This is a genomic window from Rhizobium sp. 01T417 (genome assembly GCF_056398905.1).
The window spans coordinates 57,672-115,342 of the sequence record NZ_JBFTQH010000015.1 but is presented as its reverse complement, the minus strand read 5'-3'; the positions used below and the strand labels follow the sequence as shown (position 1 = coordinate 115,342).

The 57,671-nt window shown below is 59.9% G+C and carries 47 protein-coding genes (2 of these 47 cut by a window edge); 31 read left to right on the top strand and 16 right to left on the bottom strand.

Annotated features, from left to right (window positions below; genetic code table 11):
• The 5 genes from rfbB to AC1DPR_RS16640 form a co-directional block, all read right to left on the bottom strand.
• A protein-coding gene (gene rfbB / locus AC1DPR_RS16660) for a dTDP-glucose 4,6-dehydratase (RefSeq protein ID WP_477816767.1) crosses the window boundary here: on the bottom strand, positions 1-320 show its 5' end (the start). It extends 736 nt beyond the left edge of the window; only the first 320 of its 1,056 coding nucleotides appear in the window; its start codon is at positions 318-320; its stop codon lies beyond the left edge, outside the window.
• A gap of 35 nt (positions 321-355) precedes the next feature.
• A complete protein-coding gene (gene rfbC / locus AC1DPR_RS16655) occupies positions 356-913 on the bottom strand; it encodes a dTDP-4-dehydrorhamnose 3,5-epimerase (RefSeq protein ID WP_477816796.1) in 558 nt (185 codons plus the stop codon).
• A gap of 447 nt (positions 914-1,360) precedes the next feature.
• Positions 1,361-2,251, bottom strand: a complete 891-nt coding sequence (locus AC1DPR_RS16650; protein ID WP_477816766.1) for a DMT family transporter — start codon at positions 2,249-2,251, stop codon at positions 1,361-1,363.
• A gap of 81 nt (positions 2,252-2,332) precedes the next feature.
• Entirely contained in the window at positions 2,333-3,364 is a 1,032-nt protein-coding gene (locus AC1DPR_RS16645) for a DUF3095 family protein (protein ID WP_477816765.1), read from the bottom strand.
• A gap of 69 nt (positions 3,365-3,433) precedes the next feature.
• On the bottom strand, positions 3,434-3,829 hold the full coding sequence (locus AC1DPR_RS16640; protein ID WP_112644782.1) for an Ohr family peroxiredoxin: 396 nt from the start codon (positions 3,827-3,829) through the stop codon (positions 3,434-3,436).
• 227 nt (positions 3,830-4,056) lie between these two features.
• On the opposite strand from AC1DPR_RS16640, the gene AC1DPR_RS16635 reads away from it, so the two are divergent.
• The 3 genes from AC1DPR_RS16635 to AC1DPR_RS16625 all read left to right on the top strand — a co-directional run bounded on the left by AC1DPR_RS16635 (position 4,057) and on the right by AC1DPR_RS16625 (position 8,816).
• A complete protein-coding gene (locus AC1DPR_RS16635; RefSeq protein ID WP_477816764.1) occupies positions 4,057-5,364 on the top strand; it encodes an epoxide hydrolase family protein in 1,308 nt (435 codons plus the stop codon).
• A gap of 54 nt (positions 5,365-5,418) precedes the next feature.
• Positions 5,419-5,826, top strand: coding sequence for an Ohr family peroxiredoxin (locus AC1DPR_RS16630; RefSeq protein ID WP_477816763.1), 408 nt, complete (start codon positions 5,419-5,421; stop codon positions 5,824-5,826).
• A gap of 95 nt (positions 5,827-5,921) precedes the next feature.
• Complete coding sequence (locus AC1DPR_RS16625) at positions 5,922-8,816, top strand: ATP-binding protein (RefSeq protein WP_477816762.1); 2,895 nt, start codon at positions 5,922-5,924, stop codon at positions 8,814-8,816.
• A gap of 444 nt (positions 8,817-9,260) precedes the next feature.
• Here the strand turns inward: AC1DPR_RS16625 and AC1DPR_RS16620 are convergent, their stop codons facing one another.
• Complete coding sequence (locus tag AC1DPR_RS16620; protein ID WP_477816761.1) at positions 9,261-11,918, bottom strand: autotransporter family protein; 2,658 nt, start codon at positions 11,916-11,918, stop codon at positions 9,261-9,263.
• 222 nt (positions 11,919-12,140) lie between these two features.
• Here AC1DPR_RS16620 and AC1DPR_RS16615 point away from each other — a divergent pair, with 222 nt between their 5' ends.
• The 16 genes from AC1DPR_RS16615 (at position 12,141) to AC1DPR_RS16540 (ending at position 32,897) form a co-directional block, all read left to right on the top strand.
• A complete protein-coding gene (locus tag AC1DPR_RS16615) occupies positions 12,141-12,338 on the top strand; it encodes a transcriptional regulator (RefSeq protein WP_477816795.1) in 198 nt (65 codons plus the stop codon).
• A 341-nt stretch (positions 12,339-12,679) separates the two neighbouring features.
• Complete coding sequence (locus tag AC1DPR_RS16610) at positions 12,680-17,977, top strand: DUF4082 domain-containing protein (RefSeq protein ID WP_477816760.1); 5,298 nt, start codon at positions 12,680-12,682, stop codon at positions 17,975-17,977.
• Positions 17,978-17,997: 20 nt separating this feature from the next.
• Positions 17,998-19,221, top strand: a complete 1,224-nt coding sequence (locus AC1DPR_RS16605) for a GTP-binding protein (protein WP_477816759.1) — start codon at positions 17,998-18,000, stop codon at positions 19,219-19,221.
• 26 nt (positions 19,222-19,247) lie between these two features.
• Complete coding sequence (locus AC1DPR_RS16600) at positions 19,248-19,556, top strand: hypothetical protein (protein ID WP_018856786.1); 309 nt, start codon at positions 19,248-19,250, stop codon at positions 19,554-19,556.
• A 38-nt stretch (positions 19,557-19,594) separates the two neighbouring features.
• Positions 19,595-21,739 carry a peptidase domain-containing ABC transporter gene (locus AC1DPR_RS16595; protein WP_477816758.1) on the top strand — a complete coding sequence of 715 codons (2,145 nt, stop codon included), beginning with the start codon at positions 19,595-19,597 and terminating at the stop codon, positions 21,737-21,739.
• Positions 21,736-23,142, top strand: coding sequence for an HlyD family type I secretion periplasmic adaptor subunit (locus AC1DPR_RS16590; protein WP_477816757.1), 1,407 nt, complete (start codon positions 21,736-21,738; stop codon positions 23,140-23,142). Before AC1DPR_RS16595 ends, AC1DPR_RS16590 begins: the two co-directional genes overlap by 4 nt.
• A gap of 122 nt (positions 23,143-23,264) precedes the next feature.
• Entirely contained in the window at positions 23,265-24,158 is an 894-nt protein-coding gene (gene paaX / locus AC1DPR_RS16585; protein ID WP_477816756.1) for a phenylacetic acid degradation operon negative regulatory protein PaaX, read from the top strand.
• A 192-nt stretch (positions 24,159-24,350) separates the two neighbouring features.
• Complete coding sequence (gene pcaF, locus AC1DPR_RS16580) at positions 24,351-25,556, top strand: 3-oxoadipyl-CoA thiolase (RefSeq protein ID WP_477816755.1); 1,206 nt, start codon at positions 24,351-24,353, stop codon at positions 25,554-25,556.
• Between the two features lie 25 nt (positions 25,557-25,581).
• Positions 25,582-26,586, top strand: coding sequence for a 1,2-phenylacetyl-CoA epoxidase subunit PaaA (gene paaA / locus AC1DPR_RS16575; protein ID WP_477816754.1), 1,005 nt, complete (start codon positions 25,582-25,584; stop codon positions 26,584-26,586).
• Positions 26,587-26,689: 103 nt separating this feature from the next.
• Positions 26,690-26,974 carry a 1,2-phenylacetyl-CoA epoxidase subunit PaaB gene (gene paaB / locus AC1DPR_RS16570; protein ID WP_018856780.1) on the top strand — a complete coding sequence of 95 codons (285 nt, stop codon included), beginning with the start codon at positions 26,690-26,692 and terminating at the stop codon, positions 26,972-26,974.
• The gene (paaC, locus tag AC1DPR_RS16565; protein ID WP_477816753.1) at positions 26,974-27,753 is read left to right on the top strand and encodes a 1,2-phenylacetyl-CoA epoxidase subunit PaaC; all 780 of its coding nucleotides are present in this window, start codon (positions 26,974-26,976) and stop codon (positions 27,751-27,753) included. Before paaB ends, paaC begins: the two co-directional genes overlap by 1 nt.
• Before the next feature lie 15 nt (positions 27,754-27,768).
• Positions 27,769-28,293 carry a 1,2-phenylacetyl-CoA epoxidase subunit PaaD gene (gene paaD, locus AC1DPR_RS16560; protein WP_477816752.1) on the top strand — a complete coding sequence of 175 codons (525 nt, stop codon included), beginning with the start codon at positions 27,769-27,771 and terminating at the stop codon, positions 28,291-28,293.
• 25 nt (positions 28,294-28,318) lie between these two features.
• On the top strand, positions 28,319-29,395 hold the full coding sequence (gene paaE, locus AC1DPR_RS16555) for a 1,2-phenylacetyl-CoA epoxidase subunit PaaE (RefSeq protein ID WP_477816751.1): 1,077 nt from the start codon (positions 28,319-28,321) through the stop codon (positions 29,393-29,395).
• A 27-nt stretch (positions 29,396-29,422) separates the two neighbouring features.
• A complete protein-coding gene (locus tag AC1DPR_RS16550; RefSeq protein WP_477816750.1) occupies positions 29,423-30,178 on the top strand; it encodes a Phenylacetic acid catabolic protein in 756 nt (251 codons plus the stop codon).
• A 16-nt stretch (positions 30,179-30,194) separates the two neighbouring features.
• On the top strand, positions 30,195-32,252 hold the full coding sequence (gene paaZ / locus AC1DPR_RS16545; RefSeq protein ID WP_477816749.1) for a phenylacetic acid degradation bifunctional protein PaaZ: 2,058 nt from the start codon (positions 30,195-30,197) through the stop codon (positions 32,250-32,252).
• Between the two features lie 30 nt (positions 32,253-32,282).
• Entirely contained in the window at positions 32,283-32,897 is a 615-nt protein-coding gene (locus AC1DPR_RS16540) for a phenylacetic acid degradation protein PaaY (protein WP_477816748.1), read from the top strand.
• 214 nt (positions 32,898-33,111) lie between these two features.
• Here the strand turns inward: AC1DPR_RS16540 and AC1DPR_RS16535 are convergent, their stop codons facing one another.
• The 3 genes from AC1DPR_RS16535 to AC1DPR_RS16525 form a co-directional block, all read right to left on the bottom strand.
• Entirely contained in the window at positions 33,112-34,548 is a 1,437-nt protein-coding gene (locus tag AC1DPR_RS16535) for a DUF6880 family protein (RefSeq protein ID WP_477816747.1), read from the bottom strand.
• A gap of 133 nt (positions 34,549-34,681) precedes the next feature.
• Positions 34,682-35,113: a HipA N-terminal domain-containing protein gene (locus AC1DPR_RS16530; protein WP_477816746.1), complete on the bottom strand. Its 432-nt coding sequence runs from the start codon at positions 35,111-35,113 to the stop codon at positions 34,682-34,684.
• Positions 35,100-35,372: a helix-turn-helix transcriptional regulator gene (locus AC1DPR_RS16525; protein ID WP_477816745.1), complete on the bottom strand. Its 273-nt coding sequence runs from the start codon at positions 35,370-35,372 to the stop codon at positions 35,100-35,102. Before AC1DPR_RS16525 ends, AC1DPR_RS16530 begins: the two co-directional genes overlap by 14 nt.
• A 132-nt stretch (positions 35,373-35,504) precedes the next feature.
• Between AC1DPR_RS16525 and AC1DPR_RS16520 the strand changes: the two genes are divergently transcribed.
• The 3 genes from AC1DPR_RS16520 (at position 35,505) to AC1DPR_RS16510 (ending at position 38,303) form a co-directional block, all read left to right on the top strand.
• Positions 35,505-35,756, top strand: a complete 252-nt coding sequence (locus tag AC1DPR_RS16520) for a hypothetical protein (protein WP_477816744.1) — start codon at positions 35,505-35,507, stop codon at positions 35,754-35,756.
• Between the two features lie 349 nt (positions 35,757-36,105).
• Positions 36,106-37,515, top strand: a complete 1,410-nt coding sequence (locus tag AC1DPR_RS16515) for an NfeD family protein (RefSeq protein WP_477816743.1) — start codon at positions 36,106-36,108, stop codon at positions 37,513-37,515.
• 26 nt (positions 37,516-37,541) lie between these two features.
• A complete protein-coding gene (locus tag AC1DPR_RS16510; RefSeq protein WP_477816742.1) occupies positions 37,542-38,303 on the top strand; it encodes a slipin family protein in 762 nt (253 codons plus the stop codon).
• An 87-nt stretch (positions 38,304-38,390) separates the two neighbouring features.
• Here the strand turns inward: AC1DPR_RS16510 and AC1DPR_RS16505 are convergent, their stop codons facing one another.
• The 4 genes from AC1DPR_RS16505 to paaG form a co-directional block, all read right to left on the bottom strand.
• Positions 38,391-38,987, bottom strand: a complete 597-nt coding sequence (locus AC1DPR_RS16505; protein ID WP_025660533.1) for a TetR/AcrR family transcriptional regulator — start codon at positions 38,985-38,987, stop codon at positions 38,391-38,393.
• Positions 38,988-39,090: 103 nt separating this feature from the next.
• A complete protein-coding gene (paaK, locus tag AC1DPR_RS16500) occupies positions 39,091-40,401 on the bottom strand; it encodes a phenylacetate--CoA ligase PaaK (RefSeq protein WP_477816741.1) in 1,311 nt (436 codons plus the stop codon).
• Between the two features lie 35 nt (positions 40,402-40,436).
• The gene (gene paaI / locus AC1DPR_RS16495) at positions 40,437-40,886 is read right to left on the bottom strand and encodes a hydroxyphenylacetyl-CoA thioesterase PaaI (protein ID WP_169683644.1); all 450 of its coding nucleotides are present in this window, start codon (positions 40,884-40,886) and stop codon (positions 40,437-40,439) included.
• Positions 40,883-41,677 carry a 2-(1,2-epoxy-1,2-dihydrophenyl)acetyl-CoA isomerase PaaG gene (gene paaG / locus AC1DPR_RS16490; protein ID WP_113163371.1) on the bottom strand — a complete coding sequence of 265 codons (795 nt, stop codon included), beginning with the start codon at positions 41,675-41,677 and terminating at the stop codon, positions 40,883-40,885. The genes paaI and paaG overlap by 4 nt, the downstream gene beginning before the upstream one ends.
• A gap of 102 nt (positions 41,678-41,779) precedes the next feature.
• On the opposite strand from paaG, the gene paaN reads away from it, so the two are divergent.
• From paaN to AC1DPR_RS16455, 7 genes are all read left to right on the top strand, one after another.
• Complete coding sequence (gene paaN / locus AC1DPR_RS16485) at positions 41,780-43,438, top strand: phenylacetic acid degradation protein PaaN (RefSeq protein WP_477816740.1); 1,659 nt, start codon at positions 41,780-41,782, stop codon at positions 43,436-43,438.
• A 41-nt stretch (positions 43,439-43,479) separates the two neighbouring features.
• Positions 43,480-44,628 carry an ABC transporter substrate-binding protein gene (locus AC1DPR_RS16480; RefSeq protein ID WP_477816739.1) on the top strand — a complete coding sequence of 383 codons (1,149 nt, stop codon included), beginning with the start codon at positions 43,480-43,482 and terminating at the stop codon, positions 44,626-44,628.
• 67 nt (positions 44,629-44,695) lie between these two features.
• On the top strand, positions 44,696-45,568 hold the full coding sequence (locus tag AC1DPR_RS16475) for a branched-chain amino acid ABC transporter permease (protein ID WP_477816738.1): 873 nt from the start codon (positions 44,696-44,698) through the stop codon (positions 45,566-45,568).
• A 2-nt stretch (positions 45,569-45,570) separates the two neighbouring features.
• Positions 45,571-46,527, top strand: a complete 957-nt coding sequence (locus AC1DPR_RS16470; RefSeq protein WP_477816794.1) for a branched-chain amino acid ABC transporter permease — start codon at positions 45,571-45,573, stop codon at positions 46,525-46,527.
• A complete protein-coding gene (locus AC1DPR_RS16465; RefSeq protein WP_477816737.1) occupies positions 46,524-47,309 on the top strand; it encodes an ABC transporter ATP-binding protein in 786 nt (261 codons plus the stop codon). Before AC1DPR_RS16470 ends, AC1DPR_RS16465 begins: the two co-directional genes overlap by 4 nt.
• Complete coding sequence (locus tag AC1DPR_RS16460; RefSeq protein WP_477816736.1) at positions 47,296-47,997, top strand: ABC transporter ATP-binding protein; 702 nt, start codon at positions 47,296-47,298, stop codon at positions 47,995-47,997. Before AC1DPR_RS16465 ends, AC1DPR_RS16460 begins: the two co-directional genes overlap by 14 nt.
• 4 nt (positions 47,998-48,001) lie before the next feature.
• On the top strand, positions 48,002-50,059 hold the full coding sequence (locus AC1DPR_RS16455) for a 3-hydroxyacyl-CoA dehydrogenase NAD-binding domain-containing protein (RefSeq protein ID WP_477816735.1): 2,058 nt from the start codon (positions 48,002-48,004) through the stop codon (positions 50,057-50,059).
• A 36-nt stretch (positions 50,060-50,095) separates the two neighbouring features.
• Here AC1DPR_RS16455 and AC1DPR_RS16450 read toward each other — a convergent pair whose 3' ends face one another.
• Both AC1DPR_RS16450 and AC1DPR_RS16445 read right to left on the bottom strand, forming a co-directional pair.
• Positions 50,096-51,325 carry a hypothetical protein gene (locus AC1DPR_RS16450; RefSeq protein WP_477816793.1) on the bottom strand — a complete coding sequence of 410 codons (1,230 nt, stop codon included), beginning with the start codon at positions 51,323-51,325 and terminating at the stop codon, positions 50,096-50,098.
• Positions 51,326-51,505: 180 nt separating this feature from the next.
• Positions 51,506-55,138 carry a hydantoinase B/oxoprolinase family protein gene (locus AC1DPR_RS16445; RefSeq protein WP_477816734.1) on the bottom strand — a complete coding sequence of 1,211 codons (3,633 nt, stop codon included), beginning with the start codon at positions 55,136-55,138 and terminating at the stop codon, positions 51,506-51,508.
• Positions 55,139-55,224: 86 nt separating this feature from the next.
• Between AC1DPR_RS16445 and AC1DPR_RS16440 the strand changes: the two genes are divergently transcribed.
• Complete coding sequence (locus AC1DPR_RS16440; RefSeq protein WP_113113223.1) at positions 55,225-55,746, top strand: winged helix DNA-binding protein; 522 nt, start codon at positions 55,225-55,227, stop codon at positions 55,744-55,746.
• 21 nt (positions 55,747-55,767) lie between these two features.
• Here the strand turns inward: AC1DPR_RS16440 and AC1DPR_RS16435 are convergent, their stop codons facing one another.
• On the bottom strand, positions 55,768-56,904 hold the full coding sequence (locus AC1DPR_RS16435) for a glycosyltransferase family 2 protein (protein ID WP_477816733.1): 1,137 nt from the start codon (positions 56,902-56,904) through the stop codon (positions 55,768-55,770).
• On the opposite strand from AC1DPR_RS16435, the gene AC1DPR_RS16430 reads away from it, so the two are divergent.
• Positions 56,800-57,671 carry the 5' portion of a WecB/TagA/CpsF family glycosyltransferase gene (locus tag AC1DPR_RS16430; RefSeq protein WP_477816732.1) on the top strand. Its footprint extends 370 nt past the window's final position, so 872 of the gene's 1,242 nt are visible here — the first part of the coding sequence; its start codon is at positions 56,800-56,802; its stop codon lies beyond the right edge, outside the window. The genes AC1DPR_RS16435 and AC1DPR_RS16430 overlap by 105 nt on opposite strands.

The window sequence follows — 57,671 nt, the reverse complement described above, 5'->3', positions numbered from 1 at the left end:
AGGGTGAACGTGCCCATGACATTGGTCTGCACGAAGTCGCCAGCACCACTGATCGAGCGATCGACATGGCTTTCGGCGGCAAGATGCATGATCCGGTCCGGCTGGAACCCATTCATCGCCTCCGACATTTTTGGAAGATCGCAAATGTCGGCCTTCAAGAACCGATAGTTCGACGCGCCTTCGATTTCCTTGAGTGAAGCAAGATTGCCGGCATAGGTAAGCTTGTCGACGTTGAGCACTTCGGCGCCGACCTTCTTCACCAGATGCCTGACGAGCGCCGAACCGATAAAGCCCGCTCCGCCGGTTACGAGAATACGCATGAATTATCTCCGCTCGTCATCCGTTTTGGTGCCTATCAGTATTTGAAAGACGGCGGCAAATCCGCCAGTTTTGGTTGTACCTTATCCTTGTCCGACAGGACCACACTGTCGACCGGTACAGGCCATTCGATACCGATCTCCGGATCGTTCCAGAAAAGACCGCGATCGCTGACAGCGCTGTAAGGAGCCGTCACCTTGTAGGAAATGACGCAGTCCGGAACGAGCGTCGCAAAACCGTGGGCAAAGCCTGTCGGGATCCACAGTTGTTCGCCGTTCTCCATCGAAAGCTCGCACCCATACCATTGGCCATAGGTCCGCGATCCCAGGCGGATGTCGACAGCGACGTCGAAAATACGGCCGGCGAGGCAGCGCACCAACTTTCCTTGAGCGAACGGATCAAGCTGGAAATGCAGGCCGCGTACCGTGCCAACGGTCCCAGAAAGAGATTCATTCTCCTGCACGAACGTCACGTCCGCGACATTTTCGCGAAACCAGCCGTCCTTGAATACTTCCGAAAAATATCCGCGATGATCACCCAGCCTTGTGGGAGTGATCTTGGTCAAACCGGCCAGTGGCAAAGCCCCGATTTTCATCATGTACCTGCCCGCTTCGTGGGGCCATTTCTCATCTGCTCACATCGGCCTGCAAGAGGCATCTCTTCACCGCCCAGATTTGTTCAAGCTTGGATTGTGCCATCGGCAGCTATTTCGCTTGAGACGTTATACCCATCACACTTTCCGAGGATATTGGCCTCGATCAGATTCAACAACTCGGCAAATTGATGGAAGCCGAAAACAGGTCGCCTTCGGCCACCAGACCTCCGAAGCGGCCACTCTTTCGCCAAACACTCTGGTGGGCATCGGATGGCGGCCGTGAAGGCACCGAACCTGAGAAACCAGCCGCAGGCTCAGGCTGACGGACCGAGGTGAGGACCTGACAGAATCCAGTCGGGCGCTTTGGATTTTCTGCCGTTTCGAAAACGAGGCTGAGATTGGATCTCCCGCGGTATCTGGTCAACTACCGCCTTGTGGAGGAAGAGGTCATGCCTTCACGGCTCGGGGTGCCTTCCGATTGGTAAGGTAAACCCCAGCGGCGACAATCACCGTGCCGACGATCAGTGGAGGGGTAAGTGGCTCGCCGAACGCGATGAGAGCCTGAACCGCTACCGTAGGCGGGCAGAGATAGATCAGGGACGCAGCGCGCGAGACCTGACCTCGGCGGATCAAATAAAGAAGCAGTGCAATACCTCCCACCGATATCCCGAGTACCGACCAGGCCAGAGCGGCGTAGGTCTCGAATGTGCCATCGAAGCGGAACGTCTCGAAGGCGAGCGCGAAGGGAGCGGTCAAGGCCAACGCACCAAGATATTGCAACGTCGCAATTGCGGTCAGGTCACCAGCTTGAAGGTGCTTCTTCTGATAAATCGTCCCGTAGGTGACAGCGAACATGGCCACCAGATTAACGGCGAGCGGAATGCCAGCGTGAAGGAGATCGGACGCATCGGGTTGCACGAGTTTCGGCGAAATGGCGACAGCGATGCCGACGAAGCCGAGTGCCAGGCCGGCCGTCTGTGAAGGGCGCAGCCGTTCGCCAATGATGACGCTGGCCGCCAGTGCCGTGAGAAGCGGCTGCATGGCGGCAACGATGCCGGAGATGCCGGCCGGCACCCCGTGCGCCACCGCCCACCAGACACCCCCAAGATAGAAGCCGTGCAGGAAAACACCCGAATAGACCGCCCGCCACGCCAAAGCGCCCTTGGGCCATTTTGCCCTGATGGCAAGGCAGATAGCGCAGAAGGCAACCGCCGAAAGCGCGTAGCGGATCACAAGGAACGAGAAGGGTTCGGAGTGCAAAGCCGCGTACTTCGCAATGATCCAGCCAGTTGACCAGAGAAATACAAAAATAGCGGGAGCGAAACGGTCGAGGGTCATGAATATCTCTAATGTTCGAGAGCTGTTAGCAATTGTAAATATTGTTATTTTCGGATTCAGGCCGACGTTTTGACGCTCAGTTCAACGCGGTTGGTGCGCATGCCTTTGTGCCTCGAGCAATGAGGCCGCGGCGGTATAGCCGCCCCCCATCCCATCCAGGAAATGCAGATGGGACCCTCGAGCACCGACTGGCACGAGGCAGGTCATCAGCGCATGAGATTGGCGATGCATGCCGAAGTAGACTTCGCCACGATCGTGCGCCGACGTCAGGAGCGCTTCGACGTTCTTGATCTGCTCCGGCATACAGTCCAGGGTCAGGCGAAGGACATCGTCGTACCTCCTGTAGTCGGAATTCAGAACGACGTCCGTCCACCCCTTGCCGCCGAGATAATCCGCAACGGAGTTGGTGATCACGACATCCTCGGGAACGGGACGTGATGAGCCATCCTCTACACCGAGTAAGGCAAGCAATCGCCTTGCCAGCAAGGTGAAGGCCTCGGGGCTGATGTTGTCCTGGGGCTCAACCAGAAGGGAGAGGATATCGCCACGCCGACTGGGGATCGGTGCCCACTCGCAAGTCAGCCCTCTCAGATCAGGCGTTGCGTATTCCTCGCAGGGCAGGAGCGCGTGATTTCCCGCTTTGATCTCCCGGTCGGCCCAGTTCAGCCCGCCGCCGGCGAACATGGCGTATGTTGCCGTCTCCGACGCGGCGTAACGCGCGACTTTCACATCGCTTCCGGCGGCACGGATGTCTTTCACGGCAACCAGGCCGATCCTGAGTTTGAGCTGCAAATGGTCGCGGGCGTAGCCTGCGACGCGCCGCAGGACCCCGACCGCTGTTTCTCGAACATCGGGATCGAAGGCAAATGCAGCGCCGTCACCGCGAAACACGAATGGAAAATCGAAGTTGCCGAAAGCGTTGCCCAGCGCCGCAATTGCCGAAGCGCCCGCGTAATTGACATCCTTGAACTGCCCTCGGGCAATAGCCGAGGTTGAATCGACGACGTCGGTGATGCCAATCAGCCAGTCGTCGGGCAACGGTGAGTAGTTTGTCGTGTCCAGCAGTTCGCCGAAATCGCTGCTGGCGTCGAGGTGTCGGAATGCCTTGTCCATTGAAGCCTCCTACATCAAAGATTTGCTTGCCTGACCTGCCATCGTGGCAGGCCAGGCCAGGGGCTTCCGTTAGATGAGGGTTGTCACAACATCGACGTTGCCATGCGTTGCCTTCGAGTACGGGCAGATGTTGTGGGCCTCATGCAACAACTCGGTTGCTACCGCGGGATCGATGCCAGGTACGCTGACGTTCAATCGAGCGCTGAGGAAGTACGAGCCCTCCTCCAGGTTCAGGTCGATCTCGGCGTCGACCGCGACGCCGGCCGGAAGCTTGATATGCTTCAGCGATGCCGCATACTCGATGGCACCCATGTAGCAGGCCGACCAGGCGGCACCGAACAGGTTTTCTGCGGCTGGATGAGGCTGTGTCATCTTGATGTCCAGGTGGCCATCACTGCTGCGTGCGCCGCCATCGCGGCCGTTTGTGTTGTGCGTCTTACCCGTGAACAGAACCTTGTGTGTCATGGCGAAACTCCTCTGTGTTGGTTGAGTGTCTGCACCGTTGTGCTGCCAACAGAAGTACTTCCGCACGACCGAAATCGCACGTTAGGCGTTGTTAGACGTTGATTGCCGCAGCCCTCCAACAAACAAGGATTAACAACGCCTAACGTGAGCTTCGGACCTCCTCGGCGTAGCTTTTCGGGCAGCACAACGGTGCAGACTCTCAACCGCCATTCTCGAGGAGAGAGACCATGACCACCACCAAAACCGAAATTATCGACCTCGATCGACGCCGACTTTTGGGTGCCGCTGCAACCGGCATCGCCGCGCTCGGTATCGCAAACGTGTTTCCTGGGCGTTCAATCGCGTCGACCGATCCCGAAGCAATCCGCCCGTTCCGGGTCAACGTTCCGGAAGCTGATCTTGATGATCTGCGTTACCGGCTTGCCCATACCCGCTTGCCGGAGAAAGAAACGGTAAGCGATTTCTCGCAAGGCGTACCGCTCAAGACCATCAAGCAGGTACTGCGCCACTGGCAGACCGGCTACGACTGGCGCAAGGTCGAGGCCCGGATCAACAGCTATCCGAACTTCATCACGCAGATCGACGGCCTGGATATCCACTTCATCCACGTTCGTTCAAAGCATGAAAATGCGCTGCCGCTCATCGTCACGCATGGTTGGCCGGGCTCGATCGTCGAGCAACTGAAGATTATTGGCCCTCTCACCGACCCGACTGCCCATGGGGGCGATGCCTCTGACGCGTTCCACGTCGTCATCCCGTCCATGCCCGGCTATGGCTTTTCCGGAAAGCCCGAGGCCACCGGTTGGGGGCCGGAACGCATTGCGGCCGCATGGACGACCCTGATGCGGCGGCTGGGATACAAGAACTTTGTCGCCCAGGGCGGCGACTGGGGTGCGGTGGTCACCGACATGATCGGCGTGCAAGCGCCACCCGAACTGCTCGGCATCCATACGAACATGCCCGGAGCAATTCCCGTGGAGATCAACAACGCATCCTTTGCCGGTGCTCCCGCTCCGGAAGGCTTGTCGGACGAAGAGCGGAGGTCCTACGACCAGCTCGTCTTCTTCTACAAGCACGTCTATTACGCCTTCCTGATGGGAACACGACCGCAGACGCTGACCGGGTTGGCCGACTCGCCGATCGCGCTTGCGACCTATATGCTCGACCACGACGCCCGAAGCCTTGAATTGATCGCCCGTTCCTTCGACGGTCAGAAGGAGGGTCTCAGCCCGGACGACGTGCTCGACAACGTCACGCTTTTCTGGCTCACCAACACAGGCGTATCAGCAGCCCGCCTCTATTGGGAAAACAAGCTCGCTTTCTTTGCGCCCAAGGGCGTCAAGGTGCCAGTCGCGGTGAGTGTCTTCCCGGATGAGCTTTACCAGACGCCGCGCAAGTGGGCCGAAGCCGCCTACCCCAACCTCATCCACTACAACAAGGTGGCAAAGGGCGGTCACTTCGCTGCCTGGGAACAACCCAAGCTGTTCGTCGATGAAGTGCGGGCCGGGTTCCGCAGTCTGCGGAAGTCTGGCTGACCTTTCCGGCGCGCGCATATGCGCGCGCCTCCCTCCTTCACCCGGGGTACGATCATGCAACATGTGCATACCGCCAGGACAGAGACGATTGGCAGCCGAGAGAATGGCTTCGCGCGCAGTTCGGACGGGGCTCTCGATATCAGGCTTTCAAACCCTGCCGGCAATCGGCTAGGCACGAACCCGGAGCAGCTTGTCGCAATTGCCTGGTCGGCGAGTTTCGCAAGTTCATTGAAACATGTCGCCGACATCAGGCGGATCAAGCTTCACGCGGATGTCAGGATATATGCCAATGTGGAGTTATCCTCCGACGACCAGGGATACGTCGTCGGCGTTCGCCTGGATATCTACCTGCCCGGCCTGGATCGGGAAATTGCATCTGCTTTGGTTGAAGCTGCCCGACTTGAATGCCCATACAGCCGGGCAACGCACGGCAACATCCATGCCTTCTACAATCTCGTCTAAGTCCCGAAGTGCGCAAACCGAATGTTGAGCCACCATGGCTCCGAAAAAGAGGTTGGAGTATAAACAGCACGGTGGAGTTAGTCAGGGGGAATGAAATGACGCGGGCGACAGGCGATGCTGCAGGTGACCTGTCCTTCGGTCCTTTTTGTCTGAATGTGGGTCAGCGCCTCCTTGCGAAGGATGGGGTTCCTGTCGAGCTTGGCGCACGCGCCCTGGACCTTTTGATCGCGCTCGTATCCGCTCCGAACACTCTTCTGAGCAAGCATGATCTCATGTCGCAGATTTGGCCGGACGTTGTCGTTGAAGAAGGTAACCTGCGCTTTCACATGACCGGGCTGCGTAAAGCCCTTGGCGATGGGCGGGACGGTGCACGCTACATCACCACCATCCCCGGCCGCGGCTACTGCTTCGTTGCCCCGATTTCAGGCTCGTCCGCTGCGCTGGTCCCCGGTGATGACGCGGTGAAATTCAGGCATGCCAATCTTCCCAACCGCTTGGAACGTATGGTCGGACGCGAGAGTGATATCCTTGACCTTTCCGAGAGGCTGTCGCGATTTCCTGTCGTTTCCATCGTGGGAGGTGGAGGCGTCGGGAAGACTACCGTCGCAATAGCATTGGCCAATCAACTGGCGGGAGCGTTCGATGGCGCTGCGGTGCTTGCTGATTTCGGGACGCTAAGCGATCCATCGCTCGTTTCGCCTGCCCTCGCGTCCATGCTCGGAATACCGGTCGGCTCCGATGACGTGCGCCCCAGTTTGCTCGCCTACCTCAGAGACAAGCGTATCCTCCTTGTGTTCGATACCTGCGAGCATCTGGTCGATACGGTAGCAGACCTCACGGCGAGCATCATCGATGCCGCGCCGCACGTCCGCATTCTGGTCACGAGCCGCGAAGCCCTCAGGATTGAAGGCGAAAGTATCTACAAGCTCGACACGCTGGCCTGCGCGCCGGTCGATCCGGAAATGACTGCCGAGAAAATTCTTTCCTATCCGGCTTCCCAGATGTTCGCCGAGCGCATCGCCGCGAGCGGCGTGCCGTTGTCCCTCACCGACGACGATGCTCGCATCATTGCGGCGATTTGCAGAAAACTCGATGGCATGGCGCTTGCGCTGGAACTGGCCGCAAGACGGGTCGAGGCCTATGGCCTCTCCCAGACGGCTGCCCTGCTCGATCAGCATCTTGCCCTGGCATGGGTGGGATCGCGCAACGCGCCGCCACGTCAGAAGACCCTGCAGGCGACGCTCGACTGGAGTTTCGGGCTGTTGTCCGACCTCGATCGCACCGTTCTTCGGAGACTGGCCATCTTCGTTGGCGATTTCACGCTTGATGCCGCCTGGGAGGTGATCGCAACACCGTCTCTTGACCGGCCTGCACTCTTTGGTGCCATCGACAGTCTTGTTGCGAAGTCTCTGCTGAGCGCCAACTCGTTCGGCGCGATGATGCGCTATCGATTGCTCGATACAACGCGCGCCTACGCACTCAATAGCCAGATTGAAGACGAGCTTGCCGACCTGGCTGCCAGCCACGCCTCCTACTACCGACGTTGGTTGGAGCAGTTTGGCCCGGATTGGCCAACGCTCTCGAGCGGGCCCGAACGGCTGCCCTATTTCCTTGGCATCAATAACGTCCGGGCGGCCCTGGAATGGGCGTTCGGCGACAGCGGCAATGTCGATGTCGGTATCGGCTTGGCTGCCGCGGCTGTTCCGGTATTTCAGGCGATGTCGCTCTTTCCGGAATGCCAGCGCTGGTCCGAACGCGCTCTTTCTGCAATGGGCGACCATTATCGGGAAAGCCGTGAGGAGATGCATCTTCAGGCTGGCCTTGGAATCTCCCGCATGTATCTCCACGGCGGCCGTGACGCGCTCCCCGCGCTCACAAGGGGTCTGGAGATTGCCGAAGGTCGAGGGAATGCGGTCGATCAGCTGAAGGTCCTCGGCCCATTGAACATGTTTCATCTCCGAACGGGAGATTTCAGATCGGCGCTCCAGTGTGCCTATCGCTGTTCTTCCGTCGCTGAGGCGACCGAAGAGCCGTCCGCGATTTCGCTTGGGCACTTCTTTCTGGGCAATTCATTGCACTTCGGCGGCGAACTTGGCCGCGCCAGGCTCGAACTGGAGGCTGCGTTAGCGAGCGATCCGCTCCCCAGCCGCGCGCCGGGAAGCTATGTCGGTTTCCGGGGACGCGGGCTAGCAGGCGGAATCCTTGCCAGGAATCTCTGGCTTCAAGGCTTCCCTGACCAGGCGGCCGTCCGGGCGCGGCAAGCGATCAAGGAAGCGGCGGAGGCGGATCATTCGTTGACACTTTGCATCGCGCTACTCGGTGGCATCGCCGTTTTCCTCTGGCGCGGCGACCTGGAGAGTGCACAAGAGCACATTGATTGGCTGATTTCGCGTGCCGGGCTGCACTCTTTGTCGCCATACGTGTCAGTAGCGAGAGGCTTCGAGGCGGAAATAGCTATTCGCCGGGGAGACCCCAGCGCAGGCGTCGACAGCCTCCGCCGATGCGTTGAGCGGCTGCATGCCTCCACCTATGAGGTCTTCACCACCATGCTTGAAATCTCGCTGATAAAAGGGTTGGCGGCGCTCGGCAAAATCGACGAAGGGTTGGAGCGGGTCGAGAAAGCCATCCGATCGGTCGAAACCAATGGGGACCTCTGCTACGGCCCGGAGCTTCTGCGAATAAAGGGGAACCTTTTGGGATCGATTTCCACCTCGGATGAGGCACGCCATTGCATTGCAGGTGCCATCGCCGCCAGCAGAAAGATGTGCGCACGCGGTTGGGAACTGCGCGCCTCGTGCGATCTCGCTGCACTCGAAGCGGACCCGGGAAAGAAAACCGAAGCCGCAATGATCCTCCGGCTAGTCCTTGATGAGTTCGACGAGGGCCACGACACCGACGATCTGCGGGCAGCCAAAGACATGTCGATGCACGACGGTGATGTGCCGATCGTTATCGAGGCATCGCACGAGCGGCCAACACGTCGCCCATAAATCCGCGCGCTGAGCGGCGGCGGGAGGTTTCGCGCACCGCGCCACCTCCTCTCCAACTGCTCGACGAAGGCATACTGATTCAGCGGGGAAGATTGCCGTCTGTGGTTATAGGGTGGCAAAGCATCCTCGTCGAGCAGTCTTGAGACGTGACGAGCATCCATCCGGAATCGGGGACTCTGAAATATTGAGAAAAATTCGAGATGCGTCTGATCAAAGGAGTAGATTCTGAAAGATCGTCCGGAAGCAAAATGTGAAACTGAAATGTGCCCGGCTCGCTAGCTAGGTTCCGGTTGCGGTATGCAACGACCAGAGGGATGACTTTGCTGCGGTCTACACTGGGGGCGAGTTCAAGTTCAGCGACGAGAGCGATCTCTCCCACGTTTCCTTTCCTATCATATGGCTTTAAGGCGCTGCGTGGCCAGCGGGAACTGCCGACGTGCGTGTTCACCAGTTCACGCGGACCCCGACCTTCCCGGTCCACGCATAGTTGTCACCATCGAAGGTGGTGCTGAAGTTGACGTTGCCATAGAGCGACGTGTTCTGAGAAACCTGCCGCGTGCCGCCAATCCCGAACTCGATCCACGTTTCATCGAGGTTATAAGAGAACGGGACAAATCCGGAGGCTGAGGAAATATCCGTTTGGGCCTTTGCCGTGAACTCGTGCCACAGGTTAATCCGGCCCCACACCGTCGCGAGCCGCGCAGGTGCGCTGGCCGTTGCCTCCTCCAACTCCCACGTCCGTGCTACGCGGGTACCAACGCGTCCCGCAGTCGAATTGAGGTTATCGTAGCGTATGTCGGCTGCACCGTCGTTAAAGTCGTCGAAGTTGATAGTCTGCCAGACAAGCTGCCCTTGGGGCTCCACTTGCCAGCCGTTGCCCAAGTTGAAGGGATAGCCGCTCTCCAAGGATGCTGCAAAACCGAAACCATCGACATCCTGATCGGGAAAGCCGATCTCGGTCGCATGGTTCGACGTAGTCGTCACATCATACCACGTGCTTTGTAGGACGCCGTCGATATACCAGCCGCTTTCACCGAAGCGTGTCCAATATCCGCCGACTGAATAGGCGTTGAAGTCATTGTGCCCCGCGTCTCGTGTTTCGATCAGCCTGTTCTGCGTGACGTCCACCCGACCGTGACCATAGGCAAGATACATACCCGCGTGGTCGGCAATTCCGTCCTTTTCCCTCCTGTAGAAGTCGATGCCGCCCTGGATCGCGCCAAAGCGATAGTCGTATTCCGGTGCTCCGCTATAGATGCCATTGGCATCGCCGTCGCGGTGTCCCCAATGGCCGAGGCCCCTTATCCAGTAGCCGTTGAATGTGTCGTCCCCACCGACCCCACTACGTCCCTTGAGCTGTTCTTCCTCGCCCACACGCTCATGCAAGTTGTCGATGAGGTGCCTGCCGTAGATGGCTCCCATTGAAGGAATGGAAGCGTAGAGAGACACCTCAGGGCGATAATCGGGAGTGGGGTCGGGGCCCGGACCGGGAGGCACAGGGACAAGTGATGAACGCAGATACCAGCTCTGCGGAGCCGAACCGTCAACGCTGCTTCTGTAGAGCGAATATTCGTAAGGCCCGGCGACCGCTGGTGCCGCCAGCCGGAAGGCGGCTGGGTCGGTAATGCCGCCGTTGATCGTATCGACTACAAGTATCCCGTTGCCGAGCGTGAGCGCACCGGGACCACTAACATTGTTGACGGCGAGGCCGGAGGCTCCCGTTGCGGAGCCACCATCGATGACGATCATATCCGAGGGTGAGCCATCCGTACCCAGATAGGAATTCAACACGACATTGCCGTCTGATCCGACGTAGGTGTTCGCCGTCAACGTCTTGTAGGTCGCTGGCGACAGCGGATTGCCGACGTGCGGACCAAACTCAACGCGGCTGGAGTTATTCACGAGCGCGGTGACGTTGGAAGTACCCGTTAGCGTCCAAGCCGAGTCCTCCAAGGTTATTGAGGTTTGCGACCCAATCTCCGTCGTGACCTGCCCGGCCAGGTTGGACCCGTCATGGGCTTCGATGTTGAGTATTCCACCACCGAGCGTGGCCGCGAGCCCCGCGCCGCCGCCAATTGACGATCCGGTGAGGTTGACCTCCAGATTGGAGCCGGTAGTGGTGATGCCCACCCCCTGGGCCGAGGAAAAGACACTGTTGCTCGCGGTCACGGAACTGGCTCCGAGAGGCCCACCAGAAATCGCATGTGCGCCGCTGCCATTGACGATGACGCTACTTCCCACGATTGTGACCGTGCCGTCAGACAATTGAACGCCGTGAGACGCGATGCCTGAAGCGGAAAGCGAACTGTTGATCACCGTTAATTGTCCGCCGGATTCAGCTTGGGCTCCCGGCGCTCCGCTGCCCGTTGTCTCAACTTCCACGCCATCGGCAGTCAAGCTTCCAGTGGAATAAAGTCCTGCTGCGGTATCGCCGGATGTGCCAATGATGCTGTCATCAATTACGAGCGTCCCCGAAATAGCAGCCGCCGCGTGGGACAGCGCCCCGGCAGTATTAATCAGCATTCCCCTTGAGGTGATCACCCCATCAGTGTTGGCGTAGAGTCCATATGCCCCAGTACCTGTCGTCTGGATGGTCGTGTTTGACAAGTCGATGCTGCCGTCGATTGCCTCAGCGCCCCAAGCCGAATCTCCGGCCGTAAGGATGGTTGTATCGCTCACGACGACGCGGCTGTCGCCGAAGCTTGCATATACGCCAAACGAGGCGAAATCAGATGTGATGATGGTTGATCCCGTGAGCGAGACAAACCCGCCAAATTCGGCAACTCCACCGCAACCATTGAACCGTTCGCATGTGATCGTCAGCCCGTTGGCAGTTATACTCGAACCGGGCCCGTTGCTCAGTAGAACCGCGCCGAAAGGGTTTGCGTAGGTTGTTTCGGGGTAGGTCGTGTTCGGCAGGGCAAGCACCTCACCGCCCGTGGCCGTGCAAAAGACGCCTGGTACGCAGGCCGCATCAGCTTGGTCACCCGCGCTTAAAAAGAATACGGCCACGATGGCGAACGACAAAAATCGGAGGACCCCGCCGAACCCACGCCCCTGCGGGCGATAGTCTTCACGCGCCAGATTCAAAAGAAACATCATAGGCACCTATGGTCTCCCAAACCACGGGGGGCCTTATCGAACTCTTCTCGATCCAAAGGCATCGAGGTTCGATTCCCCGAGCAATTCCCCTCAACGAGAGTCACATAATGCACGAAATGCGGGCATTAGGAAGAACTGATCCTTAAGCAGACAATGTGCCGCGAAGTCAGGTCGACCCCCACCGATCAGGCGGTCTGAGTTAAAAAGGGACAAGCTCGCTGTATTGCCGAAGCAGCCAGTGTTTCGACAAATACCTTGGTACGCTTCGAACGCGGTGATGAACTCAAGCCGCGCACAATAGCCGCTATCCGATCCGTATTGGAGAATTGGGGTATTGTTTTCATCGACGGAGACTATTCGGGCTCGGGAGGTCCGGGCATCCGGCTCTTGCACGATGAAGGAAACCTTCCGCAAAAATAACGCAAATTCCGCTATCAAATCTCGTCGCCCACTGGAGGCTTGCGCCATTTCGAAGTCGAGGGAGAGGTCGTACCTCCAGCGGTATTTATAGCAACCTATGGAAATCACACGACCGAGCTGCCTCCGCCCCAAGGAGTCTTCACTCGAGCCGCCTTCTTTAAGTATTACTTTCAGCGGAACGGAGCCAACTTAAATAAAAGCCGTTCAATAGCTTACCGATAATCCTATCGGGGTATGCCCTACGATACTACTTACCGCAGATTACTGTCGTTCTCTCTCGCCGCAAACATGACAGGATAATTACCTGAACGTGTGCCGCAGTTTTAGTGAGGGCGTCTGTCATGCTGAGGATCAACATCAAGGACCGCGACTATTTGAGCGCGTACGGTGGCACCTCAACTGTTTACAGCGCAGCGGCAACAGGCAGCGCCCTTTTCGTCAACGCAACAGTGAGTTCGTCAGCCAGCGACGGCGCAATTGCCGATTTGAGTGCCGTCAGCTCTGTAAACTCGCTCACGGGATCGTCGACCACAGCAAGTCCTTTGACAAATGCAGCGGCGTCACAAACGTCAGGAGCTTCAACCGCCTCCCCCACAGGCGATACGACGGGCGGAACGAGCTTGGCGCTTACTACCGCCACAACGCAGACCGCAGATTCTTCGACTTCCGACCCGCAAACGCCGAAACCACGCACCGTGCTGCCTCCAGATCCTTCCACGCTTATCGTCACGACGACGCTGGAGCCGGCGCTGTCGGCTGCCCCGGAGGTTACCCTGCAGGGCTCAAGCGTGAGCGATACATCGAGTGCTCCGGTCCTGAGATTCTCGGTAGCAAGTGCGGTGACGGCTGAGGATACGTCATCTGCGTCAGCAGCGGCGACTTTGGATGCGCCGGCGACCCTCGCCGCAACAGCTTCGACGACGACGGTTGTGACCGTCACAGCGCCAGTAACGGCCGCTCCTACGCTGAACATCATCACCCTCGAAAACCTGAAACAGGGCAACCCCAGAAGCGAATGGGGTCTCGACGGTGACGGCGGCGGGACCATTCAGGGCTTCGCAACCGAAATCAGCACCAATATCGGTCAGACCGTCGACTTCAAGATAGCGACGGACTCGACCCACTACCGCATCGATATCTATCGCCTCGGCTATTACGGCGGGGATGGTGCGCGCAAGGTCGCGTCGATCGACAAGTCACTGACGACAGCGCAAATCCAGCCGCATCCGATCGTCGACATGTCTCTTGGCCTGATCGACTGCGGCAACTGGTCGGTTTCGGCGAGCTGGGAGATCCCGGCGGACGCCGTGTCCGGTGTCTATTTTGCCAAATTGGTTCGCGAGGACGGCGTCGAGGACGCAAGCATCATTCCGTTTGTCGTGCGTGACGACGCCTCGACGAGCGACATCGTCTTCCAGACATCCGATACGACCTGGCAGGCCTACAATGCCTGGGGTGGGGCGAGCCTCTACTACGGAGAGGTTCCAGTCGATCCGGCAGACATGATCGGCTACCTGCCTCCGAACTGCAGTTGCGGCCTGACGGCAATTGGGCGTGCATCGGCAATCAGCTACAACCGGCCGATCATCACCAATACCAGCCCGGTTGGCGGAACCTGGGACTACATTTTCGGCGCCGAGCATTCGGCCATCCAATGGCTGGAACAGAACGGTTACGACGTATCCTACATCTCAGGCGTCGACGCCTCCCGAAATGGCAACCTGCTGCTCAACCACCAGGCCTATCTGTCGGTCGGCCACGACGAGTACTGGTCTGGCGAACAGCGCGCCAATGTCGAGGCCGCACGTGACAGCGGTGTCAATCTCGCATTCTGGAGCGGCAACGAGTGCTACTGGAAGGTCCGTTGGGAAAGCAGCATCGACGGAAATGGCCAGGCCTACCGCACGATGGTCTGTTACAAGGAGACCTGGGGAACCAGCACGGATCCGAGCGATACCGGCACAGGAACGTGGCGCGATCCACGCTATGCCGACCCCGGACAGGAGCCAGAAAACTCGCTGACCGGAACCATGTTCACGGTCGACAGCTATCGCGCTGATACCATTTCCATACCCTACGACTATTCAAACCTGCGCTTCTGGCGGAACACCGACGTTGCCAATCTGCAGCCTGGGGAAACGTACAACCTGGTTCAGAACCTGTTGGGATACGAATGGGACTCCGACGTCGAGAATGGCTTCCGGCCGGACGGGCTGATCAACCTCTCTCTCTCCACCGTGGCAGTGAATACCTACCTCCGGGACTATGGAACTAGCGTTGGCGATGCCGTCGTAAACCACAGCCTGACGATGTACAGAGCCGAAAGTGGAGCTCTGGTGTTCGGCGCCGGCACCGTTTTCTGGTCCTGGGGTCTGAACGATCAGCATGAGGGGACCTACACGCCAACTGATCCGAACGTACAGCAGGCCATGGTCAACATGTTCGCGGACATGGGGATTCAGCCAACGACTCTGGATGCCAGCCTGATCCTGGCGACGCAGTCGACTGATACATTGAAGCCGACGTCGACAATCACCTCGCCCATCATTGGTGCAAGCTTTCTCGAGGGACAGCACGTGACCATCACCGGCACGGCACAGGATTTCGGGGGCGGCATCATCGCTGGCATCGAAGTCTCCACGGACGGCGGACAGCACTGGTTCAAGGCAACCGGGCGCGAGAACTGGAGCTACAACTGGGTCGTTCAGGCCAGTGGCACCTACACAATCATGTCACGCGCCGTGGACGACAGCGTCAACTTGGAGGCGCCATCATCAGGCAAGCAGGTCACGGTCGCCCTGCCAGCGACTTCAAGTCTCTGGACACTCGCATCAAAGCCGACGGTGGAAACCGCGATCGATCGCGATCCCGTGGAGCTTGGGGTGCGCTTCCAGGCCACAACGGGAGGGTTTGTCGAGGGGATCCGCTTCTACAAGGGCTTCTACAACACCGGCGAACATGTTGTCAGTCTCTGGACCAGCACTGGAACCCTGATTGCGACCGGCGTCTCGGTCAACGAGTCGCTGTCGGGTTGGCAGACCGTGATGTTCTCCAGCCCGATCGCCATCTCCGCCGGGACGACCTATGTCGCATCCTATCACAGCAACGGGTTCTTCTCCGTCACGGAGAACTATTTCGGTTCGACGTATGCCAACGGCGCGCTGAAGGCCGTTGATGGTGGCGGTGTCTATGCGTACGGCTCGACCAGCACTTTTCCCGGCAACAACCCAGGCGGCTCGAACTACTGGGTTGACGTCATCTTTGACGCTGGGCCGAACAGCGTTCCTGTTGCCAGCGATGACAGCGGCTTCTCGGTCTCACGCAATGGCACATTGACGATTTCGATAGCGTCGCTCGTTGCCAATGACAGCGATCCGAACGGTGACGCCCTAACCATCTCCGCTGTGAGCAATGCCCTGAACGGAACGGTTTCGCTGGATACCCAGACCGGAAACGTCATCTTCACGCCCAATGCGAACTACACCGGGCCAGCAAGCTTCAGCTACACGCTGTCCGACGGTCGCGGCGGCACTGATCAAGGCGGTGTCAGCCTGACCGTCGAGGAAGGGCCGGTCGGCCAATCACTGTTCCAGGCCGGCGAAGGCCCTGGAAATAGCGGCTACAACGACAATGCCCCACTTGAGTTGGGCATGAAATTTTCCGCCTCGACAAGCGGAACGCTCACCGGCATTCGCTTCTACAAGGCGACAGGCGATACTGGGTCGCATACCGGTTCAATATGGACGGCCGACGGGACACTGATCGCCACTGTAACATTCACAAATGAGTCCCTGAGCGGTTGGCAGACGGCCAAGTTTTCCTCGCCAATCCAGATTACAGCCGGAACGACCTACGTTGCTTCCTATCATACGACAGGCAGCTATGTCTCAACTGCCGACTATTTCTCGACGGCTCACACAAGTGGCGCGCTGACTGGCCTGTCGAGCGCTACCAGTGGCGGCAACGGCGTCTTCTCCTATGGGGCAAACTCGACGTTCCCAACCTCCAGCTACCAGGCGTCGAACTACTGGGTGGACGTCGTCTTCAACCAATCAACTGTTAACAGCGCGCCGGTTGCGGCCAACGATAACGGATTTACCACCTACTCGAACACAGCCTTGTCAATCGCGGCAGCAAGCCTGCTCGCCAATGACACGGATCCTGACGGCGACGCCTTGACGATCACCGGGGCAAATGGCGCAACGAATGGGACGGTGACATTTGATAGCCAAACCAACGCCGTCATTTTCACACCGACGACGGGCTACGTGGGTGCTGCAAGCTTTAGCTACTCCATCTCTGACGGTCGCGGCGGAACATCAACCGCCACTGTCTCTCTGAACGTCGGGGCTCAACCCACCACTACGGGTCTGTTCGCCACATCGGAAACGCCAAGTGTTCCCGCTGCGAATGACCCCTCCTCTGTTGAATTGGGCGTCAAGTTCATGGCGTCGGCGAGCGGGCAAATTACCGGCTTGCGCTACTATAAGAGCGCTCAGGATGTGGGCACGCATGTCGGCTCATTGTGGAGCAGCACCGGCCAACTTCTCGGAACGGCGACGTTTACCAACGAAACCGCGAGCGGCTGGCAGACGGTGAGCTTCTCACAGCCGATCACCATTTCTGCCGGTGTGACCTATGTCGCAAGCTATCATTCCAACGGCTTCTATGTGGCAACCCCCAATTACTTCACGACCGATCATAGCAACGGAGTACTGACGGCGCCCTCCAGTTCGACGAGCGGTGGTAACGGCGTCTATGCTTACGGGACCGGAACGCTGTTTCCATCAGCCTCCTACAGTTCGGCCAATTACTGGGTTGATGTCATCTACCAACAGTCGACGCAGAACAGTGCACCTGTCGCTGTCAATGACAATGGCGTGTCTACAGGCATCGGAACGCCGATTGTCCTGCAGGCATCGAGCCTCCTTGCCAACGACAGCGATCCGGACGGTGACCAGATCTCGGTGGCAAGCGTCAGCAATGCGATCAACGGCACGGTAGCATTCAATAGCCAGGCGGGCACAATCACCTTCACGCCGCTCGCAGGCTATACCGGCGCGGCGAGCTTCGACTACACGATCCAGGACACACAGGGGCAAACATCAACGGCCAATGTCGCGGTGAACGTGACCAATCAGGGCAGCGAGCAGAACGTCTTTGCTGCCGGCACCACGCCCGACATCGCGTCGGTCAATGACAACAGCCCGGTCAATCTCGGCATGAAGTTCCAGTCGGATGCAGCTGGGTGGATCACCGGCATTCGTTTCTACAAGAGCGCGGAGAATACCGGACCCCATACAGGCTATCTCTGGACGGCAAGCGGCACGTTGCTGGCGAGCGCGACCTTCACCAACGAGAGCGCAAGCGGCTGGCAGTCCGTCAATCTTTCGCAGCAGGTCGCAATCGATGCCGACACGACATACGTCGTCTCCTACAGCACGAACGGCAATTATTCGGCGACGGGCAACTACTTCAGCGACACGACGACCAACGGCAATCTGCAGGCCATGTCCTCGGCGTTGAGCGGTGGAAACGGCCTCTATGCATATGGCTCCAGCGGGCTCTTCCCGACGAGTTCATACAACAGCACCAACTACTATGTGGACGTGGCATTCAGGCAGCAGCTCGCAGCGTAACAGCGAGTGGGGGAGTATCAATGACAGGTGGCGACAAGCGCCTCCCAGTAACGGTTTTGGCGGGTTTCCTCGGCGCGGGAAAGACAACCATCCTCAACCATGTCTTGCGTAACCGGGAAGGACGCCGGGTCGCCGTCATCGTCAATGACATGAGCGAGATCAACATCGATGCCGAGCTCGTTCGTGGGGGCGGAGCCGACCTGTCGCGCACCAATGAAACACTCGTGGAACTGACAAACGGCTGCATCTGTTGCACGCTGCGCGACGATCTCCTGAGCGAAGTGCGCCGGCTTGCTGCCGACGAACGCTTCGACTACCTGCTGATCGAGGGTACCGGGATTGCCGAACCTCTGCCGATCGCCGCCACATTCTCCTTCCGGGACGAAAACGGCAGCGCGCTTTGCGATGTTGCGAGGCTCGATACGATGGTTTCCGTCGTCGATGCGGCCAACCTTCTGGCGGATTACTCGAGCGCCGATTTCCTGAGCGACCGTGGAGAAACCCGGGACACCGACGACGAACGGACACTCGTTGACCTTCTGGTAGAGCAGATCGAATTTGCCGATGTCGTCGTGATCAACAAGGTCTCGGAGGTCGCCTCTGAAACACGCTCGATGGTGCGCCAGGTCGTTGCGGCACTCAATCCCGATGCGCGCGTCATCGAGACGGACTTCGGTCACCTGCCGCTTTCCACCATTCTCGACACCGGGCTTTTCAGCGAGGCGAAGTCCGCCCGGCACCCGTACTGGCACAAGGAGCTCTACGGCTGGGGCGACCATGTTCCGGAAACTGAAGAATACGGCATTTCGAGCTTCGTCTATCGCGCGCGCCGCCCCTTTGATCCTGCTGCGCTCGATCGCTTTCTTGCGCAGCAATGGCCGGGCCTCATCCGCGCCAAGGGGCACTTCTGGCTGGCAACACGGCCAAACGAAATCGGACTGCTTTCGATTGCCGGCACGCAGCGGCGGATGGACACCAAGGGCTTCTGGTGGGCGAGCGTATCCAGGGCGCATTGGCCGCGCTACCCGCAGTTCCGCCAGTTGCTCGACCGGTATTGGGATGCCGTGTGGGGCGACCGCCGCCAGGAACTCGTGTTCATCGGCGCGGGCTTTGATCAAAAGGCGATCAGCGCAGCGCTCGACGACTGCCTGATCGGAGACGAGGCAAGCTTCGACCCGGATCTCGGCAGACATCTGACGGATCCGTTCCCGGCCTGGCAACATGCACAGCATCACCATCCATGACCACTCATCAAAACGAGGAGACGACAATGAGCAATGAACTCTATGCAGACGGAATTGGCGAAATCACTGTCACCGGCACCATCGTGCGCATCGATCTGATGTCGCTGTCGGCCACCGAGCGCGATCAGAACAACAACCCGAAGCCGGTCTTCCGCCAGCGGATCATCATGCCGGTCGACGCTTTCGCGAATGCCGTCGACCTGATGCAGAAGGCCCTTGGTGGATTGGTCGAAGCCGGTGCGGTGCGCCGTATCAACGATCTGCCATCAAGCGCGAAGGCTGAAATCATCCAGCCGTCGGGCAGCTCGGCAAACGCATCGCCGAACTTCAACTGACCAACGCCACTTCTTCAACCCAGACACCCGGGTGGGCCATGAGTACGTTTTTGCACACCAATCTACACTGCCTTGCTCTCGTTGCACGCCATCACGGCGTCGATCTGTCGCCCGAGCGCCTGCAGCACGACTATGCAGTCGACGAACGCCCGGTCGAAATCCGGCAGTTGCTGCGCATGGCCAAGGATGCGGGACTGCGCGCAAGGCAGATCAAGCTCTCCTGGACATCGCTGCTCCAGTTGGGCGAAGCCTTCCCGGTTCTGGCGGAACTCGAAAACGGCAACTGGGTCGTCATTGCCGGCCCCGCCATGGGTGAGGAAGAGGCAAAGATCAGGGTTCTCGACCCGCTCGCCGAGCGCCCTGACTTCATTCTCCTGAACCAGGAGCAGTTCATCCGGTCCTGGAGTGGATCTGTGGTGATGATGAAGCGGAACTTCGGCATCAATGATGCCGACCAGCCCTTCGGCTTCCGCTGGTTCATTCCTGAGATCATCAAGCAGCGCAGTTTCTTCCGCGATGTCGCTCTTGCCGCCATCGTTCTATACGGCCTTGGCCTGATGACGCCGATCTTCTTCCAGCTCGTCATCGACAAGGTGCTGGTCCATCAAAGCTACGCGACGCTGACGGTGCTGACCATCGGCATCGCCATTGCGCTTGTCTTCGATGCGGCCTTCAGTTTCCTGCGCCGATACCTGTTGCTCTATGCCACGAACAGGATCGATATCCGCGTTGCGACGCGCACGTTCGGCCATCTGCTCAATCTTCCCATTGCCTTGTTCGAGCAGGCATCGGCAGGCGTTCTCGTCAAGCATATGCAGCAGACCGGCAGGATCCGCGAATTTCTGACCGGTCGCTTGTTTCTGACACTGCTCGACGGCGTATCGTTGCTGGTCTTCATTCCGATCCTGCTTCTCTACAGCGTCAAGCTGACGCTCGTCGTCATCGGCTTCGCAGCCCTTGTCGGCCTCGTCGTCATGCTGCTTGTCGGCCCCTTCCAGCGCCGCCTTCAGGCACTCTACAAGGCCGAAGGCGACCGACAGGCCTTGCTCGTTGAAACCGTCCACGGCATGCGAACCGTCAAGTCGCTGGCGCTTGAACCCCGCCAGCGTCGCGCCTGGGACGACTATTCGGCGCAATCGATCTCCGTCCGGTTCCGGGTCGAGAAGATCTCGACGGCCGCTCAATCGATGACCGGGTTGCTTGAGAAGCTGATGAGTGTCGCCATCATCGGGCTTGGCGCGCTCGATGTCTTCAATGGCGCGATGACGATTGGTGCGCTGGTTGCATTCAACATGCTGGCTGGTCGCGTCTCTGGCCCGCTTGTCCAGATCGTGACGATGGTACACGAATACCAGGAGGTCGCGCTTTCCGTGCGCATGCTCGGCGAGATCATGAACCAGCGCCCGGAACAGGCCGGTCGCGGTCGCGGCATCCGCCCGCACCTTCGAGGCAACATCGAATTCGACAAGGTGACGTTCCGCTACGGGCCGGACGGCCCGCCGGCGCTCGACGACGTCTCCTTCAGCATTCCGGCCGGCTCCGTCTTCGGTGTCGTTGGCAAGAGCGGTTCGGGCAAGACGACGATCACCAGGCTGATCCAGGGTCTCTACCAGAACCAGCAGGGCATCGTGCGGATGGACGGCTATGACAGCCGCGAGATCGACCTCGTGCATCTGAGGACGAGTACTGGTGTCGTGCTGCAGGACAACTTCCTCTTCCGCGGCACCGTTCGCGAAAACATCGCGGCGGCAAAGCCCGATGCAAGCATCGAGGAAATCATGGAAGCGGCACGCATTGCGGGCGCTGAGGAGTTCATCGAGCGGCTTCCGCGTGGTTTCGACACGATGCTGGAAGAAAACGCCTCGAACCTGTCGGGCGGTCAGAAACAGCGCCTGGCAATCGCCAGAGCACTTATCACCGACCCGAAGCTTTTGATTCTCGATGAGGCCACCAGCGCGCTCGACCCTGACAGCGAGACGATCATTCGTCAGAACCTCAGCCAGATTGCGGCAGGAAGAACGGTAGTCATCGTGTCTCACCGGCTCTCCACGCTCGTCGACGCCGATGCCATTCTCGTCGTCGAACGCGGCAAGATCGCCGATATCGGCAGGCATGATCAGCTGGTCACACGCTGCATGACATATCGTCACCTTTGGTCACAGCAGATGAGGCAGGTAGCATGAACGCGCGCGCTCAAAAACCAGGAGAGAACCTGCCTGTTCCAACGACCGCCCCGGTCACCCAGCCAGCCCTCAGACGCTCGCTGCCATCAGCGATTGCGGAATTCCAGTCGGACGCCGTGGAACTGGAAGAGCGCGCTCCGCCAAGGGTCGCCCGCATGACGCTCTACGGCATCACCGCGATGATTGCAGCGGCCATCACCTGGGCGTCGGTGTCATCGATCGACGAGGTCGTCGTTGCCCCGGGCAAGCTGATCACGACTGAGCCGACCATCGTCGTGCAGCCGCTTGAAACGTCGATCATCCGAACGATCAATGTGACTGCCGGCGCGATCGTGCAGAAAGGCCAGGTGCTTGCCACGCTTGACGCGACGTTCAGCCAGGCTGACGCCGATCAGCAGCGGGCAAAATTTGTTGCACTCGACGCCCAGGTGAAGCGTCTGGAAGCCGAGCTTGCCGGTGCGGACTACACCCAGACGGCGGGCGGATCACGCGACGAGCTGCTTCAGATGCAGCTGTTCGGGCAGCGCCGCGCCTATTATATGGCACAGTTGCAGAACTACGATCAGCAGATCGCGGCCCAGGCGGCGACGATTGCTTCGAGCCGAAACCAGGAGGCAGTCCTCACCAGTCGACGCGAAACGCTGTCTCAGATCGAGGGCGCGAGGGAGCGGCTGTACAATCGTGAGAGCGGATCCCTGATAACGCTTCTGGGGTCGCGTGACGCCCGCCTTGACGTCGAGACCAGTCTGTCTGCTGTCCAGGGAAGGGCCGATGAGGCCGAGCATACCTTCGCCAAGCTCAAGGCAGACCGACAGGCATTTATCGAAGACTTCAGGCGCGCAGCCATGGAGCAGCTCGTCGACCTGCGCAGCCAACGCGACACTGCAGCCGAAGAACTGAAGAAGATGGAGCTTCGCCGCGACATGGTGGTTTTGTCGGCACCGGCTGATGCCGTCGTGCTTGACCTTGCGGCGCGCTCGGTTGGCTCGGTGGTTCGGGAGGCAGAGCCGATCCTGACGCTTGTTCCACTCAACGTCCCGCTTGAGGCAGAGGTCAACGTCAATACGCGCGATATCGGTCGTATCACGGCGGGCAAGGATGCACGGATCAAATTTGACGCCTATCCGTTCCAGAAGTTCGGCACCGCATCCGGAACGGTCAGGACGGTGAGCCGTGACGCGTTCACCCCATCGCAGCAGGAGGCAGCGACCCAGTCGCCAGCGCCTTACTTCAAGGCACGCATACCGCTTGCAGATCCAAGGCTCAAAGGTTCGGACGAGCCCGTGCGACTGCTTCCCGGCATGACCGTTTCAGCCGAGATCATGGTGGGGCGTCGCACCGTCATCTCCTACTTCCTCTATCCCATCTTGCGAGGGCTCGACAGCGCGATCAGAGAACCCTGATACGACAGGGGTCTCCCTGGAAGCGGATGCCTGATGGCTCCGCCTCAGCGCCTCGCGTCAAGCGGGGATGCAGCGGCCTCGACAATATGTTAGTCGCACTGTCACCATCCAGGGAGGAATCGGTGACGGCAGCGACCAATCCGGCAGATGCTCGGGCAAGCGAGTTGATTCGACGCATTCTGGATGAATGCCCGCTGAAGGCGGCGAGCTTCATCGTGACCATCTACGGCGATGTCGTCGAGCCGCGCGGCGGCATTGCCTGGATCGGCAACCTGATCGAGACCTGCGCCGACGTTGGTATCAGCGAGACGCTGGTGCGCACCGCCGTCTCCCGGCTTGTTGCCGCCGGCCAGCTTACGGGAGAAAGAGAAGGACGGCGCAGCTATTACCGGCTGTCACGGTCGGCCGGCAACGAGTTCGCGGCAGCGGCCCGCGTGCTGTTTTCTGCTCCCGAGGAGAGCGGATGGCAGTTTGTCCATGTAACGGGGCCAACGGTCGAAGACGCCATGCAGGCGCTGAAGCGCGCTGGCCACGCGCGTCTCAACGACCGCCTGGCGGTCGGCCCGGCAAGGGCGGTGACCGCGACAGTGCCTGCCCTGGTTTTCCGCGCAGAACCGCCACAAGATCCAAAAGCCCTGCAAGAATTCGCCTCCGAGTACTGGGATCTGACAGTGCATGCGGAAGCCTATGCGGTTTTTCTGGCGCAGTTCGGCGCTCTGCTCAGCCCGGCTGCCTCCGTCAGTTTTTCGCCTTCCATGGCGCTGACCATCCGCCTCCTCCTCGTGCATCGCTTCCGCGCCGTTCGTCTACACGATCCGAGATTGCCCTCAGGCGCACTCCCCGACGACTGGCCGGGAAAGGCTGCGCGGCAGCTGTTTGCGCGGGCCTACAGGCAACTTTCTCCGGCCGCCGATGCCCACGTGGCCCGCACCTTCGTCACGGCGTCCGGTCCGTTGCCGGCCGCGACCGCAGCCACGGACCTACGGCTGGAAATGCTGGCCCACGAGGCTTTCTAGCAATTTTACGAACAGCTTTTCGGCCGCCGGCGCGGCTTTCGTGCTAAGGTTTTTCCTGCAGAATATTAAATATCACAAACTTTCCACAAAAATGCATTGCTCTGTGACATATCGCATGCTAATAACATGACCGATCGGTCGGTTAATCAATACTGAATTGATCGGCTTTGCGAGAGCAGGAGGAAATCGCGCATGTCGGAAGCATTCATCTGTGATGCCGTTCGCACACCCATCGGTCGCTATGGCGGCGCGCTGGCAACGGTTCGCGCAGACGATCTGGCCGCCCTCCCCCTCACTGCTCTGATGGAACGCAATCCTGACGTCGACTGGAGCAAGGTCGATGATCTGATCTATGGCTGCGCCAACCAGGCGGGCGAAGACAATCGCAATGTCGGCCGCATGGCAGTGCTCTTGTCGGGCATGCCGATCAGTGTCCCTGCAACAACCGTCAACCGCCTGTGCGGCTCCGGCATGGATGCCGTCGGCATGGCAGCAAGAGCAATCCGCGCCGGCGACTGTGACCTGGTGATTGCCGGCGGCGTTGAAAGCATGAGCCGGGCGCCTTTCGTCATGCCGAAGGCAGACAGCGCCTTTTCCCGCGCCAACGCCATCTACGACACGACGATCGGCTGGCGCTTCGTCAATCCGAAGATGAAGGCAGGGTTCGGCGTCGATTCGATGCCTCAGACGGCCGACAATGTGGCAGCCGATTTCGGCGTCAGCCGCTCCGATCAGGACGCCTTCGCGGCCCGCAGCCAGGCCCGCTGGGCGGCTGCTCAGGAGGCCGGCCTCTTCGCCGACGAACTGGTCGCCGTCAAGGTCGCGCAAAAGAAGGGCGACCCCATCATTGTCGATCGCGACGAGCACCCGCGTCCAGGCACGACGATCGACCAGCTTTCCAGATTGAAGGGCGTCAATGGCCCTGATCTTAGTGTTACGGCCGGCAATGCATCGGGCGTCAATGACGGTGCAGCCGCTCTTGTCGTTGCAAGCGAAGCGGCCGCGAAGGCACAAGGGCTGACGCCGAAGGCGCGTATCGTGGCAATGGCGGCAGCCGGCGTCGAACCGCGCATCATGGGCGTTGGCCCGGCACCGGCCGCGCGGCGGGTACTCGAGCGCGCCGGTCTTTCGATCGGCCAGATGGACGTGATCGAGTTGAACGAGGCTTTCGCCGCCCAGGCGCTCGCCGTGTTGCGCGATCTGGACCTCCCCGATGATGCGCCCCATGTCAATCCGAATGGCGGCGCCATCGCGATGGGCCATCCGCTCGGCATGAGCGGTGCCCGGCTGGTCACGACGGCAACCTACCAATTGCATCGCCAGGGCGGTCGCTACGCGCTTTGCACCATGTGCATCGGCGTCGGCCAGGGCATCGCGATCATTCTCGAGCGCGTCTGACGCGCCAAGGCAAAGGAGACGAACCATGTACGCACAGATGGTCAAGACCGACAGCGCCCGCGTCAAGACGCTCGATGAAATGGATCCGGTCGAACGCGCATTTCAGGAGCGCATCGACGCCGGTCAGAAGATCGAGCCGAAGGAATGGATGCCCGAAGGCTATCGCAAGACACTGATGCGCCAGATCAGCCAGCATGCGCATTCCGAAATCGTCGGCCAACTGCCCGAAGGCAACTGGATCACCCGTGCCCCGACGCTCGAGCGCAAGGCGATCCTGCTCGCCAAGGTTCAGGACGAAGCAGGACATGGGCTCTACCTCTACTGTGCGGCCGAAACGCTCGGCATCACCAGGGACGAGATGTACGAGCAGCTGCACAGTGGCAAGGCGAAATACTCCTCGATCTTCAACTACCCGACGCTGAGCTGGGCCGACATCGGTGCGATCGGCTGGCTGGTCGATGGCGCGGCGATCATGAACCAGGTGCCGCTGCAACGCTGTTCCTACGGGCCGTACGCCCGCGCCATGGTCCGCATCTGCAAGGAAGAAAGCTTCCATCAGCGCCAGGGCTTCGACATTCTGATGAAGATGGTCAAGGGCACGCCCGCCCAGAAGGAAATGGTCCAGGACGCCTTGAACCGCTGGTGGTGGCCATCGCTGATGATGTTTGGCCCGTCAGACGACGCATCCGTGCATTCGGCCCAGTCCATGTCCTGGAAGATCAAGCAGAATTCGAATGACGAGCTGCGCCAGAAGTTCGTCGACCAGACCGTGCCGCAGGCGGAATATCTCGGCCTGACGGTTCCGGACCCGGATCTGAAGTGGAACGAGGAAAAGGGCGGCTACGATTTCGGTGAGCCCGACTGGACCGAGTTCTTCGCCGTCATCGCCGGCAACGGCCCGTGCAACGCCGAACGCCTCGGCGCCCGGCAGAAAGCATGGAACGATGGCGCCTGGTTCCGGGATGGTCTCGTTGCCCACGCCGAGAAGATGACATCGCGTCGCGCAGCTCAGCGCACCGCAGCCGAATAATGCGTCCGGACGCCTCGGCGTCCGCTCCAAGCAGTCGCAAGTCTTAACAATACGCGATTTCCGGGCCACGGCCCGTGAGAAACGCAAGACGGGAGAAATGTCCATGTCCAGCGAATGGCCTCTTTGGGAAGTCTTCATCCGCGGCCAGCACGGCCTCAATCACCGGCATGTCGGCAGCCTGCATGCGCCCGATGCCGAAATGGCCGTCAACAACGCACGTGATGTCTACACCCGCCGAAACGAAGGCGTGAGCATCTGGGTGGTGCGTTCGAGCGATATCACGGCCAGCGCGCCTTCGGACAAGGGACCACTCTTTGATCCTTCGAATTCGAAGGTCTATCGTCATCCGACGTTCTTCGACGTTCCCGAAGAAGTGGGGCATATGTGATGAGTGCTGCCTCCAACACGGCCGTCAGCCAGGCGGCACTTTTCGAGTTTCTGACACGCATGGGCGACAATGCGCTGATCCTCGGTCATCGCGCCTCCGAATGGTGCGGGCATTCACCCGCGCTCGAGGAAGATATTGCGCTTTCCAATACCGCGCTCGATCTGATCGGCCAGACACAACTCTGGCTCGGCCTTGCTGGCGAAGTCGAAGGCCGGGGCCGCAGTGCCGACAATCTCGCTTATCTGCGTGATGCCCGCGACTTCCGCAACGTCCTGCTGGTCGAGCGTCCGAATGGCGATTTTGGCAAGACGCTGATGCGTCAGTTTCTGTTCGACGCCTGGCATTTCCTGATGCTGAAGGCGCTTTGCGGTTCTACCGACAAGCGCATTGCCGAAATCGCGGAAAAGGCCACGAAGGAAGTTGCCTATCACCTCGATCGCAGCCGCGATCTGATCATCCGCCTTGGCGACGGCACCGCCGAAAGCCATCGTCGCATGCAGGACGCGCTTGACGATCTCTGGGCCTATACCGGCGAACTCTTCATCGGCGATGCGTCCGACGCGGAGCTTGTCGCTGCCGGCATTGCACCGGAACCGGAAAGCCTGAAGGCCGCCTGGGATGAGCTTGTCGGCGAGGCCCTGTCCGAGGCAACGCTCAAGAAGCCTTCCGATGGCTTCATGCACAAGGGCGGCAAGCGCGGCCTTCATACCGAACATATGGGCTTCATCCTGGCCGATCTGCAATTCCTGCAGCGCGCTTATCCGGGCGCGACCTGGTAACGGAAGGAGGCGGTCATGACGGCCGTAACTTTGCCTTCGACATCAGACGTCTGGCAGTGGCTTGCAGAGGTTCCGGATCCCGAGATTCCGGTGATCTCCCTGGTCGATCTCGGCATTATCAGGGATGTCGCCTTCGATGACGACACGCTGGTTGTGACGGTAACGCCGACCTATTCGGGCTGTCCGGCAACCGCGATCATCAATCTCGATATCGAGCGGGCGCTGCATGAGAAAGGCATCGAAAAGCTGCGGCTGGAACGCCAGCTTTCGCCGGCCTGGACGACGGACTGGATCAGTGCCGCAGGTCGCGAAAAGCTCAGGGCCTATGGCATTGCGCCGCCTGTCGATGGCACCGCGATCGACGGGATCCTGCGCCAGCGCGTCGATCGGCTCTCTGGTCGCTCCAATCTGACGATCGCCTGTCCGCGCTGCGGATCGGCAAACACCGAAAAGATCAGCCAGTTCGGCTCGACGCCCTGCAAGGCGAGCTATCGCTGCACCGACTGTCTGGAACCATTCGATTATTTCAAGTGCATCTGACCCTTTGCCTAGTGAGGTCCGCAATATGGCACGTTTCCATTCCCTTCAGGTCACCGACGTCAAGCGCGAGACGCGCGATGCCGTGGTCGTCACCCTTGCTCCGCTGGACGAGGATCGCGGTGCGTTCGATTTCACGCAAGGGCAGTATCTGACGTTTCGGCGCAAGTTCGATGGCGAGGAACTGCGCCGCTCCTACTCGATCTGTGCCGGGCGCGACGAAGGTATCTTGAGGGTCGGCATCAAGCGGGTCGACGGCGGCTGCTTTTCGACCTGGGCCAATGAAGAGCTCAAGATTGGCGACACGATGGAAGCGATGCCGCCGATGGGCGCGTTCTTCACGGCGATCGAGCCCGAAGTTTCCAAGAACTACATCGGCTTTGCAGCCGGCAGCGGCATCACGCCGGTGCTCTCCATCATCAAGACCACCTTGGCGCGTGAGCCCCATTCGCGCTTCACGCTCGTCTACGCAAACCGGCAGATCAGCTCGATCATGTTCCGCGAGGAGCTGGACGATCTGAAGAATAGCTATCTCGGTCGCCTGTCCATCCTGCACGTGCTGGAAAGCGAAGCCCAGGATATCGACCTCTTCACGGGGCGCATTGATACCGAAAAGTGCGCAGCATTGTTCAGGCACTGGATCGACCTGAAATCCGTCGACACCGCTTTCATCTGCGGTCCGGAACCGATGATGTTGACGATCGCCGCTGCCCTTCGCGACCACGGAATGCGCGAAGAGCAGATCAAGTTCGAGCTCTTTGCGTCCTCGCAGCCAGGCCGGGCGCGCCGCAAGAGCGAAAGCGCTGCCTCTGCGGATCGCCACGCGGCGTGCGAGGCAACCGTCACCCTCGACGGTGCAACCCGTGTCTTCAAGATGCCGAAGCAAGGGCAAACCCTGCTCGAAGCCGCGCTCGAAAACAACATGGACGCGCCCTACGCCTGCAAGGCAGGTGTCTGTTCCACGTGTCGGGCCAAGGTGATCGAGGGCGAGACCGAGATGGAGGTCAACCATGCGCTCGAGGATTACGAAGTGCGCCAGGGCTATGTTCTGACCTGCCAATGTTATCCGCTGAGCGACCGGGTCGTGGTCAGCTACGATCAATAAGGCGCGAAAGCGAGGGAGGAATAACCCATGTCCGATACGATGCCGATCGAGGAATACCTGCTGAAGGGTGGCGTGCTGACGTCGCCTGACAATGTGACCCCACGCTATCGCGGCGAGCTTTTGCGCCTGATGGCAAGTTTCGTCGATAGCGAGCTTGCGGGTGCAGCCGGCTTTGCCGACACGATCAACGACGCGCCCGGGATCAAGGAGCGCATCGCCTCTGCCAAGATCGTGCTTGAAAAAACCGACCATGCCGGTCGGGTCCTCGAGATCATGGGCAGCTTTGGCGCCGACACCGGCCGTTACGCCGTCCATCATCCCTGGGACGCCCGGCTGGGGCGCGACGCCGATATCGGCGCGGCGCGTCAGGGCGGCGACATGCGCCTTTCGGTCTTCCACTATCCCCTGCATGGCTGGATCGACGCGGTTGTCATGAACGTGCTGATGGGCACCGCAAGCACCATCCAGCTGCGCGAGCTTGCCCGCGTTTCCTACCAGCCACTTGCCGAAGTGTTCCGCGCCATTCTACCCAGTGAGGCGCATCACACCGAACTCGGCATCGAGGGACTGAAGAAAATTGCCGAAACTGAAGACGGAGCAACGGCAGCGCGCAAGGCAATCGCCTATTGGCGCCCGCGCGTTGCGGCAAGCTTCGGGCTCTCCGGCTCGGCGCGCTACGAAACGCTGGCTCGCTTCGGCCTTCGCCACACACCAAACGAGGCGCTGCTATCCGAATGGCAGGCGGCCGTTGATGCGCAGCTTGCTGCGCGCAATCTGAACTGACCGGAAGGATAAGACGATGAACGTCCTGGTAAACCCGCCGCGCCGCCTCGAAAGCTATGTTTATGGCCGCTGGGTTCCCGGCACGAAGGATGGCGCCGAACTCCTCGACGCTTCGACAGGCGTACCGGTTGCATTGATCGATTCCACCGGTGTCGACTTCGCCGCATCTCTGGCCTACGGCCGTAAGATGGCTGGCCCGGCCCTGCGTCGAATGTCGTTTCATGAGCGTGCCGCCATGCTGAAGGCACTTGGCCAGGCGCTGATGGAGAGGAAGGAAGAATTCTACGCCCTTTCCTCGGCCACCGGTGCGACCAAGGCAGACAGCTGGATCGATATCGATGGCGGCATTGGCACTCTCTTGTCCTATGCCTCAAAGGGACGGCGCGAGTTGCCGAATACGCGCGTGCTCGTTGACGGCGACGTGGAAAACCTGTCGCGCGACGGCACGTTTGCCGCCCGGCACATCCTGTCGCCGCTGCAGGGCGTCGCCATTCACATCAATGCCTTCAACTTTCCGGTCTGGGGCATGCTGGAAAAGCTGGCGCCGACCCTGCTTGCCGGCATGCCGGCTATCGTCAAGCCGGCGAGCCAGACGGCCTATCTGACCGAACTGGTCGTGCGCCGCATGGTCGAGACGGGCCTGCTTCCCGAAGGCGCCGTGCAACTTGTCTGCGGTTCCGTCGGCGATCTTCTTGATCATGTCGACGGACAGGATGCCGTCACCTTTACCGGTTCGGCCTGGACCGGCCGCAAGCTGAAGACGCATCCGGCGATCATCGAGAATTCGGTCCGCTTCACCATGGAGGCCGACAGTCTCAATGCCTCTGTCCTCGGTCTCGATGCGGCCCCTGGCACCGAGGAGTTCGACCTTTTCGTCAAGGAAGTCTCCCGCGAGATGACGGCGAAGGCCGGCCAGAAGTGCACGGCGATCCGTCGTGTCATCGCACCCCGCGCCTATTGCGACGCTCTTGTCGCCGCTCTTGGCGATCGTCTTGGCAAGACGGCGCTCGGCAATGCCGCCGATGAAAACGTCCGCATGGGCCCGCTCGCAAGCCTTGCCCAGCGCGACGAGGTCCGCGCCCGCATCCGCGATCTTCTTGCCGATGCCGAGATCGTTGCCGGTGATCCGGACAATCCCCGCGTTGTCTCCGGAGACGCTGAGGCTGGAGCCTTCCTCAATCCAGTGCTGCTATACTGCGACAAGCCTTGGGACGCCCGGGCTGTTCACGACGTCGAAGCCTTCGGCCCGGTCAGCACGGTCATGCCCTATGACAGCGCCGAGGAGGCTGTCGACCTTGCCCGTCGCGGCAAGGGAAGCCTGGTATCGTCGGTCTTCACCAATGATCCGGCCTTTGCCGAAGAGGTTGTTCTCGGCATGGCGCCCTTCCACGGCCGCGTGCTGATCGGCAATCGTGTCAGCGCCAAGACCTCGACCGGCCATGGCTCACCGCTGCCGGGTCTCGTGCACGGCGGCCCGGGACGCGCCGGCGGCGGCGAGGAGTTGGGCGGACTTCGTGGGGTCAAGCATTACATGCAGCGCACCGCGGTCCAAGGCTCGCCAACGCTTCTTTCGGCGGTCACCGGCCGCTGGGTTGCGGATGCCGAGGTCCGCAAGGATGGCGAACATCCCTTCCGCAAGTCGCTCGCCGAACTTGAAATCGGCGACCAGCTTGTCACCGGAACACGCACCGTCACGCTTGAGGATATCGAGCACTTCGCCAACTTCACCGGCGACACCTTCTACGCCCATATGGACGAGGAAGCCGCCCGCGCCAATCCGTTCTTCGATGGTCGCGTTGCCCATGGCTACCTGATCGTCTCATTTGCTGCCGGCCTCTTCGTCGACCCGGCCCCCGGCCCGGTTCTCGCCAATTACGGCGTCGACAACCTGCGCTTCCTCACGCCGGTCAATCCGGGCGATACGTTGCAGGTGAAATTGACCTGCAAGGAGATCAATCCGCGCATCGGCGCCGAGCACGGCGAAGTGCGCTGGGACTGCAATGTGACCAATCAGAACGGTGCGACGGTCGCCCAATACGATGTCTTGACGATGGTCGCCAAGACGAGAGACTAAGACAAGAGACTAAGACAAGGGACTGATCAGATGGCTATGGTCTATTCCTATGATGGCGTCGTGCCTGTGATCCATCCGGCGGCCTTCGTCCATCCGGCCGCGGTGATCATCGGCGACGTCATCATCGGACCAGCCTGCTATGTCGGGCCTTGCGCCGTGCTGCGCGGGGATTTCGGGCGCATTGTCATGGAACGCGGTTCGAACGTCCAGGAGACCTGCGTCGTGCACAGTTTCCCCAATGTCGAGGTGGTGATCGGCGAGGAAGGCCACATCGGGCACGGCGCCGTGCTGCACGGCTGCCGGATCGGTCGCAATGCCATGGTGGGGATGAATGCGGTCGTCATGGACGAGGCTGTCATCGGCGAAAATTCGATCGTTGCCGCCATGGCTTTCGTCAAGGCAGGGGCCGACATCCCGGCAAACAGCCTGGCGGTCGGCTCGCCGGCCAGGGTCATCCGCGAGCTCAGTGAAAAGGAAATCGCCTGGAAGCGCCAGGGCACTGGCGTTTACCAACGCCTCGCCCTGGAGGCCAGGGAAAAGCTTCAACCAGCCGAACCGCTTAGCGAGCCGGAGGAAGACCGGCGACGGATCCAGGCACCCGAATATGATCCATTGATCCTGGAACGTCTGAAATTCGGCGATTGAGGCAAAGCACGCTTCACCCAAAAAGGGCGACGGATACTCGAGTGTCAGAAGCTTTTAGGATTGTCTTTGGCAGCGGGCAAGACATTGATTTCGCTTACTGCGCCGGGATAATCCTTGGCACCCTTCCAGATGCGTCCTATGCGTGATCGACACCATCCGTTGGATCGCCACCATGAGGAAGCTCAGAAGACATTGGCCAACATGAGCGCAATACTCACGACACCAGGCTCCAAAATCCCGACTTCCTTCCGTAGTCGCGCTTGATGTCCACCATATACACCTCATGTGGCCGAACGCTGCCGAAATCCTCGATCTGACTCGCCAGGGACCGGCATTCTGCAAGGTGTCGTGCCGCGTGCTTGTAACGGCTCGATCGGCCGCTCTCCAAAGTAAAGTCGATCATTGATCGCAGCACGATCGTCGCGGCCAGTGGTTGTTTCGTCGAAAGCGCTTCCGCAGCCGGCGTCATCAACTCATAGAGGTCGCCATCCAGTTCCGCCGCCCGCTTCGTAACGAGCTTTGACGCTTCCGCCAATGAAGGCCAGCGCAGGAAGAAGTAGAGAGCGCGATGAACGTCCGGGAACGCTTGGGCGTAGGCGAACGCCCTCTCCTCCGCTTCCAGATCGTCGAAGTCCGGCAGGCGGCGCGCATAGGCGCGCAGGTGGCCGTCGTTCAGGGACTGCTCGAAGCACTCCCAGCGAAACGCCTGGGCTTCGTCGTTGCGCCCCAGGACTTCCAGTGCCTCGGCGCGGGCAAGCTGCCATTCGAAGGGGACATCCGCCCGGCCTTTCGCATCAACCTTCTCGAGGGCTTTCAGTGCTTCCTCAGCCCGTCCCGCCGAGACCAGACGGTTGGCGATGTCAGCCGCGACCATCGGCGCTCCATGTGTCCTTTCCGGCTGCTGCGCAATATAGGCATCCACATCACCCTGGGCGTCGGCTATTTCCTGCAGCGCGATACGAATGGTCAGATCCTGGTGATTGCCGTAAACCTCGTCCTCGTAGATCGGGCCAGCGCTGCTCCAGCCGATGACCTTCTGATCTTTCTTGGCCGGCTTCTCCTTGGGCTCGTTCGACCAGCCGACAAAGAGAGCCTTGAGACGCTCCAATCCTTCATTCGCCAGCGCCGCCACCATTGCAGTAATCAGCCGGTCGAACTGGCCGTAATCATTGCTTTGAACTGCCTTGAATATCTTCTCGGCCAGGACATCGGCATCGATATTCGCCGCCTTGGCGATCGCGCCGGCGTCGGTGCAGGCTTGATGGAAGCTCTGGATCAACGAGCCGCTGCCATCGTCCGATCGCTGAAATAGAGGATCCGCAACCGCTAAAAACTGCCAGATTAGCTCAAACGCTCCTGCGGGATCGTTGGGCGCGACGGTTTCGACGATCGACTTGCGCTGGGTCTCCAGGTCGGTCCTGGTCGCCTTCACCTTTCGCCAATCAACGAAGGTCTTGGCGCGTGCAATGCTGGAAAGCCTCTTGCGAACCTCCCTGGCAACTTCGGCGCTGCTATGGTTGCCAGCAAGCTCCATACGAAGCCGACGCTTGTGCGCAGCGCTGCCGGTGCTGATTTCCATGAGAAGCTCGGCGAGGCGTTGTACGCCGAGAGCTTCAAGGTTCTTCGCATTAAGTGTCGTCTTGGCTGCCATGGGTCTTTGATGATTTGTGTCGCGCGGACGTTACCCCAGCGCACCACGAAGTCCAAGACGAGAGTGCCGGGATAGTCCTTGGTTTCCCTCCTGGAGCTATCCTTTGATAGGTGATAGTCGGCTGACGACCCCATTACAGTCTCTTGCCGCAACAGCGACCGTACCGTCTCATTTTCGGAAGAATCGGCAGTTCGTCCAGGATGCGCTCCAGTGTCGTCGCATCCGGCACGGGCTGCAGATGAATGCCCGGCTTACGGGGCGCACCAATCGACAATGCACCCGCCGTGTCCCGCCCGATGTGGCTGAGCAGACCAACGATGTCCTGGGGCGAGACCTTCAGCCGCTGGCCGATTTCGGCGAGGTGCGTTTCCGGGAGCAGATATGCAAGCCAGGGCAGGAGCCGTTCAACACCGACTGGGCCTGAACGGAGCGACATGGTCAGCGACACTGGGAAGGCCGAGCGGCGCGCTTCCCAGCTCGGGTCATAGTCCAGTCGCCAGTCGCCATCGAAGGTCAGGTGGGCGACGGGAGGGCTTCGTAGAAGATCGTCGTCATCGACCGTCACCGAAGGTCGGCAGGAAGTCCAGGTCATCGTCAGGCGAGGCCGGGGCGGCTTGGGCTGTCCTGAGATCGCCGATCTCGATGCCGACAGTGCGCGCCACGATCAAGGTCTTTTCAAGCTGGCAGCTTGGCTTGCCGGATTCGAGCTCGACGATGAAGCGCTCGCCGGTGCCGGACCGGGCGGCAAGCTCGGTCTGTGTCCAGCCAAGCGCCTTCCGATTTTCCCGGATGGCGGCGCCGAAATCGCGTGCGAACCTGAACATCGAGCATCTCCTGAGGTGGCTTACCGTACAGGAAGATTTCGTTAGATCAACGCAATCCTTACCGATCGGGAAGCGCATGTCCGAAGGCATAGAAATCACCCCGATCGGGAAGTTTTGCGCATCCGGATACCCTTGAAAATCGAGGTCCTTAAGATCCGGGTATCGCGTGTGGTACAAGCCGAGGATGCGATCAAGCTCGCAGTGATAGAAGCCTTCAACGAGGCGAATATCTCGAAGCGAGAACTGGCCCGCCGCCTCGGCAAGACCGAAAATGAAGCCAGACGGATCTTGGATCCTGACCATCATTCCAAGCTTGGTCAGCTGCAGGATGCGATGCAGGCGCTCGGCAAAACCATCGTCGTTTCGGTTCTCGAAGCGGCTTGAAACAGAGAAAGGCGCGGACCGGGAGCCGAGCCTTTTTTTCTCACGAGGCCTAATTATCAATATCCGCCACCACTGCCTCTGGGAAAGAGTTCCTCAGGCGGCATCGTCCGACCGGCATTCCCCGCTATCGACGCCGCAAACTGGTCGCCAGCTGCACAAGTTTCGCTGCCAGCGCATTACCTGCTTTTGATCCGGATGCTCGATCGCACTCCCAGCCTCGCGACCGCCTTAAACAAAACGATCCTCGATACCCTCGAAGACATTCAAGCTGTTTGCCCCGGACTGCGACGCTTTTCTCTCTCTTTGTGATTTCTGGCTCTTTGTGATTTCTGGGATATACTGGAAAATCATGAGCGTTCCGCATGTGGTAGCGCTGAGCTTGAAGCGTTGGCGGTGGGTGCCGCCAATCCTGATCTCGTTGTTCTTGCTGCTCTTAGCTCCAGGCATCTTCACGCTGTCGGCGTCGGCGCAATCCAATCGCGCTGCGGTCGTCCTCAAGGTGAACGGCGCCATCGGACCTGCAACGGCAGATTATGTCATACGGGGCCTTCAGCGTGCCGGCGGACATGCCAGCCTGATTATCCTTGAGATGGACACACCCGGTGGCCTCGACACGTCCATGCGGGACATCATTCGCGCCATCCTTGCCTCGCCCGTCCCAGTCGCCGGCTTCGTCGCACCGAGCGGCGCAAGGGCTGCCAGCGCCGGCACCTATATTCTCTATGCAAGCCACATTGCGGCGATGGCGCCAGGCACGAATCTGGGAGCAGCCACACCGATCGCGCTCGGCGTAAACCCTTTTGGCGGCGATGCAAAACCCGGGAAAGAACCGGACAAGCAAAATGACAAGCAAGTCGAGCCTCCAGCCAGTGCCAGCGAAAAGAAGATCATCAACGACGCGGTGGCGTATATTCGCGGGCTTGCGGAATTGCGCAATCGCAACGCCGACTGGGCAGAGCGGGCCGTGCGGGAAGGCGCGAGCCTTTCATCGACCGCAGCCGTGCGCGAACATGTCATTGATTTCACGGCAGTGGATGTCAACGATCTCCTTGCGCAGGCACAGGGGCGCGTGGTGCGGGTCGGTCAGACAGACATGCGAATTGATACCGCCGGTTTGACGGTACAGGAATTCGAGCCGGACTGGCGAACACGCCTGCTTTCGGTGATTACCGATCCAAACATCGCAATCATCCTGATGATGGTTGGTATCTATGGCCTTATCTTCGAGTTTCTTGCGCCCGGGACGATGTTTCCCGGAACGATCGGCGGCATCTCACTCCTTCTTGGTCTCTATGCCCTGGCATTGCTTCCGGTGAGTTTTGCCGGCATCGGGCTCATTATCCTCGGCGTCGGATTGACGGTGGCCGAAATGCATTCGCCAAGCTTCGGCGCTCTGGGCATCGGCGGCGGGGTAGCCATAATCCTCGGCGCAACCATTCTGTTTGATACGGATATGCCGGGCCTTCAGGTTTCGCGCCCTGTACTTGGCGCAATCGCCCTTGCTTGCCTCGCTTTCAGCCTCCTCGTTGCACGCCTGGCATTTGCCTCGCGGTGGCGTGAGGTCGCGACGGGCGCTGAGCAGATGATCGGTATTTCAGGCCAGGTCGAGAGTTGGGCCGGGCCTACAGGCTATGTCATCACGCATGGCGAGCGCTGGAAGGCGATTTCCACCGAGGCGCTCGCCGCCGGGGACGCTGTCGAGGTGATCGCCCGCAACGGTCTGACGCTCGAGGTCGAGAGACGCCCCGACAAGAGCTAGCGGCCTTAAGAGAGCAGGAGAACGTCATGGCTATGTTTACAGATCTTGCCTTTTATCTTGTCGCGATCCTTATCTTGCTCGTGATCATTGCATCCGCGATCAAGATCCTGCGGGAATACGAACGCGGCGTCGTTTTCACGCTTGGCCGCTTCACAGGCGTCAAGGGACCCGGCCTGATACTCCTGATCCCCTACGTCCAGCAAATGATCCGGGTCGACTTGCGCACGCGGGTACTCGATGTGCCGAGCCAGGATGTCATTTCTCATGACAATGTCTCGGTCCGTGTCAGCGCGGTGATCTACTTCAGGGTCATTGATCCCGGAAAGTCGACGATACAGGTCGAGGACTTCATGATGGCGACAAGCCAGCTTGCCCAGACGACATTGCGCTCGGTCCTCGGCAAGCATGACCTAGACGAGATGCTGGCGGAACGTGACCGGCTCAACCTGGACATTCAGGAAATCCTTGACGCTCAGACGGATGCCTGGGGCATCAAGGTCGCCACTGTCGAGATCAAGCATGTCGACATCAACGAATCGATGATCCGCGCGATTGCCCGCCAGGCGGAAGCCGAGCGCGAGCGCCGCGCAAAAGTCATCAATGCCGAGGGTGAACAGCAGGCCGCTGCAAAGCTCCTCGAAGCGGCCCAAGTGCTTGCCAGGCAGCCAGAGGCCATGCAGCTGCGCTATCTGAACACCTTGAACGTCATCGCAAGCGAGAAGAGCTCGACGATCCTGTTCCCCTTTCCGATGGAGTTCGGCAATCTCATGGCTACCAAACCGAAATGATCAAGCTTCAGGCTCGGCCCGCCGGTCATGATCATCTCAAGGGGCCTTATGCGCGATCGAAGCGCAATAGGCGAAACGCCGCGGGCCCTAGCGGACCGCCTTGACGCCCTCGAGGATCAGGGTCGTGGCGATATCTGCATACTCGTCACGGCTGACCTGGCCGCCTGGGCGAAACCACATGTAGACCCAGTTCATCATGCCGAAGAGCGACATCGTCACTGGCATCAGCAGAGGCTTGCTGGCGTTGAGGTCGGGGTTGATCTCGATGATGGTATTGGAGAAGCGCTTGACGATCCGGCGCTCGATGGCGCGCAACTCGTCCAGCTGTTCTTGCGACAGCGCACTCGTGCCGTTCAGCTGCACCTTGTGCTCGTTGTCCGCATCGCGATAATTCTCAAGGACTTGCCGGACCAGCAGCCGAAGTCGCTCCTGAGGCGTCACACTGGGTTCGTCTGCGGCCGCAACCGCAGCTTCCAGTTCCTCGAGATGGTTGCGGATGATATCGAAAATCAACGCGTCCTTGCTCGGGTAATAGTGATAGAGGAGGGCTTTGGAAACATTGCTGCGCGAGGCAATGTGGGCCATGGAGGCTTTCTCCATTCCCATTTCCGCAAAGACGGCAGCGGCGCTGCTCAAGAGGCTGCGTTGTTTCTCTTCAAAATCGATCGCGCGCGTTCGTGCCATATTATCCTGCGTTCCTGTTTTTCCTCCGCGCCCCCACGCGATGAGCCGAAGGGCTCGTGATTTGCGCTTCCCGGAATGATCATCACGCCGGGAAGCAGTAGCCTTATTCCTTTGGCCTGTTGTCGACGACCCGCTTGGCCTTGCCCTCGGATCGTGCGACTCCACCCGGGTCGCGAATCTCGATCTTCGTGGTAACACCAACGACACTCTTGATGTAGTGGGCAAGGGATTTTGCCGAGGACGCGCGTGCAATTTCGTCCGCAGCCTCGGGCGTGCACTCGACGTGAACCGTCATCTGGTCCATGCGGCCGGCGCGGCTGAGCTCGATCTGGAAATGCGGAGCAAGCCCCTGACACTTCAGAATCTGCTCCTCGATCTGGGTCGGGAAGACGTTGACACCGCGAAGGATCATCATGTCGTCGGAGCGGCCGGTAATCTTTTCGATGCGGCGCATGGAGCGGGCCGTGCCGGGCAGCAGACGCGTCAGGTCGCGCGTGCGGTAGCGGATGATCGGCAGGCCTTCCTTCGTCAGCGTCGTGAAGACAAGCTCGCCCATTTCGCCATCGGGAAGGACCTCGCCCGTCGCCGGGTCGATGATTTCAGGATAGAAATGGTCTTCCCAGATGTGCAGCCCGTCCTTGGTCTCGACGCACTCACTGGCAACGCCGGGACCCATGACTTCGGAGAGGCCATAGATATCGACCGCATGCATGTCGAACGACTGCTCGATTTCCTGGCGCATCGCGTTCGTCCAGGGTTCGGCGCCGAAGATGCCGACCGCCAGCGAGCTCTCGCGCGGGTCGATGCCCTGTCTGTGGAACTCGTCGAGGATCGAAAGCATATAGGATGGCGTCACCATGATGATGCGCGGCCGGAAATCCTGTATCAACGTGACCTGACGCTCTGTCATGCCGCCCGACATCGGCACGACGGTACAGCCAAGCCGTTCGGCGCCGTAGTGGGCGCCAAGGCCACCCGTGAAGAGCCCGTAGCCGTAGGCGACGTGGACCATGTCTCCGGGCCGGCCACCGGCAGCACGGATCGAGCGCGCCACCATATCCGCCCAGACGTCGATGTCCTTCTGCGTATAGCCGACGACCGTCGGCTTGCCTGTGGTGCCCGAAGATCCATGGATGCGCGTCAGCTTCTCGCGCGGCACGGCAAACATGCCAAAGGGATAGGTATCGCGAAGATCCTTCTTGGTCGTGAAGGGGAACTTTGCGAGATCGGCCAGCGACTTCAGATCCGAGGGATGGACGCCCGCTTCGTCGAAACGCGCACGGTAGAAGGGCGAATTCTCATAGGCATGGCTCAGTGACCATTTCATCCGGTCAAGCTGAAGTGCTGCAATCTCGTCACGCGATGCTGTTTCAATCGCGTCGAGGTCGCCAGGGCGGGGTGAAAGGTCTTCCATGTCTGTCTCTCCTCCGAGATGAATGACCGGCGGCTTTACGCCTCTTCCGGCAAAAGGGTGCCCTTGACGGTGCGCGAATGGCCACGGAACTCGGCAATGTGCTCGCCGTTCTGATTGGTCACGTTGATATCGTAAATGCCGCCACGTCCGCGCCGTGAAACCTCCCGCGCGGTTGCCGTCAAGCGATCGCCGGCAAAGGCCGGTGCAATGTAGGTAACCGAGCAATGCTGCGCGACGGCCCGCTGATTGTAGGTATTGCAGGCAAAGGCGAAGGCGGAATCGGCCAGCGTGAAGATGTATCCGCCGTGGCAGGTCCCATGGCCGTTGGTCATCTCCGGCTTGATGACCATCGAAATGACCGCCATGCCGGGTGCCACACGTTCCATCGCCATGCCAAGGCGACGGGAGGCATTGTCGTCGCGCCACATGGCGTCTGCGCAGGCGTTCGCAAGCTCCTGGGCCGTGAGAATGATCCTGTCGGTCATTGTCCCTTGAACTCCGGCTTGCGCTTTTCCAGGAAGGCGGCGACGCCCTCGGCATAGTCGGCACTGCGTCCAGCTTCGCGCTGCAGGTCGCGTTCAAGCTCAAGCTGCTCATCGAGCGAATTGGTTGCCGCTGCCTGGATCGCGCGCTTGGTCATGCCGAGACCCTTTGTCGGTCCGGCAGCGAGTTTTGTGGCAAGGGTCCTGGCTTCATCGAGGAGTGCCGCATCGTCGACCGTCTTCCAGATCAGCCCCCAGCTTGCCGCCGTTTCTGCGTCGAGCGGCTCCGCGGTCAGTGCCAGCGCCTTGGCGCGCGCTTCGCCAAGCAGCCGTGGCAGGCTCCAGGTGCCGCCGGAATCGGGTACGAGGCCGATCTTGGCGAAAGCCTGAATGAAACGCGCCGAGCGAGCCGCCAGAGTGATATCGCATGCAAGCGCGATATTGGCGCCCGCACCCGCCGCAACGCCGTTGACGGCACAGATGACGGGCTTTTCCAGTGTCCTGATCAGCCGGATCAGCGGATTGTAGAAAAGCTCGATCGTGCGTCCAAGGTCGGGGGCCGCCCCACCCTTGCGCGGATCGCGGTCGCCGAGGTCCTGCCCCGCGCAGAAGCCGCGACCGGCGCCGGTCAGAAGCACAGCGCGAACGGATGCATCCCGATGCGCACGTTCGAAGCCTGCCCTGAGCGCCAGGTGCATTTCTTCATTGAAGGCGTTGAGCTTGTCTGGACGGTTGAGCGTCAACGTAAGGACGCCATCGGCAAATGCCGATTGGACGGTGTCGGATTCGGACATGTTTCCTCCAGTTCCGCCAGGATCGGGCGGTTCATGAAAAAACTCTTGCATAAACCGACCGGCCGGTCAATTATAAATCCACAGCATGAGAGGAACATGTGAATGGATGCCCTTTTCGACCGCCACCAGCCAACCCTTGCCGCAGCCCTGAAGGCTGCGCAGGAACGCGGCTATTGGTCGGCCTATCCTGAAATCCCGAGCGGCAAGATCTATGGCGAAACCGCCAAGGACGATGGCCTGGCATCCTACAATGCCCGGCTCGGCAAGCCTTTTGCCTTGCCTGGCCATCCCGAGACGGCGAAGGTCGGCGCGGAAGTCTCGCCATTTGGCCCGACGCTCGCAATCACCTATCCGGCCGCAGCTGCAGACACGCTGATCGCCGCCTCGCAGGCTGCGGCACCCGCATGGGCGGATGCGGCGGTCAAGACCCGCGTCGGCATCTGCCTCGAAGTTCTGGCCCGCCTCAATCGCATCAGCTTCGAAATCGCCAATGCCGTCATGCACACGACGGGACAGGCCTTTGCCATGGCATTCCAGGCTGGCGGACCGCATGCGCAGGACCGCGGCCTCGAAGCCGTTGCCTACGCCTTCGCAGAGATGGCCCGCACGCCGGCTCAGGCCATCTGGACCAAACCGCAGGGCAAGGCCGAGCCGATCGTTCTGGAAAAACACTGGCGGATCGTGCCGCGCGGGATCTCGCTGGTGATCGGCTGCCAGACATTTCCGACCTGGAACAGCTATCCAGGCCTGTTTGCCAGCCTCGCGACCGGCAACACCGTCATCGTCAAGCCGCATCCGGGCGCAATCCTGCCATTGGCGATCACGGTTTCGGTCATTCGCCAGGTGCTTGCCGAAGAGGGATTTGACGCCAATATCGCACTGCTGGCCGCCGATGCGCCGGGCGCCGAAATCACCCGCGATCTCGTTGAGAACAATGCGGTGCAGCTCATCGACTACACCGGCTCGAACAACTTCGGCGATTGGGTGCGCAAGCATGCCGGAGACGCTCAAGTCTACACCGAAGAGGCTGGTGTCAATTCGATTGTCGTCGCCGGCACCGATGACTTTGCCGGCATGTGCGCCAACATCGCCTTTTCTCTCTCGCTCTACAGCGGCCAGATGTGCACCGCCCCCCAGAACATCTTCGTTCCAAGGAGCGGCATTAAGACCGATGAGGGCCACAAGAGCTTCGACGACGTGGCAAAGGCAATTGCCGCTGCCATCGACGACCTTCTTGCCGATGCGGCACGCGCCGCGGGAGTCTGTGGCGCGATAGCCAACCCGGCGACACTCAAGCGCATCGAGACCGCCCGCAGCCTCGGAACGCTCATTCGCGACTCTGCCCCGGTCACAACAGGCGATGCGCGCACGGCAACGCCCCTCGTCCTTGCCGTCGATGCCGACAAGACGGATGCGCATGAGGAAGAGCGCTTCGGTCCGATTGCCTTCATCGTCGCCGTTGCGGATGTTGCCGGGGGCATCGAAAAGGCAGCAAGCCTCGCCCGTCGCAAGGGTGCGATCACCGCAGCACTTTATGACACCGACAACAGCCGCATCGACGCTGCTGTCGACGCCTTCGCCAGGGCGGGCGTCAATCTCTCGATCAATCTGACCGGCGGCATCTTCGTCAATCAGAGTGCTGCGTTCAGTGATTTCCACGTCACCGGCGCCAACCCGGCCGGCAATGCCAGCCTGACAGACGCGGCCTTCGTGGCCAACCGCTTCCGCACCGTCATGTGGCGCCGTCCGAAGGCGGCGTGACGACTTTGACCTAACCTTTGTTCTCTTGGGAGGAGACTGACATGAAATTTGCGATGACCACCGCGCTCGCGGGTACGCTTGCGCTTGCGCTTGGCTTTGCCGGCGAAGCCCTTGCCGACATCCGCATCGGAGCGACTGTCTCGGAAACAGGACCCGCCTCGTTCCTTGGCGACCCTGAAGCCAAGACGCTGAAGCTCTTGGTCGACGAGATCAATGCGGCAGGCGGCGTTCTCGGTGAAAAGCTCGAGCTTGTCATCTACGACGACGGCGGCGATCCGAACAAGGCACGCACCTTCGCAACGCGTCTGGTCGAGGACGACGAAGTCACAGCGGTCATTGGCGGCACCACCACCGGCACCTCGATGGCGATCATCCCGGTTGCTGAAGATGCCGAGATCCCATTCATCTCGCTTGCTGGCGCCATCGAAATCGTAGACCCGGTAAAGCCCTATACCTTCAAGACGCCGCATACCGATCGCATGGCCTGCGCAAAGATCTTCGACGACATGAAGAAGAAGGGCTTCACGAAGATCGGCATGATCTCCGGTTCCGACGGCTTTGGCGCCTCCATGCACAAGCAGTGCCTGGCCATCGTTGGCGACTATGGCATTGAGGTCGTTGCAGACGAAACCTATGGGCCGAGCGATGCGGACATGACCCCGCAGCTCACCAACATCAAGAACACTTCAGGCGTGCAGGCAATCCTCAACCCCGGCTTCGGCCAGGGTCCGGCAATCGTCACCCGCAACTACGCACAGCTCGCCGTCGGCCTGCCGCTTTATCAGTCGCATGGTGTCGCCTCCAACGGCTTCATCGATCTGGCTGGCGCAAGTGCGGCCGAAGGCATTCGCCTGCCGGGTACTGCCCTGCTGGTGGCCGACCTCCTGCCGGAAAACGATCCGCAGCGCGCGGTCGTTGCCGCTTACAAGAAGAGCTTCGAAACAGCGACGGGCAAGCCGGTATCGACCTTTGGTGGCTATGCGCATGACGCGCTGCGCATCCTCGTCGACGCGATCAACCGTGCGGGCAAAGCCGATCCCGCAGCTATTCGCGAAGCCATCGAGCAGACGAAGGGCCTCGTCGGAACGACCGGAACCGTCACCATGACGGCGGACGATCACCTCGGCCTCGATCTCACGGCCTTCCGCATGCTGGAGATCCGTGACGGTAGCTGGAAGATCGTCGACTAAGTGCTGAGCCGTGCCCTCGGGAGCGCGTGGCGCTCCCGATCAGGCGCGGTGCAAAGGGAGGCAGCCAATGGCCGAGTTCATGCAATTTCTGCTGTCCGGGGTGACGGTCGGTGCGGTTTACGCGCTGGTGGCCCTCGGCTTCACCATCATCTACAACGCATCCGATGTCGTGAACTTCGCCCAGGGCGAATTCGTCATGCTCGGCGGCATGATCACCGTCTTTTCCTATCAGGCGGGCATTCCTCTGCCGCTGGCGGCGATCCTTGCCATTCTCGTGACGGCGGCGATCGGGGTCGCGCTCAACAAGCTCGCCATCGAGCCCGCGGGCGGTGCCCCCGTGGTGTCCCTGATCATCATCACGATTGGCGCCTCGATCTTCATCCGCGGCCTGACGCAGATCGCCTTCGACAAGCAATTGCATCGCTTCCCCGCCTTCTCGGGCGATACGCCGATCGCAATCGGCGGAGCGACCATCCTGCCGCAGAGCCTGTGGGTCGTTGCCGGCGCGCTGGCAGTCTTCATTGGCCTCTGGCTGTTCTTCACCAAGACGCTCACCGGCCGCGCGGTGCTGGCGACCGCCAATAACCGCATTGCCGCGCAACTGGTCGGCATCAACACGCGCTACATCATGACGCTGAGCTTCGCGCTTTCGGCCGCAATCGGCGCCTTGGCAGGTGTGCTCGTCACGCCGATCACGCTGACCAGCTATGATGTCGGCATCTCGCTGGCGCTCAAGGGCTTTGCCGCTGCCATGCTGGGCGGGATGGGCAACCCCAAGGGAGCACTCGTGGGCGGCCTGCTTCTCGGTGTCCTCGAGGCAATGACCGCCGGCTACATAAGCTCCCAATACAAGGACGCGGCTGCCTTCATCGTGATCCTTGCCGTCCTCTTCGCCATGCCGCAGGGCATCTTTGGCCGCAAAGTCACGGATCGGGTATGACGATGAAGCTCTCCTCGAAAACCATCACGCTGCTTGTGCTGACGCTCGTCGTCGTCGCCCTGCCCTTCCTGTTTCCCTCCTCCTACTATTTCCGCGTCGGCTCGCTGATCTTCGTCAACGGACTTGCGGTGACGGGTCTTGTCATCCTCACCGGATATGCCGGCCAGATCAGCCTCGGCCATGCCGGCTTCGTCGGGATCGGCGGCTACAGCTGTGCGCTTGCGCCTCTTCACATCGGCCTGCATCCAGCCCTCGCCGTCATCCTTGGCGCCGTGCTTTCCGCCCTTGTCGCCTGGCTGGTCGGACGGCCTATCCTCCGGCTGAAGGGATACTACCTGGCCGTCGCAAGTCTCGGACTTGGTGCCTTGGTTGCCATGGTGCTTGCCAATGAAGCGGGATGGACCGGTGGTCCTGACGGCATTGCCGTTGCCGACCTCGGATTGCGGCCGCTCCTGAAGTCACTCGGTCTCGACATGTCGAACCCGGTCTTCTGGTATGCCTTTACCGGTTTCATCATGCTGATCGGCGCCTGGCTCGCACTCAACCTCTTTCACAGCCCGACCGGGCGGGCGTTGCGGGCCCTTCATGGCTCGGAGGTCGCTGCCCGCACCGTCGGCGTCGATGTCGCCAAATACAAGCTGAGAGCCTTCGTGATTTCCGCGGTCTACGCGTCGGTTGCCGGTTCCCTGCTGGCGCTGCAGAACAAGTTCATCACCCCGGATGTTGCCGGCTACATGCATTCGATCGAGCTCGTCACCATGGCGGTTCTTGGTGGTGCGGGTTCTGTTGTCGGGGCGATCCTCGGGGCCGCCATCCTGACGACGCTGCCTCAGGTTTTGACCGTCTTTCAGGAATATGAGCAGCTCGTGCTCGGCCTCATCATGATGCTCGTGATGATCTTCATGCGCGACGGCCTGCTTCCTAGCCTTGCGCGCCTGATCAGAGGGAGGGGAGAATGAGCCTGCTTCAAGTCGAAGGTATCGGGATCGACTTTGGCGGCCTGCGCGCCGTCAATGATGTGAGCTTTTCCCTGAAGGCTGGCGAAATCGTCTCGGTGATCGGACCGAACGGCGCCGGCAAGACGACCCTCTTCAACATGATTTCGGGCGTCTACCTGCCCGGCCGCGGGCGTATCCTGCTCGCAGGGGAGGATGTCACTGGCCTTGGGCCGCATCTGCTCGCCGAACGGGGTCTCTCCCGCACGTTCCAGAACCTGCAGATATTCCAGACGATGACGGTGCTGGAGAATGTCACCGTCGGTCATCACCTGCACGAACGGGGATCAATTCTCGCCGATCTCCTCGGGCTCCCGGGCTCGCGCCTGAGAAGCCAGGCCTCGGAAGCCGGCGCCCGCGAACTGCTTAAGCGTGTTGGCCTTGCCCAGGCAGCCGAGAGAACTGCGGGCTCCTTGTCCTACGGTGCGCTGAAACGGCTGGAGATCGCCCGCGCGCTTGCCCTGCAACCACGTGTGCTGCTTCTCGACGAGCCGGCTGCCGGCTGCAACGCGGTCGAGACGGAGGAGATCGATCACCTGATCGCCGAGGTCGCGGCAGAGGGCGTTTCCATTCTGCTTGTGGAGCACGACATGAAGATGGTGATGCGCATTTCGAACCATATCGTGGTGCTCGATCACGGCGAGAAGATCGCAGAAGGAGAACCGGCATCGGTCGCCCGCAACCCGCGGGTCATCGAAGCCTATCTTGGCGCGCAAGCGGTGGAGGCGGCTGATGTTGACGGTTGAAGGATTGCGCTCTCGCTATGGCCGCATCGAGGTTCTGCACGGCGTTGATCTTGAGGTCGGCTCCGGCGAAATCGTCACCGTGGTGGGTGCGAACGGCGCTGGCAAGACGACGCTTTTGCGTTGCCTTTCCGGCATACAGCCGGTGTCGTCAGGTTCCATTGTGTTTCGCGGCGAGAGCCTGAACAGTGTTCCAGCCTATCGCCGCCCGGCGCGCGGTCTTGCGCAATCGCCCGAGGGGCGGCAGATCTTCACGAACCTCTCCGTCGAGGAAAATCTGCGCCTCGGCGCCTTCCTGTTCTCCGACGACAAGGTCGAACGGGACATGGAGGAGGCATTCGTCATGTTCCCGGTGCTTCGCGAAAAACGCAATCTGGCGGCCGGGGGCCTGTCCGGCGGCCAGCAGCAGATGCTTGCGATTGCCCGTGCCCTGATGGCCCGCCCCTCCTGCCTGCTTCTCGACGAGCCAAGCATGGGACTGGCGCCGATCCTCGTCGCCCAGATCTTCGAGGTGGTGAAGGGCCTGCGTGCGCTCAACGTCACCGTGCTGCTCGTCGAACAGAACGCCTTTGGCGCACTGTCGATTGCCGACCGCGGCTATGTGATGGAGACCGGCCGTATTACAATGTCGGGACCAGCTCAGGACCTGATTGCCGACGAACGAATTCGCGAAGCCTACCTGGGAATTTGACATTATGACCGTGACCATCGAACGAAACGGCGACATTGCCATCGTCACCATCGACAACCCGCCCGTGAACGCCTTGTCGCAGGCAGTGCGGCAGGACCTGTGGAATGCGGCCGAGACGCTGGACGCCGACCCTTCGGTGCGCGCAGTGGTGCTGATCTGCGACGGACGGACGTTCATTGCCGGCGCCGATGTCAACGAATTCGGCAAGCCGCCGATGCCCCCTCACCTTCCCGACCTCGTCGCTCGTATCGAAACAGCAGCCAAGCCGTGGGTTGCCGCAATTCATGGCAGCGCGCTCGGTGGTGGCTTCGAAGTGGCGCTCGGCTGCCGCTTTCGCATAGCCGTGCCGTCGGCAAGCGTCGGGTTGCCCGAAGTCCGCCTCGGCATTGTTCCGGGTGCCGGGGGTACAGTGCGCCTGCCACGGCTGATCGGACCGGCGCTTGCAACCGAGATGATCACAACAGGTACGCCCGTGGCAGCGCCGAAGGCGCGGTCTCAAGGGCTGATCGATGCCGTTGTCGAGGGTGACCTGGAAAAGGGGGCGATCGACTTCGCGCGTTCTGCCGTGGATCAGTCCCTGCCACTTCCGCTCCGCCAGCGCGGCGTGCCGGCCGTCGACGCGACGTTCTGGGAAACGACCTCAAAGGCGGTTGCCAGCCGCGCCAGGCGCGAGGAAGCACCGCTTCGTGCGCTCGCCTGCGTGAGGAAGGCGGCGGAGGCCGATTTCGACACTGCTATGGCCTTCGAGCGCCAGACATTTCTCGAATTGCGCGGCTCACCCCAGGCTGCAGCCTTGCGCCACGTTTTCTTCACCGAGCGGGCAGCACCCCGGCCGCCTGAGCTTGCAGGGGTCGAGCCCCGGAAGATCCGTTCTGCCGCTGTCATCGGCGGCGGCACGATGGGCGCGGGTATCGCGGCTGCACTTCGCGATGCGGGCCTGCCTGTGACGCTTGTGGAACGCGACGAGGCTGCGGTCGAACGCGGCCTCTCCAACCTGCGTTCGATCTTCGAAGGCGCGGCCAAACGCGGCAAGATCAGTCCAGACGTTGCGGCCGAGCGTCTGGCCGGCGTAACAGGAACGACCGACTACAGCCAGCTTTCTGCAACCGACCTGGTCATCGAAGCAGTGTTTGAGGATCTCGACGTGAAGCGCGAGGTCTTCAGCAAGCTTTCGACGGTTTGCCGCGCCGATGCGGTGCTTGCCACCAATACGTCCTACCTCGATCCAGAGCAGATCGCGGCAGGCATCAGGCACCCGGAGCGCTTCCTCGGGTTGCACTTCTTCAGCCCGGCACATGTCATGAAGCTGCTGGAGATCGTACCGACCGCTCATACCGCGCCCGCAACCCTTGCAACGGGCTTTGCACTTGCGAGGATGCTGAACAAGATCCCTGTGCGCGCCGGCATCTGCGATGGCTTTATCGGCAACCGGATCCTGAAAGTCACCCGCGCCCAGGCCGAACGGCTGTTACTGGCGGGCGCGACACCACAGGCGGTCGATGCAGCGATGCGCAGCTTCGGGCTGCCCATGGGGCCCTTCGAGGCCCAGGACCTCGGCGGACTCGACATTGCCGCTTTCCAACGCAAGGCGGCGCGTGCCCGTGGCGAGACCCCCTTCGCTCCAATCGCGGAACGGCTTTGCGCATTGGAACGCTTTGGCCAGAAAAGCGGCGGCGGCTGGTACGACTACGCGAAGGGCGATCGCACGCCCAGACACTCGGAAATCGTCGCCGACATTATTGCCGGGGAAGCACGGGAAACGCCGCAGCGAGGGTGGGATGAAGCCAGCATCACCGACTGCATCGTCCTGCCGATGGTCAACGAGGCCACAAAGATCGTCAAGGAAAAGGTGGCGTTAAGAGCTGAGGACATCGACCTTGTGGAAATCCACGGATATGGCTTCCCGCGCTGGCGCGGCGGTTTGATGCATTATGCTGAACGGCGCGGACTTGCCGAAATCGCCGCAAAACTCGAGGGACTCGCCGCAGAGGGCCTTGCCGAACCGCCGTCTGATCTGCTGCGCAGATACGCTGAAAATGGTCAGTTCGTGTCCACAGACTAATGCCCAGACACCATAGCGCGTAGATATGTCTCGAATCTACGCGATTTCCTTGGGGGAATACCCTCGTTTGCATTGATAGGGCGAAAACGAAACCTTGGTGAGGCCCCAGGGCTCATAGGTCAGTTCAGCCGGTTCGTTCGCGAGGTTCAGGATGATCTTGTATTCGCCGCGATCGGTTTTTATCGAGCAGGCTTCGAAGGGATACGGCAAAGACGCTGGGTCATTGGCCTCGCCACGTACCGACTTCAGGAGAACCCAGGGACGGCGACCGCCTTTGTCTTTATCCATCAGGATGGGTTCAATCTCGTCGATCTGGGCGTGAAGCATCTTGATTTCGCCAACGAGGTTTTCCGGCGTCGCGTCATAGGAAAACTGAGGCGAGAACATGAAGGAGAAGTAGATGAGGCCTGTCGCACCGTGAATGATCGATGACCACGCCTGCAGGCGAAACTCCTCCGGCGTCGTGTCTCTGCCGGAGTCGGCGCTGAATTTAGTGACACCGACGAACGAGAATTGTGGCCGCCCATCGCTCCACCTTAGTAACCGATCGATCGAATGGCCCTGCGGTGTGGAAGTGTAGTCGTCACGATCGATAGTTATATCCTCACCGGTTGCAACAGGATAACTGTCCTGCGCGAGCCAATCGACATAAGGACTGTCAGCGTAGTCACTCATGATTTTTTCGAGGTAAACATTGTTGATGTGGTTTCCGATATGGTTGATCCAGAGGGGCTTTCCACCACTGGACAACTCCCGGGCAACTGCATCGACCTCGGCAGGTGGCACCATCACGTCATAATAGGTAATGCCTGCGCCACCAGGCTTCAGATTTGAGGGCTCGTCGACGAGGGCAATTGCCAGAAGAAAGGGATTGCGAACATCTTGCTCGAATGCCGCGCGATCAATGACTCGGTATTGTTCGTCAACACCTGCTGGAGCACGAACGAAGTAAAGTCCCTGCTTCATTGCCTCGTTCGTCCATGTGATGAAGTTTGCGCCGCCGTTTACCGTGAAGATGGTGTTTACCCCACGGTCGCGCCATTCCCCCATCTTCTCAATGGGTTGCTGGTAGACACCTTTCACAAAAAAAGAAGGTCCAGGRAAAAGTGGGCGCTCATTTGCGCTTGTCGACCTGGTTCTTGTGAATGCCAACGCACCCGTCGCCACCGAAGCCAATGCTGCAAGCTTGAGAGCATCGCGCCGGCCGAGCGAGTTCCAAGATCGTTTCATGCGCATCGATCTTTCCTCCAGTCGACCTGTATCCACCAGCCCCAAAACTGCCTCTTGCGAGCAGCAGGATGGAGCAGGCAAGAACCATTGAGAAGTGCGTCTCTTGAAACGAAGCGTAAGCTTTCCGGCTGACCGCCCAAAGAGGTACCGGCTCCGGCTGCTATAATGAGCGAAAGCGCCAGGCAGGCAATGCGTGCAATCGGTAGCCTGTCTCGGTCAGGGCGTGCCGAAGCCACCTGCGGTGGGTGTCGTAACTGATACGGCCTCGCCCACGTCCAAGACCGTCTGATCGCTAGCCTTCAGCGTGTCAACACGCCCATCCAGACGTCGAACTGTCGTGGATCCAACCTCCCCTTCGCAGCCACCATTGCTACCCTTTGGCGGCCGGTTGCGATGAGACGACAGGATTGCGCATTCCATGCGTTCGAGAAAGCGGATCGTCCGTTTCGTGCCGTCTCCAGCGTTCCATTTTCCCCTACCTCCCGATCCTTGCCTGATATGGAAGTCTTCAAGCAGGACCGGAAAACGGAGTTCAAGTATTTCGGGATCCGTCAGCCGGGAATTGGTCATGTGGGTATGAACACCGGACGTGCCAGCAAATGCGCGCCCATTGTTCATCTGGCCCGCCGGCGACCCCGAGCAGATCGTTTCGTAATACTGATAGCGTTCATTGCCGAAGGTCAGATTGTTCATGGTTCCCTGAGCGTTGGCCATTGCTCCCATGGCCCCGAAAAGCGCATTCGTCACGTGCTGCGAGGTCTCGACGTTGCCGGCCACGACAGCGGCAGGATAAGCGGGCTTCAACATACAGCCGTCTGGAATGACGATTCTGATCGGCCTCAGGCAGCCGGCATTCATCGGGATATTGTCCTCGACCATCACGCGAAAGGCATAGAGCACGGCGGCTCGTGTTACGGGTTCCGGGGCATTGAAATTGTTCTTTTGAACTTTTGACGTGCCGGTGAAATCGACCGTCGCCTCACGCTTGGTCCGGTCAATGGTAATCTTGACCTTGATGATCTGACCGGTGTCAGTGGGATATTCATACTCGGAGGCATCGGGCAGACGTTCGAGGACCCGGCGCACGCTTTCGGCGGCGTTGTCCTGGACATGCCCCATATATGCCTCGACGACCGACAGCCCGAAATGCACAACCATCTTGCGCAACTCCGCCACACCCTTTTCGTTCGATGCTATCTGCGCCTTGATATCACCGATGTTCTGTTGCGGATTGCGGGCAGGATAAGGGTGTCGGGTCAGAAGATCGTAGAGTTCTGTCTCGCGAAACTCCCCCCGATCGACGAGTTTGAAGTTATCGAATAGAATTCCCTCTTCGTCCACCGTTGTAGCAAGCGGCGTCATGGACCCGGGCGCGGTTCCCCCGATGTCTGCATGGTGCCCCCGAGACGCGACATAGAACAGAATGTCCTGTCCGATCTCATCGAAAACAGGCGTCACGACCGTTATGTCAGGCAGGTGGGTGCCACCGTTGTAAGGTGCATTCAATGCGAAAACGTCGCCGGGACGGATCTTGCCCCGGTTCAAATGAATGATGGTCTCGACCGAACGGTCCATTGACCCGAGATGCACTGGCATATGGGGGGCGTTGGCGACGAGCGCCCCGGTACGGTCAAAAACCGCACAAGAGAAATCGAGCCGCTCCTTTATGTTCACCGAGTAAGCGGTGTTCTGCAGCGTCACGCCCATCTGCTCTGCGATCGACATGAAGAGATTGTTGAAGATCTCCAGCATGATCGGATCCGCATCGGTTCCCAATGCCGCGGCGTTTTGCTTCTTCTCGGTCCTTCGCAACAGCACATGATCCTTGGACGTGATCTGCGCTTGCCAGCCCGGCTCTACGACGATGGTCTGATTGGCTTCGATGATTAGCGCCGGGCCGGCGATCGACGCTCCAGGGGTTAGATCAACACGTCGGAAAACACCCGCATCCTGCCATGAACCTTCAACGAAGACATTCCGGGTTTCGCGCGGAGCGGCAACTCGGCTGTCTACTGTTCTGTCGCTCTCATCATGCGTGGCACTGCTCCTGTCACTTCCTTCAACGCCCACCGAGTCCACGACAATTGTCTTTGCGTCATAGATGAAACCGAACTGCGCCTTGTGAGCTCCTTCAAAATCGCTCTTTGCGCGGTCAACCGATCCTTCTTCGAAATTCACCGGCAGCGTCGTATCGGTTCCGTCATAGCGTATGTGCAAGACGGACCTGAAATCGATCGCGTTTTCTGCAACCCCTTGAGCCATTAGTTCCCCAGCGACCTCACGGCTAAGGGAAGCGATCAACGCGTTAATCTCGGTTTTGACTTGTTCGGCCAACGGCTGCAGGAATGCTTGCTGGCGGGAGGCAAACACGGTCGAAAGCCCCATACCGTATGCCGACAAGAGGCCCGAATACGGGTGGATGAGGACGGCCGACATGCCAAGCGCATCTGCCACAAGACAGGCATGTTGGCCGCCGGCGCCACCGAAGCAGTTCAACAGGTAGCCAGTGACGTCATAGCCACGCTGGACCGAAATCTTCTTGATCGCATTCGCCATGTTCTCGACGGCGATCTTGACGAACCCTTCAGCCACGCTTTCAGGGGTAAGCTCGCTGCCCGCCTCGGCGGCAAGGATCTCAAATTTCTCGCGGACAACTGCCACATCGAGCGGCTCGTCCTGGTTCGGGCCGAAAATCGCCGGGAACAGGTCCGGCTGCAACTTTCCCAACATGACGTTTGCGTCGGTCACCGCCAGATCACCACCCCGGCGATAGCAGGCCGGGCCAGGATTGGCACCCGCAGAGTCCGGGCCGACGCGAAAGCGACCGGCCTCAAAGTGAAGGATCGAGCCACCACCTGCCGCGACGGTATGGATTCGCATCATCGGCGCACGGACACGCACGCCCGCAACTTCGGTGTCAAACGCACGCTCATACTCGCCGTCGTAGTGAGCAACATCGGTTGACGTACCGCCCATGTCGAAACCAATGACCTTGTCGAAGCCTGCCAGTTTGGCGGTTTCCACCATTCCGACCACGCCACCCGCCGGCCCTGACAGAAGCGCGTCCTTGCCCTGAAACAGGTCAGCCGCGGTTAATCCGCCGGATGACATCATGAACTTTAGTCGCGGCGCGCTGTCGTTTGACTTGTCGATGCCGAGTTCGGCAGCGACCTGCTGTACGTAGCGCGACAGAATCGGAGAAAGATAGGCGTCAACGACGGTCGTATCCCCTCGTCCAACGAGCTTGACCAGGGGAGAGACCTGATGGCTGACGGAGATTTGTCGAAATCCAATTGCTTTGCAGAGGTCGGCAATCGCTTCCTCGTGCCGTGGATACCTCCAGGAGTGCATGAAGACGATAGCGACCGCATCGATCCCGTCGGATTTGGCCCTTTCGATCTTGTCCTTCACTGTCGCGAGGTCGAGTTCAGCCTCGATGGAGCCGTCCGCGCGAACTCGCTCGTCAACCTCAATGACCCGTTCATAGAGCTGCTCAGGAAGAATGATCTCCTTTGCGAAAATATCGGGTCGCGCCTGATAGGCGATCTGCAGGGCATCGCGAAACCCTTTGGTGATGAGAAGGAGAACCCTGTCCCCCTTGCGTTCAAGAAGGGCGTTCGTGGCAACTGTCGTACCCATTCGAATATCGCCAATGCGCTGGAACGGGATTGCTGCTTCCTTCCGGATGCCCAAAAGATCGCGAATGCCTTGAATGGCCGCATCGCGATATGCTTCCGGGTTTTCCGACAGTAGCTTGCGGGCGTGGAGACTGCCATCGTCAGCGCGCCCGATTACGTCCGTAAAGGTGCCGCCACGATCGATCCAGAAATCCCAGGCTCCATCACTCATTGCCACCACCTTTGCAGCTCTTTCTAAACAATCCAATTTGCTGTAATTTGCCGATAAAATATCGATAAATCGTGAGTGACGCAAATATGAAAAGTGGCAAGCATTCCATCGGGCCAGTCGTGTCGGCGTCTCATCTTGCAGAGGGGGCGATGCCGTCGCTGTCGGAGATGGAATTTGCACTGACTGTTGCCGGGAATGCCTTTCAGCGGTGGATCATCAGATGCATGGCCGCAGCAGGCGCGCCGGGCCTTCAGTCCACCGACGTCCTCATCCTGCATGCCGCCAATCATCGCAGCCGCGAGAAAACCCTCGCCGACATCGCCGTCATGTTCAACATAGAAGACACGCATGTCGTGACCTATGCGGTCAAGAAGCTGCAATCCCTTGGCCTGGTCGAAAGCGGCCGCCGCGGCAAGGAAAAGACCATACGTGTCACCGACGAGGGAGAAAGGATCTGCCGGCGTTACCATGAAGTGCGCGAAGCACTTCTGGTCTCTGCAGTGACGTCGTTGGCACTCGATGAAGACGCTGTCAGCCAGTTCGCGGCGCTGATGCGGCTCCTTTCCGGTCAGTACGATCAAGCTGCGCGTAGTGCCGTCAGTCTATAAGACGATGTGCGATAACGATGGTCAGCCTGTATGGTCCCGTTTTTCCCGGTCGGTCCGCACCCAGACGTCGTTTCTGACCGCCATGTTGGGATAGAGCCTGATCTTTGACATGGCATAGAGTGGCACCTGCACCAGGTTCCGCAACGGAAGAACGGAACGGCCATGTACGGCCCACGCAAGGCCAGCAGAACACAAGAGCATCATCGAACTTAATAGCGCAACCGCAAAGGGTAGCGTTGGACCACCGATCAAGGCCAGCAAGCCTGAGGTCAACGTCATTGCAAACGTCGCAACACCGAGAAGCGTGAGGGGTGGCACAAGAATATCGAGGAGCAGGACCATATAGCCGAACTTCGTCCAGTTTGCTGGCTGTATGACAGCTTTGCTCGCATGGAATATCATCGAAAGATGGCCACTCTCCCACCGCCTGCGCTGCGTCTCCGTGCCTTCTTTTGAGTGAGGGAAGTAACTCGTTACCAGCGCCTGCGGGCAGAACCGTGCGGTATGCCCCTGTCGTGCCAGGTCGAGGCTGAACTTCACGTCTTCAACCTGATGGCTGCTTGCCAGCCTCGCATCCTCGAGCAGCGACCAGGGCAGTGCCATGCCGGTTCCCATGAGTGGACAGGGCAAACCAAGTCGCAAGAGTCCGAGAGGACGAACATGATTCTTGACCAGATAGGCAAATTCCGCGGCCGCGAGTTTGTGACCTGAACCCTGAGGGGCAATTTGAAGGTTGAGAGCTTGTGCGGGACGTCTATTTGTCGCGACAGAGCTCACCAGATGATCCAATGCTCCACTGCCAATGCGGCAATCGGCGTCTATGACGACGACAATTTTCGGTGGCGTTTGGCTTAAATATCGAATGCCCGCGTCCAGGGCGTACCCCTTCCCCCGCTCAAGCCGGTTTTGCCGCTCGACAACCTCTGCTCCCTCGGTGCGGGCGATATCAGCCGTATTGTCGCTGCAGTTATCGGCAACGACGACGAGCCGATCGCCCTGCCTCATTTCCCGCCTGATATTGCGAACAGTCTCGGCGATGCCGGAACTTTCGTCATGTGCCGGGACAAGAACCGCTACTGCGGGTCGGATCGCTATGGCCGCTGCCGAGGCTTTGCCTGCAAACAAGCTTCCAGCCAGGCATTCGATCGCAAACACCATGATCGGAACAGCAAGCAGGAAAGACAAGATCGCGGCGGCGAACAGTATTGCCATATACAACAAAGTATTCCCCTTTACGCGCCATCATGTTCTCCAACATTATCACGTATTGCTCCATTTACCCCACCGTCACGACGTAGTTCTTTCTGCGTAATTCTTTCTGGTGACATCCGATCCGCCGCCTCCTCGCGAATACGCCCAATTGCTGAACGCGGGAGAATTGCGCCCATACGGCGATCTCGTAGTCTGCAAATCGAGCACAAAATCAAATGCTTGGCTCACACGCTACCGCAATCGGAAAAGCACTCTTTCGCCAACTCAATGTGTACGGGGAAGATCATGCCGATATTGGACAGTCCTCTCACTCGAAATGTTCCTGTCGGTCGACGGAATCGTCATTACTTTCTTGGCGCGCCGTTCGATAACATCGGTCAGGATGCGGCCGTCAGGCTTGTCACGGATAGCGATGGCTCGACTAGATTCCGCTACATCGTGACACCCAACGTTGATCACGTGGTTCGCCTTAGCGGAAACCGCAAGCTTGCTCCATACTACGACGAAGCCTGGATGTCGCTCTGCGACAGCAGGCCGATTTCGACCCTGTCGCGCGCCGTTTCGCTCGGCCTGCCTCTTGTCACAGGCTCGGACCTGACCGCGCGACTGTTCAAAACGGTGATCAAGGACGGCGACCTGATAACCTTGATCGCTGCCAACCCTCAGATCGTGCGCGACATGGAGAGCGCCTATCCAAGAGTTCGCTTCAGAAG

Excerpts from the sequence above, each read along its gene's own strand:
- rfbC (WP_477816796.1), bottom strand. The coding sequence starts at position 913 with ATGAAAATCGGGGCTTTGCCACTGGCCGGTTTGACCAAGATCACTCCC.
- AC1DPR_RS16650 (WP_477816766.1), bottom strand. The coding sequence starts at position 2,251 with ATGACCCTCGACCGTTTCGCTCCCGCTATTTTTGTATTTCTCTGGTCA.
- AC1DPR_RS16645 (WP_477816765.1), bottom strand. The coding sequence starts at position 3,364 with ATGGACAAGGCATTCCGACACCTCGACGCCAGCAGCGATTTCGGCGAA.
- AC1DPR_RS16640 (WP_112644782.1), bottom strand. The coding sequence starts at position 3,829 with ATGACACACAAGGTTCTGTTCACGGGTAAGACGCACAACACAAACGGC.
- AC1DPR_RS16635 (WP_477816764.1), top strand. The coding sequence starts at position 4,057 with ATGACCACCACCAAAACCGAAATTATCGACCTCGATCGACGCCGACTT.
- AC1DPR_RS16630 (WP_477816763.1), top strand. The coding sequence starts at position 5,419 with ATGCAACATGTGCATACCGCCAGGACAGAGACGATTGGCAGCCGAGAG.
- AC1DPR_RS16625 (WP_477816762.1), top strand. The coding sequence starts at position 5,922 with ATGACGCGGGCGACAGGCGATGCTGCAGGTGACCTGTCCTTCGGTCCT.
- AC1DPR_RS16620 (WP_477816761.1), bottom strand. The coding sequence starts at position 11,918 with ATGATGTTTCTTTTGAATCTGGCGCGTGAAGACTATCGCCCGCAGGGG.
- AC1DPR_RS16610 (WP_477816760.1), top strand. The coding sequence starts at position 12,680 with ATGCTGAGGATCAACATCAAGGACCGCGACTATTTGAGCGCGTACGGT.
- AC1DPR_RS16605 (WP_477816759.1), top strand. The coding sequence starts at position 17,998 with ATGACAGGTGGCGACAAGCGCCTCCCAGTAACGGTTTTGGCGGGTTTC.
- AC1DPR_RS16600 (WP_018856786.1), top strand. The coding sequence starts at position 19,248 with ATGAGCAATGAACTCTATGCAGACGGAATTGGCGAAATCACTGTCACC.
- AC1DPR_RS16595 (WP_477816758.1), top strand. The coding sequence starts at position 19,595 with ATGAGTACGTTTTTGCACACCAATCTACACTGCCTTGCTCTCGTTGCA.
- AC1DPR_RS16590 (WP_477816757.1), top strand. The coding sequence starts at position 21,736 with ATGAACGCGCGCGCTCAAAAACCAGGAGAGAACCTGCCTGTTCCAACG.
- pcaF (WP_477816755.1), top strand. The coding sequence starts at position 24,351 with ATGTCGGAAGCATTCATCTGTGATGCCGTTCGCACACCCATCGGTCGC.
- paaA (WP_477816754.1), top strand. The coding sequence starts at position 25,582 with ATGTACGCACAGATGGTCAAGACCGACAGCGCCCGCGTCAAGACGCTC.
- paaB (WP_018856780.1), top strand. The coding sequence starts at position 26,690 with ATGTCCAGCGAATGGCCTCTTTGGGAAGTCTTCATCCGCGGCCAGCAC.
- paaC (WP_477816753.1), top strand. The coding sequence starts at position 26,974 with ATGAGTGCTGCCTCCAACACGGCCGTCAGCCAGGCGGCACTTTTCGAG.
- paaD (WP_477816752.1), top strand. The coding sequence starts at position 27,769 with ATGACGGCCGTAACTTTGCCTTCGACATCAGACGTCTGGCAGTGGCTT.
- paaE (WP_477816751.1), top strand. The coding sequence starts at position 28,319 with ATGGCACGTTTCCATTCCCTTCAGGTCACCGACGTCAAGCGCGAGACG.
- AC1DPR_RS16550 (WP_477816750.1), top strand. The coding sequence starts at position 29,423 with ATGTCCGATACGATGCCGATCGAGGAATACCTGCTGAAGGGTGGCGTG.
- paaZ (WP_477816749.1), top strand. The coding sequence starts at position 30,195 with ATGAACGTCCTGGTAAACCCGCCGCGCCGCCTCGAAAGCTATGTTTAT.
- AC1DPR_RS16540 (WP_477816748.1), top strand. The coding sequence starts at position 32,283 with ATGGCTATGGTCTATTCCTATGATGGCGTCGTGCCTGTGATCCATCCG.
- AC1DPR_RS16535 (WP_477816747.1), bottom strand. The coding sequence starts at position 34,548 with ATGGCAGCCAAGACGACACTTAATGCGAAGAACCTTGAAGCTCTCGGC.
- AC1DPR_RS16525 (WP_477816745.1), bottom strand. The coding sequence starts at position 35,372 with ATGTTCAGGTTCGCACGCGATTTCGGCGCCGCCATCCGGGAAAATCGG.
- AC1DPR_RS16515 (WP_477816743.1), top strand. The coding sequence starts at position 36,106 with ATGAGCGTTCCGCATGTGGTAGCGCTGAGCTTGAAGCGTTGGCGGTGG.
- AC1DPR_RS16510 (WP_477816742.1), top strand. The coding sequence starts at position 37,542 with ATGGCTATGTTTACAGATCTTGCCTTTTATCTTGTCGCGATCCTTATC.
- AC1DPR_RS16505 (WP_025660533.1), bottom strand. The coding sequence starts at position 38,987 with ATGGCACGAACGCGCGCGATCGATTTTGAAGAGAAACAACGCAGCCTC.
- paaK (WP_477816741.1), bottom strand. The coding sequence starts at position 40,401 with ATGGAAGACCTTTCACCCCGCCCTGGCGACCTCGACGCGATTGAAACA.
- paaI (WP_169683644.1), bottom strand. The coding sequence starts at position 40,886 with ATGACCGACAGGATCATTCTCACGGCCCAGGAGCTTGCGAACGCCTGC.
- paaG (WP_113163371.1), bottom strand. The coding sequence starts at position 41,677 with ATGTCCGAATCCGACACCGTCCAATCGGCATTTGCCGATGGCGTCCTT.
- paaN (WP_477816740.1), top strand. The coding sequence starts at position 41,780 with ATGGATGCCCTTTTCGACCGCCACCAGCCAACCCTTGCCGCAGCCCTG.
- AC1DPR_RS16480 (WP_477816739.1), top strand. The coding sequence starts at position 43,480 with ATGAAATTTGCGATGACCACCGCGCTCGCGGGTACGCTTGCGCTTGCG.
- AC1DPR_RS16475 (WP_477816738.1), top strand. The coding sequence starts at position 44,696 with ATGGCCGAGTTCATGCAATTTCTGCTGTCCGGGGTGACGGTCGGTGCG.
- AC1DPR_RS16470 (WP_477816794.1), top strand. The coding sequence starts at position 45,571 with ATGAAGCTCTCCTCGAAAACCATCACGCTGCTTGTGCTGACGCTCGTC.
- AC1DPR_RS16465 (WP_477816737.1), top strand. The coding sequence starts at position 46,524 with ATGAGCCTGCTTCAAGTCGAAGGTATCGGGATCGACTTTGGCGGCCTG.
- AC1DPR_RS16460 (WP_477816736.1), top strand. The coding sequence starts at position 47,296 with ATGTTGACGGTTGAAGGATTGCGCTCTCGCTATGGCCGCATCGAGGTT.
- AC1DPR_RS16455 (WP_477816735.1), top strand. The coding sequence starts at position 48,002 with ATGACCGTGACCATCGAACGAAACGGCGACATTGCCATCGTCACCATC.
- AC1DPR_RS16445 (WP_477816734.1), bottom strand. The coding sequence starts at position 55,138 with ATGAGTGATGGAGCCTGGGATTTCTGGATCGATCGTGGCGGCACCTTT.
- AC1DPR_RS16440 (WP_113113223.1), top strand. The coding sequence starts at position 55,225 with ATGAAAAGTGGCAAGCATTCCATCGGGCCAGTCGTGTCGGCGTCTCAT.
- AC1DPR_RS16435 (WP_477816733.1), bottom strand. The coding sequence starts at position 56,904 with ATGGTGTTTGCGATCGAATGCCTGGCTGGAAGCTTGTTTGCAGGCAAA.